The 57,671-nt window shown below is 40.4% G+C and carries 52 protein-coding genes, 6 tRNA genes and 1 riboswitch (1 of these 59 running past the window's edge); of the genes, 29 read left to right on the top strand and 29 right to left on the bottom strand.

What is annotated here, in order from left to right:
• The 4 genes from A33Q_RS17410 to A33Q_RS17395 all read left to right on the top strand — a co-directional run.
• Positions 1-638 carry the 3' portion of a DUF4421 domain-containing protein gene (locus A33Q_RS17410; protein WP_009035440.1) on the top strand. It extends 388 nt beyond the left edge of the window, so the window shows 638 of its 1,026 coding nt (coding positions 389-1,026); the start codon falls outside the window, past its left edge; its stop codon occupies positions 636-638.
• A gap of 189 nt (positions 639-827) precedes the next feature.
• The gene (gene amaB, locus A33Q_RS17405) at positions 828-2,372 is read left to right on the top strand and encodes an L-piperidine-6-carboxylate dehydrogenase (protein ID WP_009035441.1); all 1,545 of its coding nucleotides are present in this window, start codon (positions 828-830) and stop codon (positions 2,370-2,372) included.
• Between the two features lie 133 nt (positions 2,373-2,505).
• Positions 2,506-2,580 (top strand) — tRNA-Val (locus A33Q_RS17400).
• A 184-nt stretch (positions 2,581-2,764) separates the two neighbouring features.
• Positions 2,765-2,839 (top strand) — tRNA-Val (locus A33Q_RS17395).
• A gap of 150 nt (positions 2,840-2,989) precedes the next feature.
• Here the strand turns inward: A33Q_RS17395 and A33Q_RS17390 are convergent.
• Complete coding sequence (locus A33Q_RS17390; RefSeq protein ID WP_009035731.1) at positions 2,990-4,837, bottom strand: TonB-dependent receptor plug domain-containing protein; 1,848 nt, start codon at positions 4,835-4,837, stop codon at positions 2,990-2,992.
• 166 nt (positions 4,838-5,003) lie between these two features.
• Between A33Q_RS17390 and A33Q_RS17385 the strand changes: the two genes are divergently transcribed.
• The gene (locus A33Q_RS17385) at positions 5,004-6,965 is read left to right on the top strand and encodes a M1 family metallopeptidase (RefSeq protein ID WP_016255479.1); all 1,962 of its coding nucleotides are present in this window, start codon (positions 5,004-5,006) and stop codon (positions 6,963-6,965) included.
• Positions 6,966-7,003: 38 nt separating this feature from the next.
• On the opposite strand, the gene A33Q_RS17380 is transcribed toward A33Q_RS17385, so the two are convergent.
• Entirely contained in the window at positions 7,004-7,450 is a 447-nt protein-coding gene (locus A33Q_RS17380; protein WP_009035733.1) for a VOC family protein, read from the bottom strand.
• A gap of 160 nt (positions 7,451-7,610) precedes the next feature.
• Positions 7,611-9,248 (bottom strand): S41 family peptidase, encoded by a 1,638-nt coding sequence (locus A33Q_RS17375; protein ID WP_009035734.1) that lies wholly within the window; start codon positions 9,246-9,248, stop codon positions 7,611-7,613.
• Between the two features lie 160 nt (positions 9,249-9,408).
• Here A33Q_RS17375 and A33Q_RS17370 point away from each other — a divergent pair, with 160 nt between their 5' ends.
• The 8 genes from A33Q_RS17370 (at position 9,409) to A33Q_RS17335 (ending at position 17,286) form a co-directional block, all read left to right on the top strand.
• A complete protein-coding gene (locus A33Q_RS17370) occupies positions 9,409-10,170 on the top strand; it encodes a regulator of cell morphogenesis and NO signaling (RefSeq protein WP_009035735.1) in 762 nt (253 codons plus the stop codon).
• Positions 10,170-10,583 carry a Holliday junction resolvase RuvX gene (ruvX, locus tag A33Q_RS17365; RefSeq protein ID WP_009035736.1) on the top strand — a complete coding sequence of 138 codons (414 nt, stop codon included), beginning with the start codon at positions 10,170-10,172 and terminating at the stop codon, positions 10,581-10,583. The genes A33Q_RS17370 and ruvX overlap by 1 nt, the downstream gene beginning before the upstream one ends.
• The gene (gene def / locus A33Q_RS17360) at positions 10,580-11,134 is read left to right on the top strand and encodes a peptide deformylase (protein ID WP_009035737.1); all 555 of its coding nucleotides are present in this window, start codon (positions 10,580-10,582) and stop codon (positions 11,132-11,134) included. Before ruvX ends, def begins: the two co-directional genes overlap by 4 nt.
• A 57-nt stretch (positions 11,135-11,191) precedes the next feature.
• Positions 11,192-11,998 carry an amidohydrolase gene (locus A33Q_RS17355; RefSeq protein WP_009035738.1) on the top strand — a complete coding sequence of 269 codons (807 nt, stop codon included), beginning with the start codon at positions 11,192-11,194 and terminating at the stop codon, positions 11,996-11,998.
• A 206-nt stretch (positions 11,999-12,204) separates the two neighbouring features.
• On the top strand, positions 12,205-14,439 hold the full coding sequence (locus tag A33Q_RS17350; protein WP_009035739.1) for an NADP-dependent isocitrate dehydrogenase: 2,235 nt from the start codon (positions 12,205-12,207) through the stop codon (positions 14,437-14,439).
• A 396-nt stretch (positions 14,440-14,835) separates the two neighbouring features.
• The gene (gene gap / locus A33Q_RS17345) at positions 14,836-15,843 is read left to right on the top strand and encodes a type I glyceraldehyde-3-phosphate dehydrogenase (RefSeq protein WP_009035740.1); all 1,008 of its coding nucleotides are present in this window, start codon (positions 14,836-14,838) and stop codon (positions 15,841-15,843) included.
• 110 nt (positions 15,844-15,953) lie between these two features.
• Positions 15,954-16,634, top strand: coding sequence for a hypothetical protein (locus A33Q_RS17340; RefSeq protein ID WP_009035741.1), 681 nt, complete (start codon positions 15,954-15,956; stop codon positions 16,632-16,634).
• 25 nt (positions 16,635-16,659) lie between these two features.
• The gene (locus tag A33Q_RS17335; RefSeq protein WP_009035742.1) at positions 16,660-17,286 is read left to right on the top strand and encodes an LON peptidase substrate-binding domain-containing protein; all 627 of its coding nucleotides are present in this window, start codon (positions 16,660-16,662) and stop codon (positions 17,284-17,286) included.
• Here A33Q_RS17335 and A33Q_RS17330 read toward each other — a convergent pair whose 3' ends face one another.
• Positions 17,287-17,904, bottom strand: a complete 618-nt coding sequence (locus tag A33Q_RS17330; RefSeq protein ID WP_316929420.1) for a tetratricopeptide repeat protein — start codon at positions 17,902-17,904, stop codon at positions 17,287-17,289.
• Between the two features lie 184 nt (positions 17,905-18,088).
• Between A33Q_RS17330 and A33Q_RS17325 the strand changes: the two genes are divergently transcribed.
• The 5 genes from A33Q_RS17325 (at position 18,089) to A33Q_RS17300 (ending at position 19,577) form a co-directional block, all read left to right on the top strand.
• Positions 18,089-18,164 (top strand) — tRNA-Lys (locus A33Q_RS17325).
• A 219-nt stretch (positions 18,165-18,383) separates the two neighbouring features.
• Positions 18,384-18,457, top strand: a tRNA-Pro gene (locus A33Q_RS17315).
• A gap of 12 nt (positions 18,458-18,469) precedes the next feature.
• Positions 18,470-18,543 (top strand) — tRNA-Arg (locus tag A33Q_RS17310).
• Between the two features lie 51 nt (positions 18,544-18,594).
• A tRNA-Lys gene (locus A33Q_RS17305) sits at positions 18,595-18,670 on the top strand.
• A 256-nt stretch (positions 18,671-18,926) separates the two neighbouring features.
• Positions 18,927-19,577, top strand: a complete 651-nt coding sequence (locus tag A33Q_RS17300; RefSeq protein ID WP_009035744.1) for an MCP four helix bundle domain-containing protein — start codon at positions 18,927-18,929, stop codon at positions 19,575-19,577.
• Between the two features lie 43 nt (positions 19,578-19,620).
• Here A33Q_RS17300 and A33Q_RS17295 read toward each other — a convergent pair whose 3' ends face one another.
• The 5 genes from A33Q_RS17295 to A33Q_RS17275 form a co-directional block, all read right to left on the bottom strand.
• A complete protein-coding gene (locus A33Q_RS17295; protein WP_009035745.1) occupies positions 19,621-20,523 on the bottom strand; it encodes a sugar phosphate isomerase/epimerase family protein in 903 nt (300 codons plus the stop codon).
• A 62-nt stretch (positions 20,524-20,585) separates the two neighbouring features.
• Entirely contained in the window at positions 20,586-21,146 is a 561-nt protein-coding gene (locus tag A33Q_RS17290; RefSeq protein ID WP_040490626.1) for a gluconate 2-dehydrogenase subunit 3 family protein, read from the bottom strand.
• 17 nt (positions 21,147-21,163) lie between these two features.
• Positions 21,164-22,843, bottom strand: a complete 1,680-nt coding sequence (locus tag A33Q_RS17285) for a GMC oxidoreductase (protein ID WP_009035747.1) — start codon at positions 22,841-22,843, stop codon at positions 21,164-21,166.
• A 21-nt stretch (positions 22,844-22,864) separates the two neighbouring features.
• On the bottom strand, positions 22,865-23,737 hold the full coding sequence (locus A33Q_RS17280; protein WP_009035748.1) for a hydroxypyruvate isomerase family protein: 873 nt from the start codon (positions 23,735-23,737) through the stop codon (positions 22,865-22,867).
• Entirely contained in the window at positions 23,734-24,984 is a 1,251-nt protein-coding gene (locus A33Q_RS17275; RefSeq protein ID WP_040490625.1) for a nucleoside permease, read from the bottom strand. The genes A33Q_RS17280 and A33Q_RS17275 overlap by 4 nt, the downstream gene beginning before the upstream one ends.
• 271 nt (positions 24,985-25,255) lie before the next feature.
• Between A33Q_RS17275 and A33Q_RS17270 the strand changes: the two genes are divergently transcribed.
• Genes A33Q_RS17270 through A33Q_RS17255 form a run of 4 tightly spaced genes read left to right on the top strand, consistent with a single transcriptional unit; the run spans position 25,256 to position 28,719 of the window.
• On the top strand, positions 25,256-26,425 hold the full coding sequence (locus tag A33Q_RS17270) for a Gfo/Idh/MocA family protein (protein WP_009035750.1): 1,170 nt from the start codon (positions 25,256-25,258) through the stop codon (positions 26,423-26,425).
• 57 nt (positions 26,426-26,482) lie between these two features.
• Entirely contained in the window at positions 26,483-27,535 is a 1,053-nt protein-coding gene (locus A33Q_RS17265) for a sugar phosphate isomerase/epimerase family protein (RefSeq protein ID WP_009035751.1), read from the top strand.
• A gap of 18 nt (positions 27,536-27,553) precedes the next feature.
• On the top strand, positions 27,554-27,985 hold the full coding sequence (locus tag A33Q_RS17260) for a c-type cytochrome (RefSeq protein ID WP_016255474.1): 432 nt from the start codon (positions 27,554-27,556) through the stop codon (positions 27,983-27,985).
• A gap of 2 nt (positions 27,986-27,987) precedes the next feature.
• Positions 27,988-28,719: a 3-keto-disaccharide hydrolase gene (locus A33Q_RS17255; RefSeq protein ID WP_040490624.1), complete on the top strand. Its 732-nt coding sequence runs from the start codon at positions 27,988-27,990 to the stop codon at positions 28,717-28,719.
• Positions 28,720-28,748: 29 nt separating this feature from the next.
• On the opposite strand, the gene A33Q_RS17250 is transcribed toward A33Q_RS17255, so the two are convergent.
• The gene (locus tag A33Q_RS17250; RefSeq protein WP_009035754.1) at positions 28,749-29,162 is read right to left on the bottom strand and encodes a rhodanese-like domain-containing protein; all 414 of its coding nucleotides are present in this window, start codon (positions 29,160-29,162) and stop codon (positions 28,749-28,751) included.
• Between the two features lie 191 nt (positions 29,163-29,353).
• On the opposite strand from A33Q_RS17250, the gene A33Q_RS17245 reads away from it, so the two are divergent.
• Complete coding sequence (locus A33Q_RS17245) at positions 29,354-30,703, top strand: transglutaminase-like domain-containing protein (RefSeq protein WP_009035755.1); 1,350 nt, start codon at positions 29,354-29,356, stop codon at positions 30,701-30,703.
• Positions 30,704-30,732: 29 nt separating this feature from the next.
• Here A33Q_RS17245 and A33Q_RS17240 read toward each other — a convergent pair whose 3' ends face one another.
• From A33Q_RS17240 to A33Q_RS17160, 16 genes are all read right to left on the bottom strand, one after another.
• The gene (locus A33Q_RS17240) at positions 30,733-30,954 is read right to left on the bottom strand and encodes a hypothetical protein (RefSeq protein WP_009035756.1); all 222 of its coding nucleotides are present in this window, start codon (positions 30,952-30,954) and stop codon (positions 30,733-30,735) included.
• 98 nt (positions 30,955-31,052) lie between these two features.
• On the bottom strand, positions 31,053-32,387 hold the full coding sequence (locus A33Q_RS17235) for an alpha-L-fucosidase (protein ID WP_009035757.1): 1,335 nt from the start codon (positions 32,385-32,387) through the stop codon (positions 31,053-31,055).
• 146 nt (positions 32,388-32,533) lie between these two features.
• Positions 32,534-34,000 (bottom strand): Omp85 family outer membrane protein, encoded by a 1,467-nt coding sequence (gene omp85, locus A33Q_RS17230; RefSeq protein ID WP_009035758.1) that lies wholly within the window; start codon positions 33,998-34,000, stop codon positions 32,534-32,536.
• An 18-nt stretch (positions 34,001-34,018) separates the two neighbouring features.
• A complete protein-coding gene (locus A33Q_RS17225) occupies positions 34,019-34,747 on the bottom strand; it encodes a lysophospholipid acyltransferase family protein (protein WP_009035759.1) in 729 nt (242 codons plus the stop codon).
• A 100-nt stretch (positions 34,748-34,847) separates the two neighbouring features.
• On the bottom strand, positions 34,848-36,854 hold the full coding sequence (locus A33Q_RS17220) for an alpha-ketoacid dehydrogenase subunit alpha/beta (protein WP_009035760.1): 2,007 nt from the start codon (positions 36,852-36,854) through the stop codon (positions 34,848-34,850).
• 12 nt (positions 36,855-36,866) lie between these two features.
• The gene (locus A33Q_RS17215; RefSeq protein WP_009035761.1) at positions 36,867-37,745 is read right to left on the bottom strand and encodes a phytanoyl-CoA dioxygenase family protein; all 879 of its coding nucleotides are present in this window, start codon (positions 37,743-37,745) and stop codon (positions 36,867-36,869) included.
• Between the two features lie 151 nt (positions 37,746-37,896).
• The gene (locus A33Q_RS17210; RefSeq protein ID WP_009035762.1) at positions 37,897-38,541 is read right to left on the bottom strand and encodes a hypothetical protein; all 645 of its coding nucleotides are present in this window, start codon (positions 38,539-38,541) and stop codon (positions 37,897-37,899) included.
• A gap of 3 nt (positions 38,542-38,544) precedes the next feature.
• Positions 38,545-39,792, bottom strand: coding sequence for a serpin family protein (locus A33Q_RS17205; protein WP_009035763.1), 1,248 nt, complete (start codon positions 39,790-39,792; stop codon positions 38,545-38,547).
• Positions 39,793-39,855: 63 nt separating this feature from the next.
• Positions 39,856-41,028, bottom strand: coding sequence for a trans-sulfuration enzyme family protein (locus A33Q_RS17200; protein ID WP_009035764.1), 1,173 nt, complete (start codon positions 41,026-41,028; stop codon positions 39,856-39,858).
• A 469-nt stretch (positions 41,029-41,497) separates the two neighbouring features.
• Positions 41,498-41,602: riboswitch (SAM riboswitch) on the bottom strand.
• A 396-nt stretch (positions 41,603-41,998) separates the two neighbouring features.
• Positions 41,999-42,559, bottom strand: a complete 561-nt coding sequence (gene pth / locus A33Q_RS17190) for an aminoacyl-tRNA hydrolase (protein WP_009035766.1) — start codon at positions 42,557-42,559, stop codon at positions 41,999-42,001.
• Between the two features lie 166 nt (positions 42,560-42,725).
• Positions 42,726-43,298, bottom strand: a complete 573-nt coding sequence (locus tag A33Q_RS17185; protein ID WP_009035767.1) for a 50S ribosomal protein L25/general stress protein Ctc — start codon at positions 43,296-43,298, stop codon at positions 42,726-42,728.
• Between the two features lie 39 nt (positions 43,299-43,337).
• A complete protein-coding gene (locus tag A33Q_RS17180; protein WP_009035768.1) occupies positions 43,338-44,264 on the bottom strand; it encodes a ribose-phosphate pyrophosphokinase in 927 nt (308 codons plus the stop codon).
• Between the two features lie 122 nt (positions 44,265-44,386).
• Positions 44,387-45,100 carry a 2-phosphosulfolactate phosphatase gene (locus tag A33Q_RS17175; RefSeq protein ID WP_009035769.1) on the bottom strand — a complete coding sequence of 238 codons (714 nt, stop codon included), beginning with the start codon at positions 45,098-45,100 and terminating at the stop codon, positions 44,387-44,389.
• Positions 45,097-46,191 carry a glycine cleavage system aminomethyltransferase GcvT gene (gene gcvT / locus A33Q_RS17170; RefSeq protein WP_009035770.1) on the bottom strand — a complete coding sequence of 365 codons (1,095 nt, stop codon included), beginning with the start codon at positions 46,189-46,191 and terminating at the stop codon, positions 45,097-45,099. The genes A33Q_RS17175 and gcvT overlap by 4 nt, the downstream gene beginning before the upstream one ends.
• A 116-nt stretch (positions 46,192-46,307) precedes the next feature.
• Positions 46,308-46,634, bottom strand: coding sequence for a HesB/IscA family protein (locus tag A33Q_RS17165; protein WP_009035771.1), 327 nt, complete (start codon positions 46,632-46,634; stop codon positions 46,308-46,310).
• 175 nt (positions 46,635-46,809) lie between these two features.
• On the bottom strand, positions 46,810-48,159 hold the full coding sequence (locus A33Q_RS17160; RefSeq protein ID WP_009035772.1) for a CoA-disulfide reductase: 1,350 nt from the start codon (positions 48,157-48,159) through the stop codon (positions 46,810-46,812).
• Between the two features lie 230 nt (positions 48,160-48,389).
• Between A33Q_RS17160 and mce the strand changes: the two genes are divergently transcribed.
• The 6 genes from mce to A33Q_RS17130 all read left to right on the top strand — a co-directional run bounded on the left by mce (position 48,390) and on the right by A33Q_RS17130 (position 53,540).
• Positions 48,390-48,788 carry a methylmalonyl-CoA epimerase gene (mce, locus tag A33Q_RS17155; RefSeq protein WP_040490636.1) on the top strand — a complete coding sequence of 133 codons (399 nt, stop codon included), beginning with the start codon at positions 48,390-48,392 and terminating at the stop codon, positions 48,786-48,788.
• Positions 48,789-49,138: 350 nt separating this feature from the next.
• Positions 49,139-49,711 (top strand): hypothetical protein, encoded by a 573-nt coding sequence (locus A33Q_RS17150; RefSeq protein ID WP_009035774.1) that lies wholly within the window; start codon positions 49,139-49,141, stop codon positions 49,709-49,711.
• A gap of 23 nt (positions 49,712-49,734) precedes the next feature.
• On the top strand, positions 49,735-50,310 hold the full coding sequence (locus A33Q_RS17145) for an outer membrane beta-barrel protein (protein ID WP_009035775.1): 576 nt from the start codon (positions 49,735-49,737) through the stop codon (positions 50,308-50,310).
• Positions 50,311-50,488: 178 nt separating this feature from the next.
• Positions 50,489-51,517, top strand: coding sequence for a thiamine-phosphate kinase (gene thiL, locus A33Q_RS17140; protein WP_009035776.1), 1,029 nt, complete (start codon positions 50,489-50,491; stop codon positions 51,515-51,517).
• A 95-nt stretch (positions 51,518-51,612) separates the two neighbouring features.
• Positions 51,613-52,293: an ERCC4 domain-containing protein gene (locus A33Q_RS17135; protein WP_009035777.1), complete on the top strand. Its 681-nt coding sequence runs from the start codon at positions 51,613-51,615 to the stop codon at positions 52,291-52,293.
• Between the two features lie 125 nt (positions 52,294-52,418).
• A complete protein-coding gene (locus A33Q_RS17130; RefSeq protein ID WP_040490635.1) occupies positions 52,419-53,540 on the top strand; it encodes an amidohydrolase family protein in 1,122 nt (373 codons plus the stop codon).
• 268 nt (positions 53,541-53,808) lie between these two features.
• On the opposite strand, the gene A33Q_RS17125 is transcribed toward A33Q_RS17130, so the two are convergent.
• The 3 genes from A33Q_RS17125 to A33Q_RS17115 form a co-directional block, all read right to left on the bottom strand.
• A complete protein-coding gene (locus A33Q_RS17125; protein WP_009035779.1) occupies positions 53,809-54,900 on the bottom strand; it encodes a bile acid:sodium symporter family protein in 1,092 nt (363 codons plus the stop codon).
• Positions 54,901-54,970: 70 nt separating this feature from the next.
• Positions 54,971-56,449 carry a mandelate racemase/muconate lactonizing enzyme family protein gene (locus A33Q_RS17120; protein WP_009035780.1) on the bottom strand — a complete coding sequence of 493 codons (1,479 nt, stop codon included), beginning with the start codon at positions 56,447-56,449 and terminating at the stop codon, positions 54,971-54,973.
• 36 nt (positions 56,450-56,485) lie between these two features.
• A complete protein-coding gene (locus A33Q_RS17115; RefSeq protein ID WP_009035781.1) occupies positions 56,486-57,415 on the bottom strand; it encodes an RraA family protein in 930 nt (309 codons plus the stop codon).
• Between the last annotated feature and the right edge of the window lie 256 nt (positions 57,416-57,671).

The raw sequence follows: 57,671 nt of genomic DNA, 5'->3' as shown, positions 1-57,671 counted from the left end.
TTAAATTTGATCTTCCTGGTCAGCAGGAAGGGAATTTTCTTGCCGAAGACCTCCGTGTCAGAAAAATAGGGGCTAATGTGCAAAGACTTTTAAACGGTGAGAATCTTTCTTTGAAAGCTGCTTTTCAACAAAGTGCCTGGCAGAAAAAATCTGCGGGAAGTTTTATGGGTGGATTTGAGATGTATGGAGGACGTATTATACAGACAGGAGAAGAGATGTTGGTCTTTCCTGATGCTTCGATTATTTCCGGCCAACCTTTTATCAGTTATTTTCAGTTTGGTCCGAATGTAGGGTATGCCGGAACCTTGGTGCTTTTCAGGCATTTTTTTATTACAGGAGTAGGCTCGATCAACGGGAATTTTGGGTACTCTGGATTTGAAAACAATAGCGATAGGGAAGTCAATTGGGGGTTTAATTATAATTATTTCCTCCGGGGATTTGTTGGTTACAACTCCTCCAAATGGTCAATCAATGCCAACTATGTTCATAACAATATTGGACTTATGGATGTGGGAAATACAGGATTAAGAATAATGACTGGAAATTACCGGGTGAATTTTATTTACAGGTTTATGCCGGGTAAAAAGCTAAAACCCTATCTCAGATACATAGACCCTAAAGGACTTCTCGGTATTTGACTTTTAAAGAAGAAGGATTTGTCTTTGGGTTTTTGTGCCCTTTTTAGATATTGCTAGCTTTACAGAACCTTAAAGTTTTCCTCCTTTTTTATCTGTTGAGGATCTTTTGGATAGCAAGGGATGGCCAAAAGGGACGGACCTTAATACCTATATTTATTATTAATTTTAAAATCAATAACCCAAATATTTATGTCTGACAAATTCGGAATTCAGGATGCTTTAAAAAGGCTAGGTGTTCAACAAGAAAACCAGGGTACCTCAACGGGAACTCAATGGCTTGATAGTAAAGAAGCATATATTTCCTCGTATTCACCGGCTGATGGTAAGCTGATAGGGAAAGTTCAGGTAACTGATCGGGATTCCTATGAATTGGTCATTAAAAAGGCGACAGAGGCTTTTATGACCTGGAGAACTACTCCTGCACCTCATAGAGGAGAAATAGTAAGACAAGTTGGTGATGCGCTAAGGGCTCATAAGGAAGACTTGGGAAAGCTGGTCTCCTACGAAATGGGTAAATCCTATCAAGAAGGGCTGGGTGAGGTACAGGAAATGATAGATATCTGTGATTTTGCAGTTGGGCTTTCGAGACAATTGTATGGCTTGACCATGCATTCAGAAAGACCTTCGCACAGGATGTATGAGCAATGGCATCCCTTGGGTATTGTAGGAATCATTTCAGCGTTTAATTTCCCGGTAGCTGTTTGGTCCTGGAACAGCATGATCGCATTGGTTTGTGGGGATGTCTGTGTTTGGAAGCCATCCGAAAAGTCTCCGCTTTCTGCCATTGCATGTCAGCAGATAGTGTCCAAAGTTCTTCAGAATAATAATCTGCCTGAAGGCATACTATCCTTAATCAATGGAGATTATAAAGTAGGAGAAATGATGAGTAAGGACAAAAGGGTTCCTTTGGTGTCTGCGACAGGCTCTACGAGAATGGGAAAAATTGTTACGCAGGAAGTTGCGGGCCGCTTGGGCAGGTCTTTGTTGGAACTCGGAGGAAACAACGCCATCATTATCACTGAGCATGCGGATTTGGATATTGCTATCCGAGGGGCACTATTTGGAGCTGTTGGTACGGCAGGTCAGCGGTGCACTACAACGCGAAGGCTGATTGTTCAGGGATCAGTGTATGAGGAAGTGAAAATGAGGCTCACCAATGCGTACTCCAAACTTGTAATAGGTAACCCTCTAGATGAGAAAAACCATGTAGGTCCTTTGATCGATAAAGATGCGGTTAAGATGTATTCAGCGGCTATTGAATCCGCCCAAAAAGAAGGTGGTAAAGTGCTTGTCGAGGGAGGAGTATTGGAAGGAGAGGGATATGAGTCAGGTTGCTATGTGAAGCCTTGTATCATTGAAGCCGAAAATCACTACAAGATGGTTCAGGAAGAAACTTTTGCTCCCATTTTGTATTTGATGAAATATGAAATGCTGGAAGACGCAATCGCAATGCAGAATGGTGTGCCACAAGGTTTGTCATCTGCCATTATGACCATGAATATGAGAGAAGCGGAAGCATTTCTGTCAGCAGCCGGATCTGACTGTGGTATTGCCAATGTAAACATTGGTACTTCAGGTGCGGAGATAGGTGGGGCCTTTGGTGGAGAGAAAGAAACCGGAGGAGGTCGTGAGTCTGGTTCAGACTCTTGGAAAGCGTATATGCGCCGTCAGACGAATACGATTAATTATAGTACTGCATTGCCTTTGGCGCAGGGGATCAAATTTGATATTTGATAATTTAAAAATATCGGCTTCATTTTCAATGAATTGAATTTGTACGGGGATATTTTTAATGGTTCAGATTTGTATCAAAAAAAATATCCTCTACATTTGCAATCCATTTGAGAAGCAAATGTTGATTTCAATCGGGAGTTTAGCTCAGTTGGTTCAGAGCATCTGCCTTACAAGCAGAGGGTCGGGGGTTCGAATCCCTCAACTCCCACACAAAATCCATCTTGTATTTCTCTCAAAAACTTTAATGCGATTTCAGGTTTTAATTTTGAATGTTAAAGTTGAGTGAGAATAGATTTAATTCATAATAGAAATTTAGCTCAGTTGGTTCAGAGTATTCCGAATATGATCGGAAGAGTCGGAGTTTCGAATCAATAATAGTTGATTAAAATATTGGGAGTTTAGCTCAGTTGGTTCAGAGCATCTGCCTTACAAGCAGAGGGTCGGGGGTTCGAATCCCTCAACTCCCACATTAGGCCTTTAAAAGAGGCTTTTTTTCGTTTATGCTTTGCCATTTTTACATATTATACTCAAAATGTAGAGACCGGTTTTATGTTGGTCATACCAGCTTTTTTCTGAAGAATGTACTTGACACAATCTACTCATTTTAATGACGTTTTTTAGTGCAAATTAACCGAAAACCCAGCCTTAGCCCATCTTCCCGGCATTTGAACAAATCCGGCCTCTATGTATTCGGTATTGGTAAGGTTGGAAACTTCCACAAAAAGCCCGAAAGTTTTCATTCTATTGAAATCCACCCTTACATCCATCAAAAAATAGGGGTCTAAAGCAATTCTTTCCAAGTACCTACTTTTTAATGTTAATTCAGCTTTTTCAAACAGTGATGCCTGGATTCCGGCAACAAATTGGTTTTTTAAGGAGTTGAGCGCAAACCTTGAAACTACACCTTCGGGTTGGGTCAGGCCTGCATTGATGTGGTTGTAGCTAAAGGACAACTCTCTCAGCCGAACTTTGGTATTGCCCCAATCGGCTTTGTAAAATAGTGCAGTCTCAATACCGTTGAAGGTAACCTCACTTACATTCCCTGGCCTCCATTGATTTGGATTGGGGTTTTGTTCACTTGGAGGTCTTGTATAGTCTATGAGATTTTGGGTGTATCTGTAAAAATAAACCAATTCAGCTCTAATTCTTGATTTGTTAAACTTCCAGCCTATTTCATAATTGGTGGCTTCCTCTGGGGATAAATCCGGATTGCTGGTATTGCTGGCGTCTTCGTAAAAGAGTTCCGTATAGGATGGGATTCTGTAACTGATTCCAAAATTGCTGTATAATCTGTTGCTGCCATTTAATTCATATCCGATTTCAGCACCTGGGAAATGCCTCCAGCCATATTCGCTGTAGTAATTGGAATAAACCCCTGCTCTGATATCCGTTTTTTTCCCCAATTCAATTCTATGTTCTGCAAAAGCTCCTAAAAATTCTCTGGACCTTTGCCCAAGGTTATTGCTGTCAATACTTTCCTGCCTCCCTTCAATTCCAAGGCCTGTCACACCATATTTCGAAGTATAGGAGCCGTTTATTTCTAATGCTATGACATCAGAAATATGGTTGTTGGTAAAAAACTCAGGCTCATTCCTTCTCAATCTAAACTCATCAATATTTCTCCTCCAATATGCTCTTGTCTGGACAAAAAGCTTATTGAAGTCATAAGTATGGCTCAAAGATGATAGGTAGGTTTGTAAACTTTCCCACTGGTCGGGGAAAATATCTGTATAAAAACCATTTGCTCCAAAGGTTCTGTCCGAAAACCCAAACATCGCATTGAACTCATTTTTCTCATTTAGCTGGAATCCTGATTCATAGAAAACATTGCTCACTTTGAAGTCGCTGTTGTACTGGTGTCCTTCAGAAGCATCATGGGAGACAGATATGGTTTGTTTGTATTTCCCAACCGGAAGTGAAGACACTATACTTCCACCCCTCATTCCAAAGTCTCCACCAAAGCCTTGGATTTGTAGACTTTTAGTCTCTGGTAATGTCGTGATGATATTGATGGCACCGGCAAAAGCATTTTGTCCGAATATTCTTGATCCTGGTCCTTTCAATACCTCTATTCGCTGTATAGATTGAAGCGGAACAGGGATATTCATCATGTGGTTACCTGTTTGGGGATCAGTGAGTTTTATTCCATTAATGAGCATTAGAGTTTGTTCAAATCCCCCTCCGCGAATACCTATGTTAGCCTGAACGCCACTTACCCCTCTTTGTCTGACATCTACTCCCGGAGTAAACGAAAGAACCTCTTGAATACTTCTTGCCGGAGTAGTTTCAATGTCTTTTCTGGTTACAACAGATACGTTTCTCGAAATTTTATCAAATGGGATTCCAATTCTATTTTCTTGGATAGTGACTTCCCCAAGATTTACAGATGTACTGTCTTGGTCTGCAAAAGCATGAATGCTCAGGGTAAAGCAAGTAAAAAGGATGAGCGTAAATATTATTCTCATATTTAACGTGGTTTATAGCATAGCAAATTACTGGTATTGCCCCTAGGAAAACAAATTCTGTATTTTTAGAAAATCTTTTGAAAATGGTTCCGCCAAGTAGTGAAAAATGAATTTTTCTTTCAGGAAGCATTCTTTAATTTAGCCAGCTGGAAAAAATATGGAATATATGAGAAGAATTATTTTGTTGAAAAAAATCTTACTTTCTACCCTGTTTCTCTGCTCTTCAATGGTATATGGGCAGCAGGTTTCAGACCACAAAGACGGGGCTTTTACGGAGTTTGGTTACAGGCAGGGTTCTGCTTACAGAACTGCTTCAGGAAAACCCGGACCATCTTATTGGCAAAATAGATCAGATTATGAAATAGAAGTAGAACTGGATGAGGAAGCCCATACGATCAAGGGGAAAGTTACTATTGCTTATACCAATAACAGTCCTGAAGACTTGGAGTTTGTTTGGCTTCATTTGGAACAGAATAGGTTTACCCCGGACTCAAGAGGAACACTAACCACCCCTGTCCAAGGCAATAGGTACAATGGTGACATAGATGGAGGGTATTTAATAGAAAATCTTAAAGCACAGATTGTAGGAAGAAATAAAGCAGTTTCAGAAGAATTCTTAATTTCTGACACCAGGATGAGAGTGACATTTGCTGAGCCAATTCCTTCAAATGGAGGCAAAGGGACCATATCAATGGATTTCTCTTATAAGATTCCTGAGAAAGGCATGGACAGAATGGGAAGGGTGAAGGTCAAAGACGGCTACATCTACGCCTTGGCACAATGGTATCCAAAATTGGCAGTTTTTGATGATGTGACAGGATGGAATACTGATCCATACTTGGGGGCAGGTGAGTTTTATTTAGGTTATGGTGATTTTGAGTTTAAAGTCACGGTTCCTTACGATCATATTGTGGTGGCATCCGGGGAGCTTGTAAACCCAGGTCAGGTTCTGACCAAAGAGCAACTGAGAAGGATGAAGGAAGCAATGGAGAGTGATGAAAGGGTGTATATCATCAGTCCCGAAGAAGTTACGGATTATGCCAGCACAAGGCCCAAGCAAGAGGGAAGTCTAACCTGGCATTTTAAAATGAACAATACAAGGGATGTTGCATTTGCTTCTTCCAAGGCCTTTATCTGGGATGCAGCTAGAATTAATCTTCCCAGCGGGAAAAAAGCAATGGCTCAGTCTGTATATCCAAAAGAAAGTGACGGAGATGAAGCATGGGGTAGGTCAACAGAATACGGTAAGGCATCTGTGGAGCATTATTCAGAAATGTGGTATGAATACCCGTATCCTGTGGCAGTGAACGTGGCAGCTGAAATCAATGGAATGGAATATCCCGGACTTAACTTTTGTAGTTTCAGATCCAAAGGGGCGTCTCTTTGGGGAGTAACTGACCATGAATTTGGGCACAATTGGTTCCCTATGATAGTAGGTTCCAATGAAAGAAGGCATGCCTGGATGGATGAAGGATTCAACACTTTTATCAATTATTACAGTTACCTGGCTTTTAATGACGGAGAATACACGAATAACCTTATTCAGACAAGAAGGTACATCAATCAACTGACCAATAAAGAAAGAGAACCAATTGCTACTCATCCTGACAGGACCCAATCCAATAATTTGGGAATGTCTGCTTATATGAAACCTGCCTTGGGTCTGATTATGTTAAGGGAGTATATTATTGGTGAAGAGAGATTTGACAAAGCTTTCAAGTCTTACATCAATGCTTGGGCATATAAGCATCCTCAGCCTACTGACTTTTTCAATCATTTTGAAAATGCAGTTGGAGAAAATCTGGACTGGTTTTGGAAAGGCTGGTTTTACAGCAATGCCAACATTGATATTGCCATAGATGGAGTTTTTCCTTACGGCCCAAACTATGTAGTTTCATTGTCTAATAAAGGTGAATTGCCAATGCCGGTGCTTTTGGAAATAACTTATGAAGACGGTGAAAAAGAAAGAAGGATGCTGCCTGTAGAAATTTGGTTTAAAGGTAACCAATGGAATCATTTATTGAGGGTGGAAAAAAAAGTGGTGGCAGTAGAAATCGATCCTGACAAAGTAATGGCAGATATCAATGCAGGAAATGATAAATGGCCTGCAAGTTTATATGCTGATTAAATTAAAAGGCTCACTAGTATACAAGTGAGCCTTTTAATTTAATATTCGTCATTGATTTCTATCCAATAACCATCCGGATCCTGAATGTATATCTGCTTTATGCCATCAGGTCGCAAATTGATTTCACCTTTGTTTCCTGGCCAATCCCCAAACTCCACATTGAGTTTGTTTAGCTTGGAAATAAACTCATCCATATCAGGAACACTGAAACAGATGTGGTTATTTTTATTGATGGTCACTGGTTCCCATGGAGCCTGTATGACGTGCATAGAAAGGTTGTTGCCTATGTCATACCAAACGTGTAGTCCATCTTTGAAGGGTTCATCCAGTTCTTTAAATTCAAACACTTTGGAATAGAAGTCAGTACTTCTTTGGATATCTTCTACATACACTGCAATGTGAGTGATTTTTGCTTGAGCCATAGATTTATTGCTTAAAGAAATTGTTCCTAAAATAAGGAAAACTATTGCCAGGGATTTTTTCATAGGTTATAGGGTTGTTGTTATATTTCAAAAATAGGGTTTTTTCAAGGCAAAACTCTGTGATTATTTATAGAAGTTCCCTTGGGTCGGATGGGAGGTAGGGCAAAAAAAGAGGCTGTTCGCAAAAACAGCCTCTTTTTTCAATTTCATATAATTCAATTTTTTATTCCTTTTTCGAACTCAATGCTATTTTATTGGCTTCGTCAAATAAGTTTAAAGCCTGTATAAATGACTCGTTCACAGTTTCATTGATGATTTTGTAAAAGGCATTATCATCATAGACATTTCGAGCCATATTTGCCTTGATAAGAATTTTTAAATACTCTTTTGACTTGTTAAAGTCTTTTTCAATAAATTTTACTTTATTTTTTTCGCCTACTTTGATCAGATCCTGGAGCATATTGTCCGTGATATCAAAATTCTTGTAATATTGTTCAAAACTCATTCCATCAAACTTAGACTTATTATTTTCCAAATAATCAAGAATATATTCTCTTGAAGCATCAGAATTCATCAGTCTGTTGACATAAGTGCTGACCATAGTTGTATCTAAAGGAACAAAATAGTCCGGCATGATTCCACCGCCTCCATACACCGTTCTACCGCTGACCGTTTCATATCTCAAGCTGTCATTGAACTTGATACTGTCAGCAGAGAAAAACTCTCCATGCTCGAATCTGTAACTCCAATCGGCACTGTAATCTTCATCTTCTCCATATGGTTTTTGGATCGATCTGCCTGAAGGGGTGTAATACCTCGCAATTGTCAACCTGAGCTCTGCACCGTCGGAAAGGTCAATTGGCATTTGAACTAGTCCCTTGCCAAAGCTTCTTCTACCTACAATCAATCCTCTGTCATTGTCCTGAACTGCGCCTGCAAGAATCTCAGAAGCAGATGCACTACCTTCATTGATCAATACGATGATGGATCCGTCCTCAAAAACTCCTGGCTTGACAGCATATGCCTTTTGATTGTATCGGCTCATTTTTCCTTCCTGTGATACGATCAAGGCGTTGTTATCTAAAATCTCATCAGCCATATTGATCGCTGCGCCCATATAGCCTCCAGGATTTCCCTGCAGATCCAGAATGAGTTTTTTCATTCCTTGATCTTTAAGCTCTTTTAGTGCTTTCTTGAACTCTTCGTGAGTAGTGGCTGCGAATCTTGTTACTTTAATGTAACCAATTTCTTCGCTTGCCATATAGGAAGCGTTTACACTGTATTGTGGAATTTTATCTCTTACAATGTCATAGGAAATAAGATCATTTTCACTTTTCCTTTTGATATCTATCGTAACTGTGCTGTTTCTTGGACCTCTCAACAAATCAAAAACGTCTCTATTGGTGATGCCCGTGCCTGCTACTGTTTTGCCGTCAACTTTAATGATCTGATCTCCTGATTGTATTCCGAGCTTTTCCGATGGGCCACCTGTCAGTGGAGCTACGACATAAATGGTGTCACGGATGATTCCAAATTCAACCCCAATTCCATCAAATTCCCCGTCTAATTGTGATTTTGCCAAGGATGCATCCTTAGCGGGGATATAGGAAGAGTGTGGATCAAGCTTTTCCAACATTCTTTGTATGCCAAATTCAACAAGCTCATTGGTATTGACGGAATCTACATAATCTCTATTGATATAGGTGATGATTTCCTGGAGCTTGTACAGGGCTGCTTTCAGGTCATTTCGGTCTGATTTGGGTTCTGCAAAGGTAGCCCCTATCCAAATCCCTGCTGAAATAGCAAGAGCCAGAATCAATGGTAGCCTGATTTGCTGCTTGGTGTTTTTTATGTCGCTCACTTTATCCTCCGATTAATTTTAACAAAGATGCTTTTTGGGTGTAATGCCCAAATATATGTTTTAACAGAATATTAGGCCATTTCGTTTTTATAAACGCAATTAATTCAATTTTGATGAAGCGTTTAACCATTTTTAGCCAAAATAAATTAATTTTGTAGACATGTTGAATCCTAAAGATATTGAAAAAAGTCCCATCAAAGAACTGGTTTCCGGTAATTATGTCTTTGCTGCAGTATTGCATTATTTTGGGATAAGTTTTTTTCAATATGAACAGAATTCCCTTAGCGAAGTCTGCAAGAAGTTTAAAATCAAGCCACAACAGCTCATTCAGGAATTAGAAGCATGGGCCGCAAGAAGGGAGCCAAGCCCTGAAGAACTGTATCTTCGTCCTATAGAGGTTTTGGTAGCCTACCTGAAAAAGAAACATTATTTTTTTGTTAGACAAGAACTTCCTTTTCTCTCCAATATGATCTCTGGAATTAAGGTTGAAGACGCTACCTATTCCGGTATTTTGGCAGATTTGAGAATAATGTTCCCACTTTTTGTTGAGGACTTTATCCATCATATCCATGAGGAGGAAAGTAGGGTTTTTCAAAGGATAGAGTTGTTGCATGAAATTGAGGAAGGAGCTTTTGCAATTAATGATGCGGTAAAAATTCTTGAACAAAGCCCTATTTCAACTTTAGCTGATTCCCATGAAATCCACGACGATGAGATGGAAGGAATTCGTAAGATGACAGGGGATTACATGCTTCCAGAAGATGCGCCTGTTGCTATAAAAGTTCTCTATAATGAACTACAGGTTTTTGAAAATGAGTTGATTATCCATGCCCAGATTGAAGATGGCCTCCTGTTTCCAAAAGCAATTGAATTGGAAAAGGATGTGTTGAGAAGTGTTAAAAAGAAAATTTCTGCAAATTAATGGGACGGATATTAGCCATAGACTTGGGAACAAAAAGAACAGGAATTGCGGTTACAGATACATTACAAATACTTGCCAATCCCCTTGAGACTGTACAGACTTTCAAGCTTGTAGATTTTCTTCATGATTATTTCAAAAAGGAGATTGTTGACACGATTGTCTTAGGGTATCCGACACATCTTGATGGCAAGCCTAACGAAATGACACCCAGGGTAGTAAGTCTAAAAAGCAGATTGACAAAAATATTCCCTGACAAAAATATTGTCTATGTTGATGAAAGGTTTACTTCTAAAATGGCTATGCAAAGCATGATAGCCATGGGGAGTAAAAAGAAAGATAGACAAGAAAAGGCCGGCAACTTGGACAAGGTAAGTGCCGCAATCATATTACAATCCTATTTAGACCAAAAATGATTTATCCAATAGTAGCCTACGGCAACCCAATTCTTAAGAAAGAAGCTGAAGAAATTCCGGAAGGAGACGATATCCAACAGCTGATACAAGACATGTATTCAACCATGGACCATGCCAATGGTGTCGGTCTAGCTGCCCCCCAAATCAACAAAGGAATTAGACTTTTTGTGATTGATAGCTCCTTAATGTTGGACGAAGAGGATGAAGAAAAGGGTATCCGAAGGGTTTTTATCAATCCAATTATTTTGGATGAATATGGCGATAATTTCGGGTTTGAGGAAGGGTGCCTAAGTATACCGGATGTGAGAGCAGAAATCATAAGACCTGAAAAATTGACTTTGGAGTATTTTGACGAAAACTGGAATTTGAAAGAAGAAGAGTTTTCAGGGCTGACAGCCAGGGTAATTCAACATGAGTATGATCACCTAGAGGGGATTCTATTTGTAGACTACCTCAAAGGGTTGAAAAAAAGACTCGTTCAAAGTAAATTGATTGAAATCAGCAAGGGTAAAATATCTACTGATTATAGAATGGTTTACCCACTTAAATAAAGCTTCAAAGCTTCTATTTCTTCAATTTTGTAACCTGCACCATTCCCGACACAGACTATGGAAAACTCAGTAGTGAAGCCTCTCAAAGTAGCAATGATCCAGACAGAGCTTTATTGGAAAGATAAGGTGGCCAACATGGCCATGTTGGAGGAAAAAATTGCTGAGTTGGATGCTGGAATTGATTTAATCATTCTTCCCGAAATGTTTACCACAGGATTTACAATGGATGCAGAGGAAGTAGCGGAGCCCATGAGCCTAACCACTACGAGGTGGATGAAGCAAATGGCAAGACAATCACAAGCAATGGTTACCGGGAGTTTTGTGGTGCAAGACGAGGGGAATTATTACAATAGGTTGGTTTGGGTGAAGCCTAACGGGGATGTAGATTATTATGATAAAAGGCATCTTTTTAGAATGGCAAATGAGGATGACCACTTCTCTATGGGAAAAGGAAGGAAAATTTTTGAATGGAGAGGATGGAAAATCATGCCTCAAGTATGCTATGATTTGAGATTTCCCGTGTGGAGCCGGAATAGGGTTTTGGAAAATGGTTCATTGGAATATGACTTAGTTTATTATGTCGCCAGCTGGCCAAGTCCAAGAATAAGTGCTTGGGATATTTTGCTTCAGGCCAGAGCAGTGGAAAACCTATCGTACTCAATAGGAGTAAACAGGATTGGAAGAGACGGGAATCAAGTGCCATATTCAGGTCATACAGCGGCATACAATCATAAGGGAGAAACGCTCTGTTTTTCACAAGAGAAAGAAGAAATTCTTATTGCAGAGTTGGACTACGAAATACTTAAAGAGTATAGGGGGAAATTCCCTGCATGGATGGATGCAGATTCTTTCAGTTTGAAATAAGCAGAGTTTTTATGAATTCGCTTTACCGTTTTTCAGCTCGATTTGCAGCTCACTGAACGAAATACCTTACTGATACAATCCACCTTTGAAACTGAGATAAAATATTTAATTTAGCCCTGATTTTACTCATGTAAAAGCTAAAGTTCCAGGGCTATTTTTAAGTAGAATTGAAAAATAATTGTAAAACATATCTGAATCAATAGAAAATGACCACTAAGACAGCAAAGATTTTGTATACGCTGACAGATGAGGCTCCTGCCTTAGCAACTTATTCTTTATTGCCAATTGTAAAGGCATTCACAGACTCTGCAGGTGTTGCTGTAGAAACTAGGGATATTTCCCTGTCAGGAAGAATAATTGCGCTTTTTCCTGAAAGATTGACTGAGGAACAAAGGATTAATGATGATTTGGCAGAATTGGGGGAAATTGCTAAAACCCCAGAGGCCAATATCGTCAAGCTTCCCAATATATCTGCTTCCATCCCTCAATTGAAAGCTGCTATCCGTGAGCTCCAGGCGAAAGGCTATAATTTGCCTGACTATCCGGATGAACCGAAAAATCCTGAAGAAAAAGATATCAAATCAAAATATGATAAAGTGAAGGGGAGTGCTGTTAACCCGGTGCTGAGAGAGGGTAACTCTGACAGAAGAGCTCCCCAAGCAGTGAAGCAATTTGCTAAAAAGAACCCACACAGCATGGGGAAATGGAGTCCAGATTCCAAATCACATGTTTCAAGCATGAGTGAAGGCGATTTTTATGGAAGTGAAAAATCTGTGACTTTGGACAATGCAGATAATGTTTCTATTGAACTTCATACAGTAAATGGAGAGGTACTTAAACTCAAGGAAAATTTAGCACTAAAAGAAGGAGAAGTAATTGATGCAGCAGTAATGAGTGTATCGGTGCTAAAGAAATTCCTTCTCAAGCAGAAAGAAGATGCGAAAAAATCGGGAGTTCTTTTTTCTTTGCATATGAAAGCTACTATGATGAAGGTGTCTGACCCTATCATTTTTGGGCATGCTGTTAAAGTGTTTTTTGCACCGGTTTTTGAAAAACATGCTGCTCTTTTCAAAAGTATAGGGGTTGATGTTAATAACGGTTTTGGTGATTTAGTCAACAAAATCCAAGAACTTTCTGCTGACCAAAGGTCGGAAGTAGAAAGAGATATTGAAGCTTGTTTTGCAGATAGTCCTGACCTTGCTATGGTCAATTCAGACAAAGGGATCACCAATCTGCATGTGCCAAGTGATGTGATTATTGACGCCTCTATGCCCGCAATGATCAGGTCATCAGGTCAAATGTGGAATAAAGCGGGTCAGCTTCAAGATACAAAAGCGGTAATTCCAGACAGGTCTTATGCAGGAGTGTACCAAGAGACAATTGATTTTTGTAGAAAAAATGGTGCATTTGATCCTGCGACAATGGGGTCAGTTCCAAATGTTGGGCTGATGGCACAGAAGGCCGAGGAATATGGGTCTCATGACAAAACATTTGAAATACCAACTGCTGGCGAGGTTAAAGTTGTGTCTTCTTCCGGTCAAATCCTTATTTCACATCAGGTGCAGGCTGGAGATATCTGGAGAATGTGCCAGACCAAAGATGCCCCTATTCAGGACTGGGTTAAGTTGGCAGTGAACAGAGCAAGAGCTACTGGAGTGCCTGCAGTTTTTTGGTTGGATGAAAACAGAGCACATGATGCAGAGCTTATTAAAAAGGTGAACCAGTATTTGCCTGAACATGATACAAGTGGATTGAAGATTCATATTATGAGCCCAGTAGAAGCTACCAGGTTTTCGTTGGAAAGAATAAAAGCTGGCCAGGATACCATTTCAGTTACAGGAAATGTTTTGAGAGATTACCTGACAGATCTTTTTCCTATTCTTGAATTAGGAACAAGTGCCAAAATGCTTTCTATTGTTCCTCTGATGAATGGAGGAGGCCTTTTTGAAACAGGTGCAGGTGGTTCCGCGCCCAAGCATGTGGAACAGTTGGTCCAAGAGAACCATCTCAGATGGGACTCTTTAGGAGAGTTTTTGGCCTTGGCCGTTTCTTTGGAACACCTAGCCAATACTTTCTCCAACGAAAGGGCAAAAGTGCTGTCTGAGACCCTTGATTTGGCAACAGGTAAATTCCTTCAGGAGAATAAGTCTCCTTCAAGAAAAGTAAAAGAACTTGATAATAGAGGGAGTCATTTTTACCTGGCGATGTATTGGGCTGAAGCTTTGGCAGCACAGGAAAAAGATGAGGACCTGAAGGCTATATTTGCCCCGGTAGCTATTGCAATGATGGATAATGAAGAAACCATTCTTCAGGAGTTGAATGATGTACAGGGAAAAAAGGTGGATATCGGAGGGTATTTCAAACCTGATTCAGGTAAAACGACAGAGGTCATGAGACCAAGCAAAACCCTAAATGGGATTTTAAATAAGATCTCAGGATAACTTTAAAATAGGCTGACCCGGCGGGTCAGCCTATTTTATATGAAAAACTGTTTAAAGTGAAGTATTGATAGACTTTTCTTAGGTGAGGTAGATTTTTGTCTGAAATTATAAAAGTGATAAGAATGGCGAAAGTATTTTTTTGAAAAAACATTTTTGACTTTGGTTTTTTATATTCCTGATAATCAATCTTTTGTTTTTTCAGTTGATTTCCCGCAATCGATTGTATGTGATTAGCTTTTTAAAAGGTTCATTTTCAATCTTTTAAATATTTTGGTGGGCGAGATATATTTGGTATTTTTATGGAAATAAAACTCTTAAAATTATTATCAGGTGTAATTTTATATTATCCAATTTTCTTTTTAGAGTAAAACCAACACAACAATAAATAAAATAACTATGAGCAAAATTAAAGTAGGAATCAACGGGTTCGGAAGAATCGGAAGACTGGTTTTTAGAGCAGCGCAGAATAGAAGCGATGTGGAAATTGTAGCAATCAATGATCTTATTGATGTGGACTATATCGCTTACATGCTGAAGTATGATTCCACCCATGGCGTTTTTGACGGAACTGTCGAAGTAGCAAACGGGAAATTAGTCGTAAACGGGAAAGAGATCAGAGTGTCTTCTGAAAAAAATCCCGCTGACCTGAAATGGGGAGAAGTAGGAGCGGATTATGTAGTAGAATCTACCGGTATTTTCCTTACAAAAGAAACAGCTCAGGGACATATTGATGCTGGAGCCAAGAAAGTAATCATGTCAGCTCCATCCAAGGATGATACGCCTATGTTTGTAATGGGAGTAAATGAAGAGAAGTATTCCTCTGATATGAATTTTGTTTCCAATGCATCTTGTACTACCAACTGCCTTGCTCCGATAGCCAAAGTATTGAATGATAATTGGGGTATAGAAGAAGGTTTGATGACAACAGTTCACGCCACGACAGCAACGCAAAAAACAGTGGATGGTCCTTCTGCTAAAGACTGGAGAGGTGGCCGTGGTGCTGCTCAAAACATCATACCTTCATCTACAGGAGCAGCAAAGGCTGTAGGCAAGGTTATTCCTGAGCTTAATGGTAAATTAACAGGTATGGCTTTTAGAGTACCAACACCAAATGTATCAGTAGTAGACTTGACAGTTAGATTGAAGAATCCGGCTTCCTATGCCGAAATTTGTGCTAAAATGAAGGAAGCTTCTGAGGGAAGCTTGAAAGGGATTTTGGGATACACAGAAGACGCTGTTGTATCTACTGATTTCAATGGAGATCCAAGAACTTCCATATTCGATAAAGACGCTGGTATTCAGCTTAGCGACACTTTTGTTAAAGTTGTTTCGTGGTACGATAACGAGTGGGGCTATTCAAACAAAGTAGTGGATTTAGTAGCCTATATCGCCTCCAAAGGCTGATTTTAGGATTGACAATAGAAAAAGGGAGCCTCGGCTCCCTTTTTTATTGGAATTTTTTTTCTTTTCTGACGTTATTTTTGTAGTATATACAGTAGAATTAAATAATGTTTATGAAATATATATTGCCCAACATACTCCTGATCTGGAGTGTCTTAGTTATCCAAATACCAATAGAAAGTTTCCCCCAAGTTGAAAAACCAAAAAAGAAAAACCAATTCATTGAATTCCAAAACAAAACAATCCCTGTAGAAATCTATGATGCTACTGTGGAAGCTCTTTCGTACTTTCCCGAATTGGAAGATGTGGAGATTGATTTTGTCTACAGGGAGAGGATATCAGGGGCTGTAATGCAAGCACAGCCGTATATCATGTCCCTGTTTGTCAATGCCAAAGACAAAAGGAAGTACAAGATTAAAGTAAGCAGAAATCTCGATTTCGCAGAAGGACCATATCCAATCGAAGATGTTCCTTATCAGGCATTGGTCGGATGGATAGGTCATGAACTGGGACATGTGATGGATTACCTCAATAGGTCTTCTGTGAATATGATGCATTTTGGAGCCAAATATTTCCTCTTCAATAAACAGGTGATAGAGGCTGAATTGACAGCAGATGGTTATGCAATTGGATGCGGAATGGGACATCAAATTCTTGCTAATAAAAACTATATTCTGAATAATGAAAATTTTGAGGACAGCTATAAAGACAAAATAAAAAATCTTTATATGTCCCCGCAGCAGATCCTGACATTGCAGGAAGTTTTGGATAAAAGAGATGCCCAAGCCAACTAAAATACCTATAGGTAGTTAAATCACTATGAGTGATTACTTGCCTTTGTTTCCTTTGAAATTGGTTGCCTTCCCAGGTGAGCAATTGAACCTACATATATTCGAACCACGGTATAGACAACTGATCCACGACCTCAACAATGGAAATAGGCTAATGGGTATCTGTGTATATCTGGACAAACTTATGCCAATTGGGACTGAGGTTGAGTTGCAGGAGATTACAAAAATCTATGAGGATGGGCGCATGGATGTCAAAACTTTAGGAACTAGGGTTTTCGAAATTATTTCTTTTGATAACCCTATGATGGGTAAGCTTTACGCAGCTGGAAACGTGGTTTACAAAGACAATGATTTAAAGGTCAATAAAAGTATTTATGAACAATTTTTATTTTTTCTCAGGGAATTCTTCAGGCTGATGGAATATGAAGTAGAGTTGAAACCCTTGAAGATCAATTCATTTACTTTTTCTCATAAAATAGGTCTGAGTATTGAAGAAGAGTATGAACTTGTTCAACTGGAAAAAGAGTCGGAGAGATTGGTGTTTTTGATCCATCATTTTCAAAGAGTACTGCCCATCATGCGGGATTTGGAATCAGCCAAAAAGAAAATAAGAATGAACGGCCATTTCAAAAACCTTGATCCTCTTGATTTTTGATTAGAGTCTTGTAATACTTTCTTTTTTAACAAAAGCCTTTTTATTTTCCCAGTTTACTTCGTACCAAATGTCTTTGGAAGATTTGATCACTACCCGGTGACCTGGATCTACGATATCGAGTAATTTCCCGGCACCGGTTGGCTTATCCATGATGATTGTTGGACTACCTGTAACAATTCCGGTTTTAGGACCTGAGAGGAAGTTATTTGCTGCAAAAACAAAAACAATCAGGAAAATGGTCGGAATATAATATTTTGGTCTGTCTGCACTCTTTTTATATACAATCAATAAAATCAAAGACACTATTAAAAGAAAGCTGAACAAGCCTGTGATTTCCATTTGAAGGTCTGATAGAAATTTAAGAAATCTGTCTTTATCATCCAGTTCGTAGCCAATCAAAGTACTTTGTTCAGTGAGCGCTTTGATTTTGGTGATTACCCTGGGATTAGGGTTCTCATCATAATATTTGGCCAAGTAGAATGAAGCTTTTGAATAATCTCCAATTCCTTCTGCGATAAAGGCCATTTTTAGGAGCATAGATGGAGAGTGAGATTCGTCATTTTGGAGTAAATCCTCATAGATCACATATGCTTCTTGATAGTTTTGATTACTAAACAAAGAATCTGCTTTTTGGAGCTTCAATATATCAGCCTGACAATTAAAGCTTTGTAAAAAAGCTGCAAAAAATATTATAAATTTTGTAAGAAAGATTCGTGTTAGACTTTGCATTTTAAATTCAGTAGCTTAAATTTGCAGTCCAATTACGGTAATGATTTGAGAAAAAACAAGTCAAAACGTAACAGATTCCGTAGCTCAGCTGGTAGAGCATAACACTTTTAATGTTAGGGTCCTGGGTTCGAGCCCCAGCGGGATCACCAAAGTTGGGAACGGCGCCAAAGGGCGAGAAGTTTATCCCGAGAAGGCGCAGCAAAGCAAGCCTGATTCGGGAAGCCCCAGCGGGATCACCAAAGTTGGGAACGGCGCCAAAGGGCGAGAAGTTTATCCCGAGAAGGCGCAGCAAAGCAAGCCTGATTCGGGAAGCCCCAGCAGCATTACAGAGAAAAGCGAAAGTGTTTTTCTGAAAGTTTAGTAAAGTTCGGGGTGTAGCGTAGCCCGGTATCGCGCCTCGTTTGGGACGAGGAGGTCGTAGGTTCGAATCCTGCCACCCCGACAAATTTATCCAGGTCCTGTAGCTCAACTGGATAGAGCAACTGCCTTCTAAGCAGTAGGTTTCAGGTTCGAGTCCTGACAGGATCACAGTATTGAGCATCTCTCTCAAGGAGATGCTCTTATTATTAATAAAGAATTGATTCCGTAGCTCAGCTGGTAGAGCATAACACTTTTAATGTTAGGGTCCTGGGTTCGAGCCCCAGCGGGATCACCAAAGTTGGGAACGGCGCCAAAGGGCGAGAAGTTTATCCCGAGAAGGCGCAGCAAAGCAAGCCTGATTCGGGAAGGCTCAGCGAAATCACTTAAAAACCTCTCTAGTGGAGGTTTTTTTGTTTTTTATTTTTGAAAAATACCCTTCAATTTTTAGGTAATTTATCAGCAAAAATCTTACTTGTGTCAAAATCCCAAACTGCCAATAAACCTTGGCCTCTCCTTCCGATTAATTTTCAATAAAAGGAAATGAAAGTACTATGAGCAATAAAAAACCCAAAAATTCCAAACTAAAGGTGGCTATCGTTCTCACCTTTCTTATAGTTGTAATATTCGGCAAAAACTTGTTCGAAAGGAAAAATTTCAATGAGCTGGGAGATAGCTTTATTTCTTTTTACGAAGATAGGCTGGTAGTAGAAAGCTATATCTTCACCATATCTGAAAAATTATTCAGGATTAAGTTACTCATCAACCACTGTGAGTTTGAGAGCGATTATTCAGATGCAGTCAAAGAAATCAGCGATCATGAGCTGAGAATTTTGGAATTGGTAGCAGAGTTTGAAAAGACAAAGCTTACAGCATTGGAAGAAGAGTTTTTGATGGACTTCAAAAGGATAATAAGAGACAATTTAAGAATAGCTGATTACAGACTGATTTATTCCGAATCAGAGGGTGTGAATGAGAAAAAGGTGAAAGAGTATAACTCCTACATAGAAAGGGCGATTTCGGACCTTAAAAAGCTTTCACAGATCCAAATGGATGAAGGAAGTAAGCTTGCTATGAATTCAGACAAAGTCGTGAATAGATCAAAAATCTGGTCGCAGTTTGAGGTAGCTGCGCTTTTGATTCTGATGGTAATTATTTACTTACTGATATATACTTCTAAAAATATAAGAGATGAGCTCTCTTAAAAGTCCGGCAGGTCAGTTTCATTGACCTGCCCAACCTTAAAGCTTAAAATACAAAGCTTTTCATATACTGTGCGTTCTTCTCAGCTGCTTCCATAGGTTTTGTTCCTTCGAATCTTTCTTGTTCTACGATGAAGTAATCCATCCCATTGTCTTTTCCGGTTCTCAGGATACTTGCGAAGTCCATGATGCCTGAACCAATCAAAGTCGATCCGTTTGCTTCTTCAAATGGTAAATCTCCTGATTTGTCTTTGACATGCCCTAATTTAAATCTGCCCGGATATTTCTTTATGTATTCTTCAGGATCATGTCCGGCTGTGTAAACCCAATAAGTGTCCATTTCAAAGTCTACAAGCTCCGGGTCAGTGTTTTCAATGAGTACATTCTGCGGAATCTGACCTTCCAATTCGGTAAATGTATATCCATGGTTGTGATAGGCAAACCTCAGACCATGTTGCTTGCAAATCTCTCCTTGTTTGTTGAAAGCATCAGCCATTTTTTTATACTCATCGATGGATTTCTGAGCTCCTATATAAGGATTGATCAAATATTTCATTCCTATTTCTCCAGCTTGTTCAGCCAGGCTTTCCAAACCTTCAAATGTATTACAATGAGAAGCAATAAAAGCCAGCCCAAGATCATCCATGTAATTTTTGAAATCCTTGTGAGGCATACCCCAAAATATTCCTTTTCCTCCATCAAAGCCTTCCACTTGGGTATAGCCAAAATCGGCCATGGATTTCAACGTTCCTTTGGCGTCTTTAGCCATATCCTCTTTGACAGAATATATCTGAATACCGAAATCTTTTAAGGTGCCCTGAGCTGTGCCGATGCTGGTTTCTGCATGCTCAGTTGATTCTTCCTTTGGGCTTGTGCAAAACTGAAGCGGGAGCATACTTCCGACTCCCAATACAGCACTCATTTGTAAGAATTTTCTTCTATTTTTCATAGTGGGTTAAATTAAAAGAGACTGTTTCGGTACAGTCTCTTAGTTCAATGAGTAATTTTTAATTACAAAGCATATGCTTTATCACCTGGTTTGTAATCAATGCATGGATCATATCTGCCAGGAGCTTCATAGTATCTAAGCTGCTGGGTGGCTCCAATTTCAGAAGTAAAATAACCCAGGACAGTAAGATCTTGCAGCATTCCTATTACTGCTTTTACGGATGGATCTTCCATCTCACCGGCTTTTGACTTTAGCTCGTTGAGGTACTCAGTTCTTTCTTCAGTCGAGGCATCCATAAATTCTTTTCCTTTAGAATCTTTGTAGTCCTTCTTGATGAAATTGATTCCGTCGACGAAAGTTTGTTGTTGATCACTGTTGTAGGTGTCTTTGACCATTTTCACCATAAATTCTCCTATTTGAGTAGCTTTCGCACCAGGTGTATCAGTGGTCGGGATTATAGCCTCTCCAATTTCATCTAAATATGCGATGTCCTTAGGAGAGAATTCCAAGCCAACAATTTGGTCTTCGGGAGCACAACCGGTCAATATTACATTGGCGCCAACCATTGCTCCTCCCATCATCAATGCTACGCTTTTCAGTGCGTCTCTTCTATTCATTGCCATGGTTTGAGTTCTTTAAATTATAAATTTCCTTTTTTCAATTCATTTACTGCAAAATCTGCAGCCCTAGCAGTCATTGCCATGTAAGTCAAAGATGGGTTTTGTGCTGCAGCCGATGTCATAAAGGCACCGTCAGTCACAAACACGTTTTTCGCATCCCAGACTTGATTGTTTCCATTCAATACAGATGTTTTTGGATCTCTACCCATTCTGGCTGTACCCATTTCGTGAATACCTTGGCCAAATGTATATCCTGCGTCAAAGGTGTTGACATTTTTGAGTCCAGCAGCTTCAAGCATCTCAGCTGCATCATTCATCATATCCACCCTCATTTTCTTTTCATTTTCCTTGATCTCAGCATTCATTTCCAAGACAGAGAGACCCCACTTGTCTTTGACATCTTTACTTAGTTTGATAGTATTCTCGTGGTAAGGGAGGATTTCTCCAAATGCTGTGATTCCCATACTCCAAGGTCCGGGTTCGCTCAGTGTCTCTTTCAGTTGAGCGCCAAAGTTCATTTCTGCTACGTTTCTACTCCAGCCTGACCTACTTGCAGCACCCTGATATCCGAAGCCTCTGAGGTAATCTCTTTTTTCCCCATCCAAGTTTCTAAATCTCGGGATGTAGATTCCGGTAGGTCTTCTTCCAAAATAATATTTGTCTTCGTAGCCTTCAGCAATTCCATTGGCACCTAATCTGAAGTGGTGGTCCATTACGTTGTGCCCTAGTTCTCCTGAACTACTGCCCAAACCATCAGGCCAGATATCTGTAGCACTCCTCATCAATATTGCAGTGGAGTTAAAAGCCGAAGCACATAAGAAGACAATTTTCGCGTTGAATTCATAGGTTTCATTTGTCTCCGCATCCAAAACCTCTACTCCGGTTGCTTTTTTGGAATCCTTGTCGTACATCAATTTGGTGACTATCGACCAAGGCCTTAGTGTGAGGTTTCCTGTTTTCATAGCGGCAGGAAGGGTTGAGGACTGTGTACTAAAATATCCTCCAAAAGGACATCCTAACCAGCATTTATTTCTGTACTGACATTGCACTCGGCCCTCAAGGGGTTGGGTGATATTTGCAGGTCTTCCGATGATTATATGTCTTTTATTATCGAAAGCTTTTTTTACTCTCTCGGCAACATCTTTTTCGACACAGTTGAGTGGCATTGGAGGTTGGAAATCTCCATCGGGAAGAATAGCCAATCCATCCTTGTTTCCTGAAATCCCTGCAAATTTCTCTACGTAACTGTACCAAGGAGCAATATCTTTATACCTGATAGGCCAATCAATTGCAATTCCTTCTTTTAAATTTGCTTCGAAATCAACATCCGCTAGCCTATAACTCTGTCTGCCCCACAAAAGAGACCTGCCACCGACCTGATATCCTCTAAACCAAGTGAAAGGCTTTTTTTCAACATAAGGGGAATCACTTTCATGTGCCCACCAGTCTAAATTTTGCTCGTTGAGTACATAATCTCTTCTCAGATTTGGGTGGTTTTCTGTCATTTCAACAGTCCTTCTTCCTCTGTGAGGAATTTCCCAAGGTGCTTGGGTAGCAGTTTTATAGTCTTTTACATGCTCCACATTTTGACCTCTTTCAAGCAAAAGGACTTTCAATCCTTTTTCTGTTAATTCTTTCGCTGCCCAACCTCCACTGATTCCGGACCCGACAACGATTGCATCATACGAATTATCCGCCATAATTATTGTTAATTGAATGTATTATAAATCACAAATTTTGATTGCTTCTTCTAAGGAAGCTATTTTATCTGTCTTGGTAGGAATAAATTCCTGACAGAAATAACCGGTATACCCCGTGTCCAAAACAGCCCTTACCACTGCAGGGTAATTGATTTCTTGGGTATCATCTATTTCATTTCTTCCAGGGTTGCCTGCCGTATGGTAATGCCCAAAATACTGATGGTTATTTTTGATGGATCTGATGATATCACCTTCCATAATCTGCATGTGGTAGATGTCATAGAGAAGTTTAAAGTTCTCAGATTCCACCATTTTGCAAAGTTCAATTCCCCAAGCGCTTTTGTCACACATGTAATCCCGATGGTCTACCCGACTATTGAGCAGTTCCATGATGAGTGTTACACCATGTTTTTCTGCTAATCCTGTTATTTTCTTCAAGCCCTCAGCACAATTTTTCATGCCTGTTGCATCGTCCATTCCATTTCTGTTTCCACTGAAGCAAATCAGGTTTTTATATCCTGCCTCGGCTACTTTAGGAATGATATCAGTATATCGTGCAATTAATTCATCATGATATTGAGGGTCATTCCATCCTTTTTCTATGCTCAATTCTGCCCCATTGCAAAGTGAGCATTCTACGCCATGTTTTTTAAGGATATGCCAATTGTTAGGCCCTACCAGATCTATGGCATTGAATCCGATTTTTTTGACAGCTATACATAGATCCTCCAAACTCATAGGATTGAAAGGCCAATGGCATACAGCATGGTTGACATTTCCTTTTAGAGGACTTTTAGCCTCTTCAGCCTGTCCTTCCAATATGGATATTCCACTAAGGGCAGCAGCCCCCAATGTGATCTTTTTCAGGCTGTTTCTTCTGGTTATTTTGGTCATCGCTTAATAGGTTGAGGTTCTGTTTTTTTACTCAATACTTCATTTTTGAATAGGACAAGGAAAAACAGGACTACTAATATAGCAATACCTGCCGGAATCAGCCATATAGAGTTCCAATCATGTGATCCATCTGCATTTAAATATACATCAGTGACCTGTCCGGCGATAGCAAACCCTATCAGCATACCGATTCCATAGGTTGCCAAAGTGATCATGCCTTGTGCAGCAGACTGGATTTTTGGTCCCGCTTTGGAATCTGTATAAATCTGTCCGGAGACAAAGAAAAAGTCATAACAGATCCCATGCAGCGCAATGCCCACAATGAGCATCCACAAGCCTCCTTCAGCATCTCCAAAAGCAAATAGTGTATATCGGATCACCCATGCTATCATGCCTATTAAGAGTGTTGTTTTAAATCCAAAGCGCTTAAAAAAAACAGGTAAGAGCAATAGGAATAATGCTTCAGAGACCTGGCCAATTGTCATTTTACCAGTTGGATCGCTTACGCCGATTTCCGCTAAAAAAGGATTGGCATTTTGATAATAAAAAGCGAGGGGGATGCAGATCAATATTGAGGATATGAAGAAAACGAGATAATTTTTATCCTTCAGAAGTTTTAATGCCTCAAGTCCCAAAATATCAGAAATAGAAACCTGACTTCCTTTCTCTGCTTTAGGAGGTGTTTTTGGAAGCGTGAAGCTGAATAAACCCAAAATCAATGATGCAATCGAAGCCATTAAAAAAGTATTTTTTAAGAATCCTCGGGCCATTCCATCCACGGAATCCCAGTGGAAAAGATAGCTGATCACCAAGCCAGCTGAAATCCAGCCTATTGTTCCCCAAACTCTAACACTGGCAAACTCCTTTTCAGGATCACTCATTTGTCTGAAAGAGACCGAATTGACCAATGCCAATGTAGGCATATATAAGATCATGTACATAAAGACAGCTGGATAAAAGACCCCAAAACTTTCAGATCTGAACATCAAAAACATAAGTGCAGCTCCTGAAAGGTGAAGTATACCCAGTATTCTTTCAGCATTGAAATACCTATCTGCAATAAGTCCTATAATAAATGGAGCTATTATGGCTCCAAATGACTGGGTGGAAAAGGCAGCCGCTGTCTGTGCTCCACTTGCCTGTAGATTCATGCCAAGAAAAGTCCCCATTGTGACGAACCAAGCGCCCCAGATGAAAAATTCCAGGAACATCATTGTCGATAACTTAGATCGGATAGCAAGGGTCATTTTTGGGGCTTAAGGTTTAGTGTAGAGACTAAATCGGCAAGGAAAGTATCAAATTTCTGTTTAAAATTAAGGTTTTTTGCCTTATTTTTAATTGTTTTCTAAAACAGGCACAAATAAGTTAATCTGTTTTTCAATCCTTTACCATTCATAACATCTTACTGCAATTGGTAAATTATTTCAATTCCATTTTAAGCGAATGAAAATCATAAATTATCTTACAAAAAAATAACCCAAAATAAATTATTTAATAAAACCATTAAACCGATACAAAATGGCAATACAAAAGAAACTCAAAATGGGGATGGTCGGAGGTGGCCCTGGAGCATTTATTGGAGCTATCCATAGAAATGCCGCACTCATGGATGGACTGATAGAGCTTACAGCAGGAGCATTCAGCAGTAATCCCGAAAGGTCCAGACAAGCCGGTGAAGAGCTCATGCTGGATTCCTCGAGAGTTTATTCTTCCTATGATGAAATGATCCAAAAGGAACTTCAATTACCAGAGGAGGAAAGAATTGATATTATCAGTATAGTCACACCAAACAATGTACACTTTGATCCGACAAAGAAGGCTTTGGAAAATGGATTTCATGTAGTACTTGATAAGCCTATGACTTTGAATTATGAAGAAGGAAGGGCTCTTTATAAAATCATCAAAAGCAGTGATAAGCTATTTTGCTTGACCCATACATATACAGGGTATCCTATGATTAAGCAAATGAAGCAAATGATTGCAAATGGAGAGATTGGGGAAATCAAAAAAGTGTATGTGGAATATCCACAAGGATGGCTTTATAAGTTGTTGGAACATGAAAACAACAAACAGGCTGAGTGGAGGACGGATCCTGCCAGGAATGGAAAAGCCGGTTGCTTTGGAGACATTGGGACCCATGCTTTCAATCTTGCAGAATATGTCACTGGAATAAAAGTTGCAAAAATCTGTGCAGATTTGGATATCAAGGTAGAAGGAAGGCCGATTGACGACGATGGAGCAGTATTGATGCGCTTTGAGAATAATGCTTCGGGTATTTTAACAGCCTCTCAGGTAGATACCGGTTGTGAAAACAACCTTAAAATCCGGGTTTATGGAGACAAGGGTGGATTGGAATGGCAACAGGAAGATAACAACTCCCTAATTGTCAGGTGGCCTGGAAAAGCAGCGGAAATTTACAGGGCAGGTACGGGATATCTTGGTTCCATGGCAAATGAAAACACCAGAACACCCGCAGGACATCCGGAAGGCTATATCGAAGCTTTTGCCAATATTTACAGAAATTTTGCCCGTTGCATTTATGCACTCAGAAAAGGGGAGGAGCCCAAAGCAGAATGGTGGGATTTTCCTGGTGCCGAGGACGGTATCAGGGGAATGGCATTTATTGATCATGTATTGGCAAGTTCAGAGTCAGATCAAAAATGGACCCCTTTTGTGGTTGAAAAATAAAACCAAGCATTTCTAATAATCTAAAATCTACAATCTACAATCTTAAATAATAAACCTATGAAAACCATTAAAGGACCCGCGATATTTTTGGCGCAATTTGCAGATGATGCAGCCCCATTCAACAATTTGAAATCAATTTGTGAATGGATGGCAAATGTTGGATATAAAGGTGTTCAGATCCCCTCATGGGATCCTAGGATGATAGACCTTCAAAAAGCTGCAGAGAGCAAGGATTATGCAGATGAAATCAAAGGTGTTGTTACAGAAGCAGGCTTGGAGATTACCGAGCTTTCGACCCACCTTCAAGGTCAATTGGTAGCTGTTCATCCGGCTTACAATGAGCTTTTTGATGGATTTGCACCTGCAAATCTTGCAGGTAACCTAAAAGGAAAGGCCGAATGGGCAACCCAGCAACTAAAGTACGCAGCTAAAGCTTCATCTAACCTTGGACTTACAGCACATGCAACATTTTCAGGAGCGTTGATGTGGCATACTGTATATCCATGGCCACAAAGACCGGCAGGTTTGGTAGAGACAGGGTTCACTGAGCTTGCAAAGCGTTGGACTCCTATTCTTGATGAGTTTGATCAATATGGTGTGGACGTTTGTTACGAGTTACATCCCGGAGAAGACTTACATGATGGGATTACTTTTGAGATGTTTTTGGAAAAAGTAAACAATCACAAACGAGCAAATATCCTATATGACCCGAGCCACTTTGTATTGCAGTGTTTGGACTATTTACAATTCATTGATTTTTATCATGAAAGAATCAAAATGTTCCACGTAAAAGATGCTGAATTCAACCCTACAGGCAAGCAAGGCGTGTATGGAGGCTTCCAAGGCTGGGTAGAAAGGGCAGGAAGATTTCGTTCATTAGGTGATGGACAAGTAGATTTTAGTGGTATCTTTAGCAAACTTTCCCAGTATGACTTTGATGGCTGGGCAGTCTTGGAATGGGAATGTGCCATCAAGCATCCAGAGCAAGGTGCAATTGAAGGAGCCCCTTTTATAGCTGATCATATCATAAGAGTAACTGAGAAAGCTTTTGATGATTTCGCCGGCACTGGTGCCGATGAAGCATTCAACAAAAAAGTTTTAGGTATTTAATTAACAAAATTAATTCGCATGAAAATCGCAAAATCAATGGCTATGGGAGTGATCGCAATCTCGACCTTAGCATATTCTTGTGGAGGAGGGAGTTCCTCGGATTCTTCTTCAGAGTCATCAACAACAAGCTCCAGTGCTCCTGCTCCGGCAGCTTCACAAAGCTTGGAAGATAAATACAAAGATGATCCGGTATTTGTAGCGGGATCTTCTAAAGCTAAAGAGGCAGGCTGTACTGCTTGCCATATGGTTGAGAGAAAAATAGTAGGTCCTTCTTATGCTGATGTTGCAGCCAAATATGAAAACACTCAGGAGAATGTCGAACTCCTGACTTCCAGAGTGATCAAAGGAAATGTAGGAGAATGGGGTGAAGTTCCCATGCCGGCGCATCCTCACCTGGACAATTCAGACGTGGAAACTATTGTGAAATACGTTTTACTTCTTAAAAAATAATGATGAAAAACCTTGGTTATACCCTGATGTTTTCGGCTACCTTGGCTTTTTCTTGTGGTGGATCGTCCGAGCAAACAGTAGAGACTATTGAAATTGAATCTGAAGAAAACGAGTGGGTTGACCTATTTGATGGTCAATCATTCGATGGTTGGAAAAAATACGGAGGGGGTGATGTAGGAAAAGCTTGGAAAATCCAGGATGAAACTATATTTCTGGATGCCGCCAATAAAGAAAACTGGGAAGCAGGTGATGCTGGTGATATTGTGACTGTGGAAGAATTTGAAAATTTCCATTTCCAGTTGGAGTGGAAAATTGCAGAAAACGGAAACAGTGGTATCATATTTCTTGTACATGAATCAGAGGAATATTCTTATCCTTGGATGACTGGTCTGGAAATGCAGATTTTGGATAATGATGGGCATCCTGATGCCAAAATTGTCACTCACAGAGCGGGAGATCTTTATGATTTGATCGAATCAAGTGAAGAGACTGTCAAGCCCTTGGGTGAATGGAATCTAGCAGAAATTATCGTCAACCAAGGCGAATTAGAGCTTCATTTAAACGGTGTTATGGTTGTCTCCACAAGTCTTTGGACTGCAGAATGGGAGGAAATGGTAGCAGGATCCAAATTTAAGGATATGCCTGGTTTTAGTAAGTATAAAAAGGGTAAAATAGCCCTCCAAGACCATGGTGATGAGGTATGGTTTAGAAATATCAGAATCAAACAACTTTAAATAAAAAAACCGGAGGAAACTCCGGTTTTTTATTCGTTAACTGGATAGCCTTCTTTTTTCCATTCTTCGTAACCACCCCTTAAGTTATATATTTTTTTGAATCCTTTTTCTTTCAAAAGCTCAGCAGTTTTACCGCTTCTTCCACCAACAGCACAATACACATAAATTTCTGAATCTTTCGGCAAACGATCTAACTGTTCTGAAAAATCAGCACTCGAGAAATCTATTTTTTTAGGTTCTAAAATCACTCCATTGGTAATTTCCTCTTCTGTTCGGACATCCAATAAAATGCCATTTCCTTCAGTGATCAATTTTTGGAAAGTTTCGTTATCTACCTGTTCTACCGCCATGTCATCACTCGTTTGTTTGTCACTTGCGCAGCTTATCCAGGTGAGCGAAATCATGATCATAGAAGCTATTGCCGTTATTTTATGAGTATTCATCTCAAATCTTCAGTTTTTGGTTTTTTGTAAACTTATTAAAAATTATCTTATCGAACATAAAGGGTAAAATCTAAATTTAGGATAAATAAGTTCACTTCCAGATAGATTAAAAGTTTTAAATTAGAAATAGTGGAATTTTATTACAACCTTGGAATATTGCCTCCGCCCTTTCTAAATCAATTTCTGTAAGTATGAAAATTCTGAACTCCACCATAGTGTTACTTCTGCTCTTCGGTGCATGTAGTCCTCAAAAAAACAATGAAGAACAAAGTGAAAGCACGACATCCCAAACTTCCTGGAAGCGGACCTCCATTGCTGAAATAGAAGAAGGGATCAAAGCATATATTGACAGGGAAACTTCTGCAAATGGAGGTTATTTTTTGGTCAATGATGAGAAAAGGCAATTACGGCTAAAGTTGGTCAGGGTACATACTGAGTATCTTTCCAATTTAGGTCCTGATAGGCATTTTGCCTGTGTGGACTTGGCCGATGAAGAAGGAGACGTGTATGATGTCGATTTTTTTCTGGAAGGGAAACCTGGGGAAATGTTGGTTACAGAAACTTCTTTGCACAAACTCAATGGCAAGCCATTCTATACCTGGAAACAGGTAGTAGATAAAACCTGGAGGAGGGTGCCTGTGGAGGAAGCCACCACAGAATTACTAGGAGTGATAGAGGGGGACGATAAATTCGAATTTAGATATGAGGCTATTGTTCCTGATATCAAAGAGCAAGCTAAAGTATGGATTCCACTGGCAAAAACAGATAACTTCCAAACTGTGAGCATTGTGTCAATGGACTACCCCGGAGTTCACAAAATCCTCAAAGAAAAAGAATTTGGTAATGATATACTCTATTTGGAGCTGGATGCAGAGCATTCGGGTGAAAAGATCGAAGTGATATATGAAGTATCAAGAAAGGAAAAATCACCTTATGATTCAGAGCTTGAAATCGACCCAAGATACTTACAACCAAATTTATTGATGCCCATAGGAGGGAGGTTTAGCGAAATAGCTGCTGAGGCTATCAAAGGGAAGGAAAAAGAAGGAAAACTTATGCAGGCAAGAGCATTGTATGATTACATCATTGACAATATGCGTTACATGAAATTTGGTGAATATGGGACTGGTAATTCTGTATTGGCATGTGATTCCAAAACCGGTAATTGCACAGAGTTTCATTCTTTGTTTATATCCCTGGCCAGGTCCATCGAAATACCTGCACGATTCTCGATAGGAGCCTCTATTCCTTCTGACAGAAATGAAGGAGGGATAGATGGATATCATTGTTGGGCTGAATTCTACGCAGATGGGAAATGGTGGCCAGTTGATATTTCTGAAGGAAATAAATATACCGCTTTAGCAACATACTACTTTGGTAGACACCCCGCCAACAGGATTGAATTGAGCCAAGGAAGGGATTTGGTGGTTGAACCTTCACCATCAGGTGGTCCGATTAATTTTTTGGCCTATCCTATTATGGAGACAGAGGAAGGTGAGGTTTATCCAAAGACAAGTTTCTCCTTTGTAAGGAAGAATTAAAAAAGGCAACCATTTGGGTTGCCTTTTAATTAATCGTTTGAAGGATGTTCCCCTCCCTCTGATGGGTGCTCATCACTTGAAGGATGCTCTCCTCCCTCGGTCGGATGCTCTTCTTCAGCAGGGTGCTCCTCTACTTGTTCAGTATCGGATTCTGATTTCTTTGGTCCACAAGATGTAGTGGCTACAGCAAATAGAAATCCAAATGCAAATACAAGCGTCAAACTTGACTTAAAGCTTTTAGAGATTTTCATTGTAAATGAGTTTGATTGGTGATTTTATAAGTTTACGAATCTCTAATGTAATAAAAAGCTAAGCTATTTCAATAATCTATCCCCGAGTTTCCAAATTCTTATAATTCCAATACTACTATAGTTTCCAGAGGTTTGCGCTTGCTATAAGGTATAGTGAGTAGAATGCCCTCATTTGATTCAGAGTATTTAATCTTACTATTGTCAGAGAATAGTTTTGCAGATTTCACCTTTTTACCCACTGAAGGGATCAAAATAGACTCATCTTTCCAGGCCAGCAAGTGTACAAATACCTTGTTGTCTTTTTGTGTGGTGACGCCCCAAGGTCTTGGTTCTACAGGACCTTTTCTGGTTCCGTAAATAGTTTCCCCGTTTTTCTCTAACCAATTCGCCATCACCATCAAGGTATCTACATTTTCAGATTGGATTTTGCCATTGGGCAGAGGTCCTGTGTTCAGTAGGAAATTGGCACCATATCCAGCAGCTCTGATCATGGTTTCCAATAGTTGGCTGGAACTTTTGAATCTTCTGTCCTTAATGTTGTATCCCCAGCTGCCGTTCATGGTTTCGCACATTTCCAAAGGCAGTTCCTGAGAGATTTCAGCACCTTTATTGAATCCCATGGTGTTTTCTCCAGGCAAATCTCTTTCGAACATCTGAAAATCTTCACCAGGAAAGGGTGCCAAGTGATGATTGGATCCTATTAGCGCACCTGGTTGTAAGCTATGTATATGGCTGTAGATTTCGTCCAAGTACCAATTTTCATCGTATTTGTCCCATTGGCCATCAAACCAAATCCCACCGATTTCACCATAATTGGTCAGCAACTCAGTCAGTTGGTCTTTCATGTAATCTATGTACTTTCTCCATTCTCCCGAATCAGGTCTGCCTGTGTATCCTTTTCCGGTACTTCCTCTTGGATAGTAATCAGGGTGATGCCAGTCCAATTGGGAATAATAGAAGAAAAGTTTGATACCTTCCTTATCACAGGCATCTTTGAGTTCTTTGAGAACGTCACGTTTAAACGGCGTCTTTTTGACAATGTTATAGTCAGAAGCTTTGGAGTCATACATCGCAAATCCATCATGATGCTTGGACGTAATGGTAATGTATCGCATCCCGGCTTTTTTGACCATTGCTACCCATTCCTCAGCATCAAATTCAATGGGATTGAAAAAACTAGGTAAATTTTCATAAGCTGTAATGGGGATCTGTTTTTGGTTCATAATCCATTCGGCAATTCCCATGTCCCCGCCACCAGCCATGACGGAATAGACCCCCCAATGTACAAAGAGCCCATACTTGTTGTCCTGAAACCATTCCCGGTTTTTGAGATTTTCTTCAGTAGGTTGGTAGTCTTTTTGTCCAAATACTTGAAAAGTAAAAAGCATGAACAGGCTTAATATCGTAAAGCCTTTTTGGAAGATAGTGCTCATTGGTTCTTGGGTTAAATGTATCCTAAAATTTACTGAAAAATTGGCGAAAAATGTATGTATCACCCAAATATGGTCAAGATAGTACCGAATACGGAAAATCTGAGAAAATATGAATCATGTTAATCAGTACCAGCTTTCTCAGGAAATCAAAAAATCTGTCCAAATACGAAGAAAAACTGGGAATCTTCAGCAGACCGTGCGTAATCAAATCTGAGAATGGTGGATTGGTTCCAGGCAATCCTAGCACCCAAGCCAGGGTTGTATTTGAAGCCACGAAGATTGATCTGTTCAAGGCCATCCCAAACCCTGCCGAAGTCAAAAAATGGTACTGCTGAAATTTCAAAATCCTGATCCGCCCATGAAAATGAACTCACTCGGCTCCTAAGTTCAATATTCCCCATTCCCATAGCCAACCCCCCAAACCTGAACTTCTTAAAGCCTCTCATGGTATCTTCACCACCAAGTACACCTATTCTGCCTTGACTTGCACTCCAAATGTCAAATACCTCTCTGAAGAAAACCTGCGGACCACCAATGGTACTAAGCATCAGTCTGCTGGAAAGGATGTTTTTGTTAGGTAAAAAATGTAAAACCTCCTGAAATTGCATCCATTGCAACTGATGTCTGCTGTAATGAAAATCAGAGCCTATCCAAGGAGCTGTATATCCAAGGGAATATTCCAGCAAAGTCCCTCGGGTAGGGTCAGGTTCAAAGTCTCTGGTGTCATAGATAAGTCCTGCCTTGAATTTGACAGAGAAGCCTCCTTCATAACCTGTAATATTATTCTGGACCCAGTAAGAATTGGGATCACCTCTTTCGGCCTGTGAAAAATCCCGGGTAATCAGTGTAAGACCATTAGTGGCTTCTACGCGGTTTCCTTCTTTGTCAAGTGCTCTGTCTTCTTGTTCAAAATCATAAGGATTATACCTTAGATCAATGACTCCGCCTGCAAAAACAAGTCTGAGGTCTCCTTCCATGTAGGTTCTTTCTACAATAATATCCAATGCGTATTTGGTATAGCGATTGTAATGAAAGTTCCTGTCCGTGTAATCTACTCCCGGGATCTCACCATCCCATGGGTTTTGCATTGGTCTGATCACGGATAGAGCCCTTCTGTAATCGTCGTACCTTGCATTTGTGACCGTTTCCCCTGTTATTCTGTCTACATAGGACAAAGGTTTCAAGGAGCTTTCTCCCGGTGTAAAATAAATTTTATTGGGATTGTCGGAAAATGAAAACTTAGCTCTCACTCGCCATTTGGTATTTAAAAAATAGGGCATGTCCAAGCCCAAGCCTGCTGAAACTTTCCCAAATTGAGTATAGCCCACAGAAAAGGTGATTCTCTCCCGGTATGGAGTATATGCAAAAAAGGGATCGTCAGCAGTTCTATTGTTGAAAATCTCACCATCTGCTCCTATACCAATTCCCTGAATTGGGTCATAGCCCAATCTCGGTAGTCCGGTTACATACCAGCCTTCTTTTTTGGATTCAAGCCTTTGATCAGACAACCTTCTCTTTTCACTGATAGGAAAGGGTAAGGAGTCATTCTGTGCTTGACTCGTGGAATAAATAAAAACGGCAAAAAGTGATAAAATAATTTTTTTAAAAGACATTGGAGATTATTTGGTTCTCTATTCATGCGTAAGAATCATCGCCTCAAGCCTATTGTAGCACTTTTCAGCTAGGTCTATATAACCGTCATCTTTTCGGTATTGTTCGGGGCTGATAGGTTTTGAAAAGTAAATGTGGACCACGCCAGGTCTCATTAAAAGGGATCCCCTGCGCATAATCAGATCAGCTCCGATGACGGCCATGGGCATAATCTGGGTACCTGTTTCCACAGCGATCCTAAATGCGCCTTTTTGAAAAGGTAAAAGTGTTTGTCCTGTATCGTTTCTTGTTCCTTCAGGGGCGACTACAACGGAAATCCCTTTTTTCAGAATCTCCATTAAAACTTCTACGGAGGCCTTTCTGGAAGCAGCATCCTTTCTATCTACCCATACCGCAACTCTGGATACAATCAATCCGAAAAGCGGTACTTTTGACAGCTCTTTTTTTCCTATAGCTCTCACTTCCTGACGAATAGCCATAGGAATGACTGGTGCATCTATAAATGAACGGTGATTGAAAATATAGATGTAAGGTTTCTTGGAATCTATGAATTCCTGACCATGAACCCTATACCTTATCCCTATTAAAAAAGACCAGGTGCTGGCCCAAAGCCGGATAAAAATAAAGGAAATTTTCCCTCCCCTGGGGCTTAAAACCAAGGGTAAAATGATAAAAAGCCCAAAGATGATCATCAAAAGGACGAACATCAATGCAGCATAGGCTGTATATATCCATTGGAAGATTTTCATAATCCTTTGACTTTGATTACTTTTGAAACATCGTAAACAAATCTTTCACTCTTTGCTTGCAAAACAACCCCTGAAAGCGTTTTTCAGGGGTTCCTTTTTTTTAATACTCCAGTAAATTCTTCAGCTTATCGGAAAATCGCTCCACAGGAAGAAAGTTTTTTTCCAATGTGGGTGCAAATGGTACTGGAGTGTCCAAGCTTCCTTCCCTCATTACGGGAGCATCCAGATACTGGAAGCAATGTTCTGCTATCCATGCACAAATTTCCCCACCAATACCTCCTGTTAGACAATCCTCCTGCAGGAAAATAACCTTGCCTGTTTTTCTCACAGTTTTTTCAACGGCATCTTTGTCCCATGGCAATAAGGTTCTCAAATCCAGAATATCTGCTTTGCAGCCTAGGGATTCAGCTGTAGATTTTGCCCAATGTACCCCTATTCCATAGGTGATAATGGATACCTCGCTGCCTTCTGTGACTAATTTTGCCTGGCCAATTGGTAAGGTATAATAGTCATCAGGGACTTCTCCAGTGAGAGACCTGTAAAGCGCCTTGTGCTCGAAGTACAAATAGGGGTTGGGATCTTCTAAGGCAGCATTAAGCAGACCTTTAGCGTCATACGGGTTAGATGGATATACAATTTTCAGCCCTGGAGTATGGAAAAACCATGCTTCGTTTGACTGGGAATGAAACGGGCCCGCAGCAACTCCCGCACCTGTAGGCATCCTGACAACCACATCTGCATTTTGCCCCCAACGGTAGTGAATTTTTGCAAGGTTGTTGACTATCTGATTAAATCCTACTGACACAAAATCTGCAAACTGCATTTCTACCATGGCTTTATATCCTTTGATGGAAAGCCCAAGTGCAGCTCCGATAATGGCACTTTCACAAAGCGGTGTGTTTCTTACCCTTTCTTTGCCGAAGGCCTCGACAAATCCATCGGTGATTTTGAATACCCCACCGTAGGTTCCGATATCCTGACCCATCAACACCAGATTTGGGAACTTTTGCATGGATTGTTTCAGTGCATCCGAGATGGCATCTACAAATCTCAATTCTCTGGATTTATCAGATTTAGGTAAAATTGGAATCTGAGAAAAAGGAGCGTATAAATCAGAAAGTTCTTCTTGGCTATCAGCTGTGATTGAACTTTCCGAAAAAGCCTTGTCCAGTCCTTCATTGATCAGTTTTTTGATCTTGGCATTCAGTTCTTTTAATATGGGCTCGCTGAGAATGCTCCGGTCCAGCAAAAATTTCTCATAATTGAGGACAGGGTCTTTTACGGCCCAGGATTCCATCAAATCTTTAGGGACATACTTGGTACCAGAAGCTTCTTCGTGTCCGCGCATTCTGAACGTCATGGCTTCGACTAAAATAGGTCTTGGGTTTTCCCTGATGTCTTCAGCCAGTTTTTTGATCATGGAATATACTTCCGCTACATTGTTTCCATCAATTCTGTAGCTTTCTATTCCGTATCCGGGACCCTTGTCCGTAAAATTTTTAAAGGCAAATTGCTCTTCACTGGGAGTAGAAAGTCCATAGCCGTTGTGCTCTACCACAAAAATAACCGGCAGCTTCCAGACTGCAGCCACATTGAGTCCTTCATGAAAGTCTCCCTCTGAACTTGCCCCGTCTCCCGAAAATACCAAGCAGACTTTTTTTTCATTGGATAGTTTATGTGCCAAGCCAATTCCATCAGCAATGGCCATTTGAGGGCCTAAATGGGAAATCATCCCTACTATATGGTGCTCAATAGAACCAAAATGAAAAGAGCGGTCCCGGCCTTTGGTAAATCCGGTTTTCTTACCCTGAAACTGTGCAAAAAGTCTTGACAATGGAATGTCCCGGCCTGTGAATATTCCAAGATTCCGGTGCATGGGCAGGATGAATTCGTCTTTTTCCAAGGCATTGACCACTCCGATAGAAATGGCCTCTTGACCCCATCCGCTAAACCATTTTGAAATTTTTCCCTGCCTTAACAGAATAAGCATTTTTTCTTCAATCCTCCTGGGCATCAGAAGAGATTCGTAGAGTTGTAGGTGGGTTTCTGTGCTTATCCCTTCAATGTCAAATTGGAATTGGTTTTCTGCGGTTTTTATCTGGGTCATATCTGTAAATTTTCACACCAAATTAGATGAAAAAAGCAATGGAAAAAACTGCCCTTTCATTTTTTGACCTTTGGGTATCACAGGAACACCTTTCAATAATTCTTCATCTGTATTTGAAATCGTACCGTCCGCAAAAACATTGAGCACAAATGCCCTTCTGCTTCTTTCGGAGTGATTGGGATAACTGCCATGCACCATCAAAGGATGGTGAAACGTTGCATGGCCAGCATTCAATGGAATGGCTACCGGATTAAAATCTTTCAGCTGATCTTCTGTCATAAAAGCTTTCAGACCATCCATCTCTCCAGCCAAAGCAGGCTTTTCCAATAAGCCCCAAGTATGGCTTTTGGGGATGTAATGCAGACAGCCATTTTCTTCGTCAGCATCATCCAACCCGCACCAACAGGTCAAGTGCTGCATTTTGATCGTTCTGGTCCAGTAGGAATAATCCTGATGCCAAGCCACTACACCACCATGTTTGGCAGGCTTGCAGAACAGCTGATCGTGCCAAAATCTTAAGCCCCTTTCTCCCAAAAGTTGATGTGCGGCCATAACAAAAGCAGGGTTCCATATGGCATCATGGAAGGCTTCTGAAATTCTCCAATGTCCCAGAGAGTGAAAAAGAACTGTGTTTGGGTCTGAAGATTCGTTGCTATGATACTCATGGAAAAGGTGGTTGAGGGGATGCTCTGGATCTTGTAGTTTTTCGAGCTCGGTTCGCAAAACTTCAATTTGATGCTCATCCAGTAATTTGATACCGCTTAGATAACCATATTCATGAAAGAACTCCAGTTGGTCCTGGCTTAGTCTATACTGTTCCCATTCTTTAGGAGATTGGGGCCATGGGAATAAATCAGTGATGGGTTGATGGATTTGGGATAGGTCTCTCATAGGTTTTTTGGATTGGTTTAAAAAAGTAAGAAAAAGGAGGGAGGTAAAAAATGTTTTTTTCTTAAATAGTGATGTTAGTGTTTTAAGTTTACACCTTAGTAAGGATTACAATAGTGGGGATTCCTAGATATTGAAACCTATTCATTTTAAATTATTGCCACCTCCGGATCGGAATAAGGAAATCTGCTAAGGCCCAACGGACATTCAGTTCGTCTTTAGCTTTGATGGCAATTTCCAGAGGCTCAAAGCCACTTGATACTTGCTTTACACGAAACAGTAAGGTTCCATAGGAAGAATCCCTATATTCAAGGCCATTGTTATTCGCCCATTCCAGTATGTTGGCTTGATCATCGGGTTGATGAGGCATGATAGATATTCCATTGATTAAGGTCCAAGGTGTAGTGTCAAAAATACCTTCCCCTTCCGGTTCAAACCTTGGAGTAGCGGCTGAAATCGTTTCATTTTGATTGAGGATTTTCAGAGCTTCAAATAAGCTTTCACAACTTAAATTTTTTAAAAGCACCGGAAACCTCCTTAAGGTATTGCCCTGTGGGAAAAAAGTATCATCCAAAAAATCATATTTAGCAAACAAAGTTTCAATTTGAGCTTCAGGATTTTCAGGATCCTGAAGTTCTATAAATACATTTCCAGGGATTGGTCTTAAGGTATAAATATCTTCTCCACTGCCATACAAAAAGGACTCCCCACAAGTACCTGTGGGGAGGTCGGGATCATCAGCACAAGATGCCAAAGTGAAAAGTAAAAGTATTAAGAATGCTATGGGATTTTTGGGCATGGCTTAAAGTTTTGACGGATCTCCAAGCTTACCCATGAACAAAATGGCACCGCTGTGTTTTTCCTGAATCATGAAGATAAAAGGCTTGTCCAAGGTGAGGACTCTTGGTGTTGAAGAACCACTGCTTGAAAGTTCAACTATTTCTACTACAGTAGCTGCCGCTGCTTCACTTCCTTTTTCATCCACCTCGATCAATGCATCATGGATCACGCGGGATATTTTCAACAAGTCAGTAGGATTGTCAAACAATTCAGTAAAGTTGTCTTCGTGAAATCCAAAAGGTGTCACCAATCCCATCGCAGACAAGTCATCTGCCAGGTTGTCGATTTTGTATCCCATTTTGAATTTGGGCATTTTTAGGATAAAGTTGGCCTCCTGGCTTTCTTCCTTCCATTTTTTATAATTGTCAAAAGTGAGAGCTGCTGCCGCTTGATTGAGGTCTCCTGATTCATTGTACAGGATTGCCATGTTGTACTGACCTGTGCTGTAGGGGATTTCCAGGTATCTGTAGCCATTTTCGCCATAAACTCTAAATGTGGCTGCTTTGTCCAGATCCATCATATCTACCTGAATGGGCGAGTTCGGGCTAGGGTAGAAGGGTTCTTTTTTGGTTTTTTTGGAATCAAACTGGTATTTCCAATCGGCTTTGTAATGGATGGCATTGACCAAGTACATGACTGCATTGGGAGGAATCATGTCCAGAATATCCCTGATCATGCCTCTTGTTTTTTTCTCCACCCAATCATTGATGACTTTAACCGAATTTGGGTCATGCATTGGCAATGGGGCGATTTCGGCATCATAAAAATCATTGGCTATGGATTTAAATGGAGCTTTCACCTGATATCCTTCTTTGTACCAAATGGCATTGGCAATCGTCAGGTCAACTTTTGGATCTACTTGGGTTAAAAACTGTCTTAAGTCTCTGGATCCCCGATTGGCCTCGTCTACACTCAGATTGTCGTAGCGCAAGGTTTTGATATATTCCTGGAGCACAGGGTTTTCATTACCGTTCATGGTCATGGAAAGTGCCTGGTGAATGCTATAGGGGCTGAAAAACTGGTTAGGCTCTTGCTCATCATTGAGCTGATGAAACAGGTCAATGGCAAAAAGGCTACAGGCCCCTGAAAGCTCCTGCTCTTCCGCCGATAGTGTTCTTAAATTGGCTTCCCTCGGAATTTGCTCCTGATTCTCTATACAGGATGATGCTAGTAAAACTAAAATTATGAGGAAAATAGCTGGAGTTTTCATGACTCAAATAATTTGGTTTACAGCCACAAGACGCCAGCTTTGTTCAGAATGCTACAGGTTTCATCAAAATTTTGATTTTTCCAAAGCCCTTTCTATATCCTTGGTAATGTCTTCGTGATGCTCAAGCCCAACGGATAGCCGGATAAGCCCATCAGAGATTCCGACTTTGGCCCTTTCCTCTTCTCTCAGTTTGCTATGTGTGGTAGAGGCAGGGTGCGTGATGATGCTTCTGCTATCTCCCAAGTTGGCGGTGACAGATATCATCTGAAGCTGATCAATAAACCTTTGTGCCCTGGCTATGCCACCTTTCAGTGAAAGTGTGATGATTCCACCACCCAGTTTCATCTGTTTTTGGGCAAGATCATATTGAGGATGGCTCTTTAAAAACGGATATTTGACATTTTCCAATTCAGAATTCCCTTCGAAATACTGTGCTACTTTCAATGCACTCTCACAATGCCTGTCCATTCTAACTGCAAGTGTTTCCATACTTTTGGCCAAGATCCAGGCATTGAACGGAGAGATGGATGGTCCTGTATGTCTGGCAAAAAACTGCACCTCTTGGATAAGCTCTTTTTTGCCCAATATCAATCCACCCAATACCCTGCCCTGTCCGTCAATGAACTTGGTGGCGGAATGGGTTACAATATGGGCACCCCATTTGGCAGGTTGCTGTAGGTATGGGGTTGCAAAACAATTGTCCACTACTAGTATCAGTTTGTGCGCTGCTGCAAACTTACCTGCCCATTCCAGATCAATGATTTCTAGTCCTGGATTGGAGGGTGTTTCTATGAAAAGCATTTTAGTGTTGGGCTGAAGCAGTTTTTCCCAATTGGCAATATCTGAAATATCACCATAGGTAGAACTGATCCCCCATTTTGGAAATACCCTTGTCAAAAGCTGATGGGTGGAACCAAAAAGAGAGCGGGATGCCAGAATATGATCTCCCTGTTGCAGCAATGCTGCCATACTGCCAAACATTGCCGCCATACCGGAAGCTGTTGCGATACCATCTTCCGTCCCTTCAGCAGCACAGACTTTCTGGATAAGGTCAGTTGAGTTTGGATTAGCGTATCTGGAGTAAATATTCCCTTCAATCTCTTCCGCAAACATGGCACGGGCTTCTTCTGCAGTGTCAAAAGTAAAGCTGGAAGATAGGTACAGCGGGGCAGAATGTTCTCTTTGATTGGATTTGGAAGCTGCTATGCGTATGGCGTCGGTTTCGAAGTGAGGCATGGGGTGTAAAATTGATATATAGTAGAAATAGGGTAGAAATATATTGAAATAGGGTTATGGATATTGATCGATACTGGTGGATATTTGGGGATATTGATTTCGCAAATTGTATATGGCATGAGTGAATTTTAAAGGAAAATGGAGTTTAGGCTTCACCCGAGCGAGTAAGGTGAAATTATTGAAACTTGAAATAAGGTTGAAATACAGTGGAAATATATTGAAATAGGGTTGGAGGCTAGTATTAGGTTTGTCCAACCTTTGAGGTCTTTTTTTGACCTCGAAGATTTCTGTCCGGGAGAAGACAGGGTTGAATTTAAAGGGACTTGAAATATATTGAGGCTGGACTTCCCAACTCTTTGTACACCGTACTTTGTACTTGGTACTTAGTTCAATAAGGAGCGTACCCAAATACAGTACTCTACCGAATCCCTTAAATAAAATGAAAAGCTGAATCAATCGCATAATTTCCAATTTATAGTTCCCACTTAGGGCAGGTATTGGCACCTTTCCTGATGTGTCGGGATGGTTGCCAGAGGGTCTTGGAGCCTGTTCTCTCACCTCTTCTTTATAAATCAGTTTCCTGAAGTGACCACAAAGTAAGTTTTCAAAAAGTTGAAATCAAAAAAATACTCTTAATACTTTCGAAATGGATAGAATTTCCTTAGGTATAGAAATGAAATAAGATTATAGTAAGGTGGAAATACAATTGAAATAAGGTAGAAATAAAGTAGAAACCGGAGCTTTAGCGAAGGTCCCGAGAGCGAAGCGATTCGGGATAAAGTAGAAATAAATTCTGTATTAGGCGTATTTATGAGCCAAGGAAAGCGCTTGAAGCATTAAATTATTTTGCCGAACCTGCCTACCTCAGGGTCTACGTTTCACTTCGATTTCACGTAGAATATTTCAACTATATTTCACACCGTATATTTCCACCATATTTCTATAAATATCACGAAGTATATATCATTTTTTAATCATTAAACTGTGTCATTGTCATGTTGATTCCTGCAGTGGCGAAGCTTAGGGTCATATCGATGGCTTTGTCCATGAAAATAGGCAATTCATCGATTTCTTGCTGCGTCCATCTTCCAAGGACGTAATCCACCTGTCTTCCTTTAGGGAAATCATCACCTATTCCAAACCTAAGTCTAGGGTAATCCTGACCCCCACAGAGTGCTTCAATATTTTTCAGTCCATTATGACCTGCTGCGGAGCCCTTTCCTCGCATTCTCAATTTTCCAAATGGAAGGGCCACATCATCTACGACCACCAAAATATTTTCTTTGGGAATATTCAACTCTTTCATCCAATAATTCACGGCTTTTCCACTTAAATTCATATATGTGGTGGGCTTGATCAGGTGAAAAGAACGGCCTTTGTGTTTGAATTCTGAAGTAAATGCAAGCCTACCACTTTTCCATTCAGCTCCGAATTTGTCGGCAAGCCTGTCAAGTGTCAGGAATCCCACATTGTGTCTGGTAAGTTCATATTCAGGTCCGATATTGCCTAATCCTACTATCAGGTATTTCATGTTGTTTTTTTCTGATTTTAATTAATTTTCCTTTTAGTGCACAAATAAAGATCTGTCAGGTTTTCAAAACCTGACAGATCTCCTCTTTGGTTTCCAGATTGTCCAAAAATAAAAAATCCTGCTTAAGTGATAAGCAGGATTTAGAATTATACATTTTTGAATCAGCTTATTCAGCTTTTTTCCCTCTAAGTGCTCTAGGAATACCGATGGTAACGATAGATACATTAGGACTAGTCAAGATTTCGAAACCTTCTGCCTTCAATTCAGATACTTTGAATGACTTACCTAGGTCTAGGTTTGAAATGTCAACTTCGATTTTGTCAGGAAGGTTGGAAGCCAAGCCTTTTACTGCTAGTCTTCTGGTTTTGATCTCCAATTTACCACCTTTGATAATTCCAGGAGAAGTACCTTTGATTTCAACAGGGATTTCAAATTTGATAGGTCTGTCATCACTGAATGCCAAGAAGTCAGCATGCAATAAAACTTCAGATACTGGGTGGAATTGAGCATCTTTCAATACCGCTTTCATTTTAGTACCTTCTACATTAAGGTCTACCATGTGTACTTCTGGAGTGTACACCAAGTCTCTGAACAAAATGGCTGGAGTATAGAAATGAATCTGCTCTTTGATCGCAGGTCCGTATACTACACATGGAACATTGCCTTCTTCACGGATCTGCTTTAAATCTGCACCGTCGAGATTTGCTCTTTTAAACCCTATAATCTCTAGTGATTTCATAAGTTTTGTTTTAAGTATATAATTGAATAAAATTTTTTTTTAGATAAAGAGTGCGCTGATGGAAGTGTTGCCGGTAACAGCATGGATAGCTTTAGCAAATAAATCCGCAACAGACAGCACCCGGATCTTTGAAGACTTTTGTCTGAGAGGAATGGTGTCTGTAATTACCAATTCCTGTAAAACTGAGTTTTCAATATTTTCATAGGCTTTCCCGGAAAGTACTCCATGAGTAGCAATGGCTCTGACGGAAGTTGCTCCTTTATCCATAATGATTTGGGCAGCTTTGCAAAGTGTCCCTGCTGTATCTACCAAGTCATCTATCAGGATGACATCTTTGCCTTCTACATCACCTATTACTTGCATGGAAGCCACTTCATTGGCTCTTTTTCTGTGCTTGTCACAGACCACCATTTCTACTTCGAAGTGCTTAGCATATGACCTTGCTCTTGCCACACCACCTACATCAGGGGCGGCGAAAATCAAGTTGTCAAGGTTCAGCCTTTCCAAATAGGGCACAAAGATAGCTGAACCATTTAAATGATCCAAAGGAATATCAAAAAAGCCCTGAATTTGTCCGGCATGCAGATCACAGGTCATAATTCTATCCGCTCCGGCAGATGTCAACATATTGGCAATAAGCTTTGCAGCAATGGATACTCTGGGCCTATCTTTTCTGTCCTGCCTTGCATAGCCATAGTAGGGTATTACAGTACACACTTTATAAGCACTGGCTCTTTTTGCAGCATCAATCATTAGACAAAGTTCTAAAAGATTATCAGCAGTTGGGTTGGTGGACTGTATCAGAAAGACAGTGCAGCCTCTCACGGATTCGTTGAAGCTTGGAGACATCTCTCCATCGCTAAACTTGGAGATAGTTAGGTCTCCCAGTTTTTTTCCATAATGTTTGGAGATTTTTTCAGCTAATTCGTGGCTATTTGTTCCGGAGAATAATTTGACCTCAGTCATGATATAAAGGAAGGTTTTGCAGTGAAATGAATGGTTTCAGAATGCCAACAAAGGTAGATAAAATTGACCTTAATCTGAATTGGAAGTCAATGTTTATGGAATTTTATTCTGTTTTAGAGGTCTTAGGGATTCAGAATTGAAATTTCATTCCCTTGAAGTTTGGCGATAAAGTTGTATTTATCGATTTCCAAACAGAAGTCAATATCTTTTTCTATGCCATGATTCTGAAGTCGTTTGGCATGGGATGCTTGCCCAAGGAATAACTGTAGCCTGTGTTGATTACTTTCATAAAGACTTTTCATCGCAATGCTGCTGTCACAGTCGGTACCTAGGTGTGGGTGTAGTTTGCTCGCCAAAGCTCCAGCATAAAGGGAATCTTCCAAGTTGAACTTGCCCTTCCATCCTGCACAGACAATCAAGACATCCTTATTCTCTAGCTGAATATGGTTGGCGGTTGCGCTCAGGTTTACAAAAGCACCAACCAAAACAGCATGGGCTCCGTTTTTTGTTTTTTCAATTGCGAGAGTTCCGTTTGTAGTAGTCATGGCCACTTTTTTCCCTGAATAATTTCCTTGAAGATAGGCGACTGGGGAATTCCCAAGCTCGAATCCATGTGCTTTTTTTCCATCTCTTTCTCCGGCAATAGTGTACCCCTTTTCTTTAAAAGACTTACATGTTTCCAGATCCATTACCGGTAGGATGCCTTTTACTCCACTGGCAAGCGCTGCAATCATAGTAGAGGAGGCACGGAAAATATCAACTACAACAACTATTTTTCCTTCGGGATCAAATAGATGGATCAGCTTGGGACTCAAGCAAATTTCTACTTTTCTCATTTCTTGTATAAGGGAAGTTTTTCAATTTTGGCAGAAATACTTTTGTTTCTTACCGCAATAAAAATTTCCATTCCGGGGACGGCAAATTCAGTTTTTACATATCCTAGTCCAATGCCCACTCCCATAGAAGGTGACATAGTACCTGAAGTAACCTCGCCGATTTCTTCTCCCTGCGCATTGGTAATGGTATAATGGGCTCTAGGAATACCTTTTTCTTGAAAAATAAAACCCACTAGCTTTTTATTCACCCCTTCTTCTTTTTGTTTTTTAAGGTTTTCGGAGTTGATAAAATCTTTGGTGAATTTGGTTATCCAACCAAGTCCAGCTTCTAAAGGGGAAGTTTCGTCTGTAATGTCATTACCGTAAAGACAATAACCCATTTCCATTCTTAAAGTATCTCTGGCGCCTAGCCCTATAGGTTTGATATCAAAATCTTTACCAGCTTCAAAAATCGCATTCCAAACTTTCTCGGCATCTTGATTTTTCACATAAATTTCAAAACCTCCAGCGCCTGTATAGCCAGTTCCTGAAATAATCACATTCTGAACTCCGGCAAACGCACCCTCGGTAAAATGGTAAAATTTAATAGAAGAAAGGTCAACAGGGGTAAGGGATTGAACAGCTTCTATGGCTTTAGGTCCCTGAACTGCAAAGAGTGAAAGTGTGTCAGAAATATTTTCAAGGTCAGCACCCATGCTATTATGCTGATTGATCCAGTTCCAGTCTTTATCGATGTTGGAAGCATTGACAACGAGCATGTATTTTTCATCTTCAAATTTATAGACGATTAAGTCGTCTACGATTCCACCTTTTTCATTGGGAAAGCAGGAATACTGTGCTTGGCCATTGATTAGCTTGGAAGCATCGTTGGAAGTCACTTTCTGGATCAGCTCAAGAGCCTTTGGGCCTTTGACCAAAAATTCACCCATATGAGAAACATCAAAAACACCAACACCTTCTCTTACTGTTTTGTGTTCTTCTATATCAGAAGAGTATCTTACAGGCATGTTAAAGCCTGCAAAAGGTACCATTTTTCCTCCAAGGGCCTCGTGAAGGTCATTCAGTTGAATTTTTTTGATGTTATCTGTCATGTTTAGGGTTTATTTTCTTTTGTGGCAAAGGTAATAAAAGCTTTTTAACTGAGTGAAAATAAAAAAAATACCAGACCCAAAAGTCTGGTATTTAAAATTTTACTTTTTAAATATTCTTATATCGAGAAACTTTCTCCACATCCACAGGTCCTGGAAGCATTGGGGTTGACAAATTGAAAGCCTTTTCCATTCAGTCCATCTGAAAATTCAAGGGTAGTGCCGGCCAAATAGAGTAAACTTTTACGATCTACGATGATTTTTACACCCTTATCTTCAAAAACATGGTCAGTTTCCACAGTATTGGAATCAAATCCAAGGTCATACATCAGGCCTGAACAGCCACCGCCTTTGACCGAAACCCTTATATTTTCATTTTCATTTCGGCCTTCTTCTTTCCTTAGCTCAAGAATTCTTTCTTTGGCCTTTTCTGAAACGATTATCATATCTATATCAATTTTAATAGTTCTGTTGTTAAGCGAAATCAAAACACCCGTAAATGGAAAATGATTCGACTACAAAGATAAATTTGTTGCAATAAAGTAACAAATAGCTTTTCGAAATGCAATAAATCTGAATGATTTTGACAGCTGTATTTCTTACAAGGATCTAAAAGCTTGCTTAAATTAATCTTCTTGCGGCGATTTGTATGGGATCCCATACTGTAGAAAGGGGAGGGACATATGCCAAATCCATCATGGCTAAATCATAGGCTGTCAATTCCCCCATGATTGCTGCCGCAATTGTATCTATCCTTTTGCCACTGCCTGGATTGCCTAAAATCTGTGCTCCTAAAATCTCCCTTCCATCCTTGTGCACCAATAATTTCACTTTGATATCACCACTGCCAGGATAGTATCCAGCAAAATTACTGCTTTTGATTGTAGCTGTTTCATAAGCTAAACCCATGTCTTTGGCTTCTTTCTCGGTTAGCCCAGTTCTGGAAATTTCCAAATCCTGAAACTTTGTAATCGCCGTGCCAATTACTCCCGGAAATATCATTTCTTCACCACTCATATTGCTTCCTGCTACCAAGCCGTGTTTGTTGGCTATGGTGCCTAAAGCCACAAAAAGAACTTTTTTTCTTAATCGATGGTATGAAGAAGCACAATCACCAGCAGCCCAAATGTTCTCAGCTGAAGTTTGCATTTTTTCATTAACCTGTATGGCCGCAGTGTCACAAAGTTTAATTCCTGCTTCTTTTGCAATGTTGCTGTTTGGGCTTACACCCATTCCCAAAATGACCAAATCGGCGTCGTAAGTGTTCTTATCAGTGATTACTTTTTTGACCTTTCCATCACCACTTGCTTTGAAGGATGTAAGGTTTTCGTCTAAATGAAGCTTCACTCCAGCAGAAGTCATGGCTTCACAAATATCTTCTGACATATCCGGGTCCAATGTTTTCATGATAAAAGGATTTCTGTCAATCAAGGTGACCTCCATTCCTTTTTCCAGTAAGGCTTCGGCCATTTCTACTCCTATATATCCACCCCCCACTATCACGGCTTTTTTAGGGTTTTGCTTTTTGATATAATCCCATGCCGTAATGCCACTTTCCAAAGTCGAAAGACAGAATATTCCTTTCGAATCAATTTCAGGCAATTGAGGCTTGTTGGGAAATGCTCCAGTGGCAATTAACAACTTGTCATAATTGTCCCAAAATGAAGTTTCCGATTCCAGATTTTTTACAAGCACTTTTTGTTTTGGAATATCTATCTGTAAGACTTCATGCAATGGTTTGGCCTGAATATTATATTTTTTCCGAAAAGTTTCAGGGCTTCTGGCTACTAGATTTTCAGAAGAAGAGACCAATCCCCCAATTAGATAAGGCATCCCACAAGCCGAATAGGAGGTATGTGGGCTTTTTTCATAGACGGTAATCTCCCAATCGTGATGTGATCTTCTGATTTTTGAAGCAGCGCTCATTCCCGCAGCGTCCCCGCCGATAACGATGATTTTGGTCTTTGACATTTTAAAAATAATTCAGTTAAGTAAGTTGAAGATAAAGCTTTCTTGATGAACCCTTAAAGAAAATAGTGATTTTGAAGGGAAAAGGCATCGCTTTTAGATTGTATAATCAGTTTGTTAGAAAAGGAAGCTTAAAATTTTAAGGGATATTGTTGAGTTTGAAAACTCTATAGATAAAACTATCTTTAAATATTTAGTGTAATTTTGGTGGTATGGCTTAACAATCAATGATGATGAAAAAAATAGAACATTTGGGAATTGCCGTAGCAGATTTGAAAAAATCGAATGAACTCTTTAAAAAGCTGCTTGGAAAGGAACATTACAAAGAAGAGGCTGTAGAAGGTGAGGGTGTCAAAACCTCTTTTTTTCAGGTAGGGGATACCAAAATCGAACTATTGGAAGCCAGCAGAGAAGATAGTCCGATTGCGAAATTTATTTCAAAAAAATCAGAGGGAATCCACCACATTGCTTTTGATGTTCAGGACATTTATGCAGAGATAGAACGTCTTAAAAGTGAAGGCTTCGAAATATTGAATGAAGTTCCTAAAGAAGGGGCAGATAACAAACTGGTGGTGTTTCTCCACCCTAGGTCAACCAACGGGGTTTTAGTGGAATTGTGTCAGGAGAGATAGATTATTGGGTTGTGATTTTTGATTTATTTATAATGGATGCTCTGATGATTTTAGTTTTAGTTGATATAAATTGAAATAAGGTGGAAATAAGGTTGAAACTGGAGCTTTAGCGGAAGTCCCGAGAGTGAAGCGATTCGGGATATACTTGAAATAGATATTGGTGGATTTTGGATATTAGTAGATATTGAAATATGTGTTCGTGAAATCGGAGTGAAACGAAGATCCCGAGAGTGAAGTGATTTGGGTTAAGGTAGAAATATGTAGGTGATTTGTCCAAAGAGGGAGTGTGAAAATTGTGTCAGTGCCATCCTAACGCGGTATTTTAGAAGAATTTGCAAGAAAAATATTATATGAAAAAAGCCATTTTTATGATTGCCGCTTTTATGATATGTGCTGGATCGGGTTTTTCCCAAGAAAGGGAAAAGGCAAGGTTTGGTATTCAGGCCTCATATGGCAAACCAAATTATATACCGAGCTATGCAGATGGGGCACCCAGCTTTGACGGCATGTATTTTTTTGATATAGGTTTCCTTTATTTAAAACCAATTTCAGAAAAATGGGAATTCGAAACTGGATTGGTTTATTCCAACAATCAATTTCGTGTGACCCCGTCAGTTCCTTTTGGGCTAACAGTTGCAATATATAATTCAGCAATGAATTATTGGATAGTTCCGGCTAATTTCAGGCTTTGGATTCCTCATAGGTTCTTTTTACAAGCAGGGCCCAATTTGGTGCATTCTGCCAATGAATCCTTTGGATTTTTCCGTTTGGGCTTTTCCTTGGGTGTGGGCAAAGAATTCAATTTGAGTGATAAGCATTCCCTTATGATTGCCCCAACAATAAATGCCAATCCGTTTTTCCCGACCAATTGGGATGGAATGACCCAATTGGGAATAAAGACCGTTTTTGTATTTGCACCTTAATTTTGAAAAATATGATCGCTAAAATGATGAAAACTTTGAATCTTGCTTCTGTTGTATTGTTTTTTTTGATAACCTTTTTCTCCCTTCAGACACATGCCCAAAAAAACAATTGGGGAATTAGTGCTGAATTTGGATCTTCCTCAGTGGAAGGGAGAGATTTTATAGGTGGACCAAGTTTTCACCCTCGGGAGTACTTCGCATTTGGGTTTACCTATATCCGGGCGATTTCTCCAAAGTTTGATTTCGAAACAGGGCTTACTTACTCCAGGACAAGGATTTTGGAAAGGGGTGGAGGTACTCCTTATTTCCCCGATATAATTGAATTTAACATTTATGAAAATATGCTTACAGTTCCTTTTTATCTTAAGTGGAACGTGTCTCCCCGTATTTTTCTGAATGGAGGGCCTAATATGTCCTGGAATAGGGGTGAAAACACCTATGATGCGGGCTATGGCTTTGGGATTGGCTATCAATGGCGTATCAAAGAAAATAAAAAGCTGCTCATTAATCCCATGTACCAAGCAAGGGGAGCAAGACCACAAGAGGGCAGGGGTGTACAGCATTTGGGGCTAAGATTGGTTTTTGTGGTTTCACCATAATTTGCCTCAATTAATTTGATTTTTTTGCCTTTTTGATCTCTAAACAGCAGGCCCAAGGCCTTTTCGATTAATAAGCTTACTTTTGTGAATTCAAACTGATGGCAGCTCAATTTTAATCCCAAGCGAAAATACTGTCTTTCGGGGCAGGATGCTGTCAATGCACTAAAAGAGAATAAATATGTCTGAAAAAAGAACTGAAATAAGTGAGATCGGAGAGTTTGGTTTAATTGACCGCCTTCATCAAAAAATCAAAATCCAACATGAGTCTTCTTTAAAAGGAATTGGCGATGATGCAGCGGTGATTGATGCGGGAGATCATGTCAAAGTGGTGACTACCGATCTTCTGCTGGAAGGGGTCCACTTTGATCTTTCTTATGCACCCTTGCCGCACGTAGGATTCAAGGCGGTGGCAGTCAATGTGTCCGATGTGGCAGCGATGAATGCCATAGCCAAGCAGATTACAGTAAGTATAGCCATTACGAACAGATTTTCAGTAGAAGCTGTGGAAGCTTTGTACGCCGGGATCAATGCCGCTTGTGAGCACTTCGGAGTAGATTTGGTGGGGGGCGATACTACTTCCTCAAGATCAGGGCTTGTAATATCTGTTACGGCTATCGGAGAAGCTCAAAAAGAGCAGCTCAGCTACAGGTCCGGGGCCAAAGAAAACGACATCATCTGTGTCACAGGTGATTTGGGAGGGGCCTTCGTGGGGTTACAAGTATTGGAAAGGGAGAAGCAGGTGTTTTTGGCCAATCCCAATATGCAGCCTGAGCTGGAAAAGTACCAGATTGTGACTGCAAGGCAGCTTAGGCCGGATGCCAGAATGGACATTGTCCACGAGCTTCGTGAGATTGGTGTGGTTCCTACCAGTATGATGGATATTTCAGACGGACTGGCCTCAGAGCTTTTTCATATCTGTAAAGCTTCCGGGGTAGGGGTAACCATTTATGAAGACAAGTTACCAATAGACAAGCAGACTTTTGATACTGCTGTAGAGCTCAATATGGATCCCATTACTTGTGTGCTCAATGGAGGGGAAGATTATGAGCTGATCTTTACCATCAGTCAGGAAGATTATAAAAAATTGGAAAAACACCCGGATATACACTTTATCGGATATGTGAACAAAGAAGCCGACGGGAAGCATTTGGTGACCAAATCAGGAACCGCTGTAGCCCTGAAGGCTCAGGGTTGGAAACATTTCTAAGATATATTTAAAATAGAGAGAGCAAGAGCAGCTCTCTCTATTTTGAAAATAATTGCTGTTGTGTATTTTTATTTCGTAACAGTTTTCTTAACAATATGGGAGATTTTTTAAAGGGTTCTAAATTCTATCCTTTACAGATTGTAATAGATGACAGGGAGCCACAGGCTATTGTTGATCAGATTCTGGATTTTAAAAACATTATAGTAAGGAAGGAGCGTTTGCCCATTGGAGACTATCTTTTGGATTCAGATTTATTGGTTGAAAGAAAATCGGTTCCAGACTTTTGTGCTTCTGTCAAGGATGGCAGGCTTTTCAAACAAGTAGCCAAGTTGGCCAATTCAAATGTCAGGCCCTGTTTGATTTTGGAAGGAAAGGAAAAGGAGTTTAGAGAAACTGGCTTTAAGAAAAAAGCAATTCAAGGGATGATTATTTCCATTTCTTTGGTCTTTAAAATTCCTATTGTAAGGTCAAAATCCCCAAAGCAGACCATTTCAATAATGCTCCAAAGCTATCGGCAACTTACTAAGGACAGCTTGGAAGATTTCAGATTTTTCCCAAGGCTGAAACCGAAATTCAGAAAATCTGATGCTTACTTTAAACAGAAGGTACATATCCTTGAGGGCTTTCCAGGAATAGGAGCAGATAAAGCAGAACGGTTGCTCCGTCATTTTGGTAGCCTTCAAAATGTTTTTGTTTCACCTGAATCAGAATTGGTTAAGGTAGAAGGTGTTGGGAAAATTATTGCTGCCCAAATGAAAAAGTTATTAGGAAATTGATGTTTAGGAATCCATGGGAATCCGTAGAATATATCAGACCTGACAGGTCTTTTTTTGACGAGTGGCGAGGAATTTTAGCTTTAATTTTGAAATTTTCCAATTGTCAAATATTGATTTTACCAAAGATGAAAATAAGAAGACTTCTATTCCTTTTGCTTATAATTTGTTTTTCCCATTTTGTAAGTGCCCAAGAAATGAGTTTCGAAGAATACAATCCGCCTTCCACTTTGGTGGTGCCGGAAAATCCGGTCAAAAGAGCCAAATTTCCCTTTATTGATATCCATAGCCACCAATGGAATGTCAGCCAAGAATTGATCACCAATAAACTTGTTCCTGAAATGGATGAGTTGAATATGGGAGTGATGGTTAATTTGAGTGGGAGAGGTTATGCGCGTGACGCAGATGATATAGACCGTCAGGAATATATGTATTCCATGATTCGCCGTATGAATGGCGTAGCCCCTGGAAGATTTATTGTTTTCACCAACTTGTCTTTTAATGGTATTGGCAGTCCGGGGTGGTCGGAAAAGGCAGTAGCTGACCTTCAAAAGGATGTTGAAAATGGAGCAAATGGTCTGAAAATATTCAAAAGTCTTGGACTGTCCGTCAAAGATGTAAATGGGGAGCGTGTTCCGGTCGATCACCCTGATTTGGATCCTGTTTGGGCAAAAGCAGGCGAACTTGGAATACCTGTGTTGATCCATTCGGCTGACCCTGCTGCATTTTGGGAACCCATGGATGCGAATAATGAGCGTTGGCTGGAACTCAAACTTAATCCTGGCAGAAGGCGGTCTGCTACCAATCCGGCCCCTTTTGAGCAGATCATCGCCGAGCAACTTCATGTATTTGCGAAGCACCCCAACACTACTTTTGTCAATGCCCACATGGGATGGATGGCCAATAACCTGGATGCTGCCGAGGCTCATTTGGAAAAATACCCGAATGTGTACTTTGGTATTGGAGCCGTAATAGCCGAGTTTGGCAGACAGCCAAAGCGTGCCAGGGCATTTTTTGAAAAGTATCAGGATAGGGTGGTGTTTGGAAAAGATGCATACAACAAGGAGGAGTTTTACACCTATTTCCGTGTATTGGAAACCGAGGATGAATATTTTCCCTATTACAAAAAATACCATGCTTTTTGGGCCATGTATGGTTTGGGATTACCTGATGAAGTATTGAAAAAACTGTATTTCAAAAATGCCATTAAGATAATTCCTGGGATAGATGAGAGCAGGTTTCCGGATTGAGTGGGTAAAAGTATTATCATTCAAAAATTTCTAATGCAGATCAATCTCAAATAGCTTTATTTTAAATTTTAGTAAATACTTGTTTAAAGCTCATTCCATTCTTAAAAAGGCTGAAATGATATAAACATTTAAAGCTTTGTGGTTTTTATTAGATACCGAGGATATTTTTGTTAAGACCAATAATTTCGATTGTGGTCATCAAGATTTAAATGAATTTTTTGTTAATGATGCCATCAATATCTATCATAAAAAAGTATTCAACCTAAATTTAATCACTGTCCTCCCCCTTCACCCCCTTCCTATGCCAATAAGAAGCCAGCATAGAGCCCGTAATATTCATAAATGGTCCAAAGACAGCAGGGGCCAAACCTACGGTGGCAATTTTGCCCATTTCCTTGGCAATGCCTGATGCAAGTCCGCCGTTTTGCATGCCTACTTCCAAAGCAATGGTACGGCAGTCCCTTTCATCCATGCGGAAAAGTTTACCTACCCAATAGCCAAGGGTATAGCCGCTCAGGTTGTGGATGACCACCAATCCTATCAAGAGGGGCCCTATGGACAAAAGCGAATCTCTGCCGGCAGCAGTGATGATCACAATGATAACGCCAATGGCAATCATGGACAGCAGCGGCATGGCATCATCAAGCCATTTGATTTTGCCACTGAAAAACCTGTTGAACAATAGCCCTGCACCAATGGGTATGATGACGATTTTGATAATATCCATCATCATCTTCAGGATGTCCACTTCCACAAATTCTCCCGCAAGCCAACCCATCAAGGCAGGGGTCACAAAGGGTGCCAGCATGGTGGTCACGGCGGTAATGGTGATGGAAAGTGCCAGGTTGGCTTTTGCCAGAAAACTCATCACATTGGAAGCCATACCACTGGGTGAACAGCCTACCAGGATTATCCCGGCAGCAATCTCAGGTGGTAAGCCGCTTCCTTTAGCCAAAGCAAATCCTATAAATGGCATAATGGTAAATTGGCAGAGTACTCCCGCTAAAACTCCTTTGGGCATTTTGATTACTCCCTGAAAATCCCTGATACTCATGGAAGTCCCCATGCCAAACATGATCAATTGCAATAAGGGGACAATCAAGGTACTTAAAGTGAATTCTCCCCAAATAGTAAACCAATTTGGGTAAAACATCGCAGCTGTCACGGAAGCAAAGATCATAATGGTATATGTATAGCCTTTCAGCGTCTCTTTGCTTCTTACTCCAAAGCCCAATAAGATCCAAAAAAGAATCAATATGATCCCATTCCAAGGCAGAATTTCAAGAAAGTAATTCAATATAAAAACCAATAAGACTATCCAGGCAGCTGCATAGGAAACCCGAAAAAAGGAAGCATTCATGAAGGAAGGTTTAACAGGATGAACGCCGACATAGAGCAACCATGCCGGCAGAATTTTTTATGGTTATTCATCAACTCCAAAGCCTGTCCCAGGACCTTTTCTCGTCCCATTCTGGTGTAGGTTCAAAATAGCCTGGTGCATCTGGATGCAGGTGTTCTCTGATGACTTCCTCGTTCAGATCTACTCCTAGCCCGGGAGCATCTAGGGGCACGTTGGCAAAGCCTTTGGTAATCATAGGTTGGGAGCCTGTCATGGTGACTAACTTTTCCCACCAAGGTGTGTCCACAGAATGGTGTTCTAATGAAAGGAAGTTTTGTGTAGCAGCTGCACAATGTACATTGGCCATAAAACAAATGGGAGATCCTGCCATGTGCATGGCCATGGCGACACCTTGCTCTTCTGCATAGTCGCCGATTTTTTTGGTTTCCAGAAGACCTCCTGATGTTCCTAAGTCTGGGTGGATCACATCCACCGCCCGTTTATCAATCAGGTCTTTGAAACCCTTGAGCAGGTAAATATCTTCTCCAGTGCAGGTGGGGGTTTCCAATGCATCGGAAACAGTACGCCACTGGTCTGTGTACATCCAAGGCACCATGTCTTCCAACCAAGCCAGTCGGTATTTGTCCATGGCCTTTCCAAATCTTATGGAATTATTAATATCAAAATGTCCAAAATGATCAGCGGAAAGCGGTATTTCATAGCCTACGGCATTGCGAACATTGTCTACATATTCAGCCAGACCTTCCAGACCTTTTTCATTGATCTGTACATGCGTAAATGGATGGAGGGTGCTGCCGTAACTCATGTAATCCCTTGTGTCATATTGCCCTTTGGCACCATTCCAGAATTTGGAATTGTTAAGGGCATCTTTTTGATCTGCTACCAAGTGGATGCCTAGGTCCATCTTGAGCCAGGTAAAACCTTGCACTTCAGTACGCTCTTTCATCACCGCCGCAAATTCTTTTGGATCATCAAAACCCGGAGTGTCTGCATATAGCCTAACGGTGTCTCTATATCTTCCTCCCAGTAACTGCCAAGCGGGTACACCATAGGCTTTGCCGCATAAGTCCCAAAGGGCCATTTCCACAGCACAAACTCCCCCTGCCTGTCGACCATGGTGGCCAAATTGACGGATGATTTTAAATAGCTTTTCCACATTGCAGGGATTTTCACCTAAAATCCTGCTTTTGAGCATCAGGGCATAGCGTTCATCTCCTCCGTCACGCACATCACCCAAACCATAAATTCCCTGATTGGTGTCGATTCGGATGATCGGGGTGCGACCGACATTTTTGATCACAGCCACCCGCATATCAGTGATTTTTAAATCAGTTGGAGCGGAAAATCTATTTACTTTGGAAGTGGTGTGGGCTAGGGTGTCCTCCATTGAAGCGCCCATCATGGCTCCTAACCCGATACCACCTAATGCGGCTTTTCTGAAAAAATCCCTGCGGCTGTTTTCCTTTTGGGTGTCCTTGGCTATTTGATTGTTTTTGGTTTCTTCTTCTCTTTTGTGGTTTTCAATAACTTCTTGCAAAATGGTTTTCATAGGTTTTTGGGTTTGTTTTTAATATTTATGTTTGGACTACCAGTTTCTATCTTTTAGAAATTCATCTAATTCTTCCCGGCTCATAGGAAGATCAGTCTGGGTATTGATCCACTGCAAAAAATCCTGCACGATAGTTTCAGACCAACGGCTGTCAATTTCACCTGGACTGTATTTTCCTTCTTTGAGTCTTTGGATTCCAAATTTGTCACGGAGCATGATAAATTCTGAATTGATAACTAAATCAGCTAAAAGATGTGCAGGAATGAAAATGACTCCCCATTTATTGGCTAAGACCGCATCACCTGGCAAAACCGATGCACGTCCTATTCTGATGGGGTAATTGATGGTGGAAAGCATCATCTGTTGGATATAAGAAGGATCATGTCCCTTTACCCAGCCATTGAATCCTTCAATTTCACTTAATCCTGCCATATCCCTGACAGAGCCATAGAATATCACTCCTTTTTTAGATTTGGTATAAATGGCATTCCCTAAGTTATCTCCGATCAGGGTGCCGTCCACTATTTTTCCATAGCTGTCTGCTACATATATATCCCCTTCTTGGAGCACATCAATAGGCCATGAGTTGGTGCCACCGGATTGCACTCTTCCTTCTTCTTTTCCGATTTCTTTCACCACTGCATCAGCATCCGGTCTCAATGGCATAAATTGAGCAGTCAATGCACGCCCGGTCATTACCTCGTCTTCATGAATTAAGATCCAGTCATTTTCATATTGATTATGGTAGCCTTTGTTTCTTAAATATCCCCAAGCTTCTTCCATGGAGATATTTTCAAGTCTTTGTAAAAGTGCATCCGGAACCTTAGGCCTTCCATCGGGAAAGCGTTCTCCGGTCCATTCGGCTGTGATTTTTTTGATCTGATCAGGAGTAGGACTGATTTGTTGTGCATTAATTAAAATTGGTATTGCCAAGAAACAGCAAATACCCAAAAAGCATTTTTTCATAGTTTAATAGGTTTTAAGGGTTAAGGTCAATTGGATTAAGCTTTTAAGTTAATAAAATTTTACATAAATGATATGGGGAGATCGAGAAAGGATGAAGGATGAAGGAGGAAGGATGAGGGAGGAAGGATGAGGGATGAAGGAAGGAGGATGTACTTCCCTAAATAGCGTTGACCGTTTGGTTCAACATTCATTAAGTAATTTCATCGGGCAATCATGAGCCAGAGGTTCTTCTCTTGGGCAAACTTCGTAGGGGCTC

The organism is Indibacter alkaliphilus LW1 (assembly GCF_000295935.2).
Lineage (GTDB): Bacteria > Bacteroidota > Bacteroidia > Cytophagales > Cyclobacteriaceae > Indibacter > Indibacter alkaliphilus.
The sequence above is the reverse complement of the archived record's forward strand: the minus strand, read 5'-3'. Positions and strand labels throughout refer to the sequence as shown.

Bases quoted from the DNA above. Each gene is read 5' to 3' on its own strand.
- amaB (WP_009035441.1), top strand. From the start codon at position 828: ATGTCTGACAAATTCGGAATTCAGGATGCTTTAAAAAGGCTAGGTGTT.
- A33Q_RS17390 (WP_009035731.1), bottom strand. From the start codon at position 4,837: ATGAGAATAATATTTACGCTCATCCTTTTTACTTGCTTTACCCTGAGC.
- A33Q_RS17385 (WP_016255479.1), top strand. From the start codon at position 5,004: ATGAGAAGAATTATTTTGTTGAAAAAAATCTTACTTTCTACCCTGTTT.
- A33Q_RS17380 (WP_009035733.1), bottom strand. From the start codon at position 7,450: ATGAAAAAATCCCTGGCAATAGTTTTCCTTATTTTAGGAACAATTTCT.
- A33Q_RS17370 (WP_009035735.1), top strand. From the start codon at position 9,409: ATGTTGAATCCTAAAGATATTGAAAAAAGTCCCATCAAAGAACTGGTT.
- ruvX (WP_009035736.1), top strand. From the start codon at position 10,170: ATGGGACGGATATTAGCCATAGACTTGGGAACAAAAAGAACAGGAATT.
- def (WP_009035737.1), top strand. From the start codon at position 10,580: ATGATTTATCCAATAGTAGCCTACGGCAACCCAATTCTTAAGAAAGAA.
- A33Q_RS17355 (WP_009035738.1), top strand. From the start codon at position 11,192: ATGGAAAACTCAGTAGTGAAGCCTCTCAAAGTAGCAATGATCCAGACA.
- A33Q_RS17350 (WP_009035739.1), top strand. From the start codon at position 12,205: ATGACCACTAAGACAGCAAAGATTTTGTATACGCTGACAGATGAGGCT.
- gap (WP_009035740.1), top strand. From the start codon at position 14,836: ATGAGCAAAATTAAAGTAGGAATCAACGGGTTCGGAAGAATCGGAAGA.
- A33Q_RS17340 (WP_009035741.1), top strand. From the start codon at position 15,954: ATGAAATATATATTGCCCAACATACTCCTGATCTGGAGTGTCTTAGTT.
- A33Q_RS17335 (WP_009035742.1), top strand. From the start codon at position 16,660: ATGAGTGATTACTTGCCTTTGTTTCCTTTGAAATTGGTTGCCTTCCCA.
- A33Q_RS17300 (WP_009035744.1), top strand. From the start codon at position 18,927: ATGAGCAATAAAAAACCCAAAAATTCCAAACTAAAGGTGGCTATCGTT.
- A33Q_RS17295 (WP_009035745.1), bottom strand. From the start codon at position 20,523: ATGAAAAATAGAAGAAAATTCTTACAAATGAGTGCTGTATTGGGAGTC.
- A33Q_RS17290 (WP_040490626.1), bottom strand. From the start codon at position 21,146: ATGGCAATGAATAGAAGAGACGCACTGAAAAGCGTAGCATTGATGATG.
- A33Q_RS17285 (WP_009035747.1), bottom strand. From the start codon at position 22,843: ATGGCGGATAATTCGTATGATGCAATCGTTGTCGGGTCCGGAATCAGT.
- A33Q_RS17280 (WP_009035748.1), bottom strand. From the start codon at position 23,737: ATGACCAAAATAACCAGAAGAAACAGCCTGAAAAAGATCACATTGGGG.
- A33Q_RS17275 (WP_040490625.1), bottom strand. From the start codon at position 24,984: ATGACCCTTGCTATCCGATCTAAGTTATCGACAATGATGTTCCTGGAA.
- A33Q_RS17270 (WP_009035750.1), top strand. From the start codon at position 25,256: ATGGCAATACAAAAGAAACTCAAAATGGGGATGGTCGGAGGTGGCCCT.
- A33Q_RS17265 (WP_009035751.1), top strand. From the start codon at position 26,483: ATGAAAACCATTAAAGGACCCGCGATATTTTTGGCGCAATTTGCAGAT.
- A33Q_RS17260 (WP_016255474.1), top strand. From the start codon at position 27,554: ATGAAAATCGCAAAATCAATGGCTATGGGAGTGATCGCAATCTCGACC.
- A33Q_RS17255 (WP_040490624.1), top strand. From the start codon at position 27,988: ATGAAAAACCTTGGTTATACCCTGATGTTTTCGGCTACCTTGGCTTTT.
- A33Q_RS17250 (WP_009035754.1), bottom strand. From the start codon at position 29,162: ATGAATACTCATAAAATAACGGCAATAGCTTCTATGATCATGATTTCG.
- A33Q_RS17245 (WP_009035755.1), top strand. From the start codon at position 29,354: ATGAAAATTCTGAACTCCACCATAGTGTTACTTCTGCTCTTCGGTGCA.
- A33Q_RS17240 (WP_009035756.1), bottom strand. From the start codon at position 30,954: ATGAAAATCTCTAAAAGCTTTAAGTCAAGTTTGACGCTTGTATTTGCA.
- A33Q_RS17235 (WP_009035757.1), bottom strand. From the start codon at position 32,387: ATGAGCACTATCTTCCAAAAAGGCTTTACGATATTAAGCCTGTTCATG.
- omp85 (WP_009035758.1), bottom strand. From the start codon at position 34,000: ATGTCTTTTAAAAAAATTATTTTATCACTTTTTGCCGTTTTTATTTAT.
- A33Q_RS17225 (WP_009035759.1), bottom strand. From the start codon at position 34,747: ATGAAAATCTTCCAATGGATATATACAGCCTATGCTGCATTGATGTTC.
- A33Q_RS17220 (WP_009035760.1), bottom strand. From the start codon at position 36,854: ATGACCCAGATAAAAACCGCAGAAAACCAATTCCAATTTGACATTGAA.
- A33Q_RS17215 (WP_009035761.1), bottom strand. From the start codon at position 37,745: ATGAGAGACCTATCCCAAATCCATCAACCCATCACTGATTTATTCCCA.
- A33Q_RS17210 (WP_009035762.1), bottom strand. From the start codon at position 38,541: ATGCCCAAAAATCCCATAGCATTCTTAATACTTTTACTTTTCACTTTG.
- A33Q_RS17205 (WP_009035763.1), bottom strand. From the start codon at position 39,792: ATGAAAACTCCAGCTATTTTCCTCATAATTTTAGTTTTACTAGCATCA.
- A33Q_RS17200 (WP_009035764.1), bottom strand. From the start codon at position 41,028: ATGCCTCACTTCGAAACCGACGCCATACGCATAGCAGCTTCCAAATCC.
- pth (WP_009035766.1), bottom strand. From the start codon at position 42,559: ATGAAATACCTGATAGTAGGATTAGGCAATATCGGACCTGAATATGAA.
- A33Q_RS17185 (WP_009035767.1), bottom strand. From the start codon at position 43,298: ATGAAATCACTAGAGATTATAGGGTTTAAAAGAGCAAATCTCGACGGT.
- A33Q_RS17180 (WP_009035768.1), bottom strand. From the start codon at position 44,264: ATGACTGAGGTCAAATTATTCTCCGGAACAAATAGCCACGAATTAGCT.
- A33Q_RS17175 (WP_009035769.1), bottom strand. From the start codon at position 45,100: ATGAGAAAAGTAGAAATTTGCTTGAGTCCCAAGCTGATCCATCTATTT.
- gcvT (WP_009035770.1), bottom strand. From the start codon at position 46,191: ATGACAGATAACATCAAAAAAATTCAACTGAATGACCTTCACGAGGCC.
- A33Q_RS17165 (WP_009035771.1), bottom strand. From the start codon at position 46,634: ATGATAATCGTTTCAGAAAAGGCCAAAGAAAGAATTCTTGAGCTAAGG.
- A33Q_RS17160 (WP_009035772.1), bottom strand. From the start codon at position 48,159: ATGTCAAAGACCAAAATCATCGTTATCGGCGGGGACGCTGCGGGAATG.
- mce (WP_040490636.1), top strand. From the start codon at position 48,390: ATGAAAAAAATAGAACATTTGGGAATTGCCGTAGCAGATTTGAAAAAA.
- A33Q_RS17150 (WP_009035774.1), top strand. From the start codon at position 49,139: ATGAAAAAAGCCATTTTTATGATTGCCGCTTTTATGATATGTGCTGGA.
- A33Q_RS17145 (WP_009035775.1), top strand. From the start codon at position 49,735: ATGATGAAAACTTTGAATCTTGCTTCTGTTGTATTGTTTTTTTTGATA.
- thiL (WP_009035776.1), top strand. From the start codon at position 50,489: ATGTCTGAAAAAAGAACTGAAATAAGTGAGATCGGAGAGTTTGGTTTA.
- A33Q_RS17135 (WP_009035777.1), top strand. From the start codon at position 51,613: ATGGGAGATTTTTTAAAGGGTTCTAAATTCTATCCTTTACAGATTGTA.
- A33Q_RS17130 (WP_040490635.1), top strand. From the start codon at position 52,419: ATGAAAATAAGAAGACTTCTATTCCTTTTGCTTATAATTTGTTTTTCC.
- A33Q_RS17125 (WP_009035779.1), bottom strand. From the start codon at position 54,900: ATGAATGCTTCCTTTTTTCGGGTTTCCTATGCAGCTGCCTGGATAGTC.
- A33Q_RS17120 (WP_009035780.1), bottom strand. From the start codon at position 56,449: ATGAAAACCATTTTGCAAGAAGTTATTGAAAACCACAAAAGAGAAGAA.
- A33Q_RS17115 (WP_009035781.1), bottom strand. From the start codon at position 57,415: ATGAAAAAATGCTTTTTGGGTATTTGCTGTTTCTTGGCAATACCAATT.